The 55,979-nt window shown below is 55.2% G+C and carries 60 protein-coding genes, 1 tRNA gene and 1 pseudogene (1 of these 62 running past the window's edge); 32 read left to right on the top strand and 30 right to left on the bottom strand.

The window, feature by feature from the left end; translation table 11 throughout:
• Together Q0N43_RS01705 and Q0N43_RS01710 are read left to right on the top strand one after the other, a co-directional pair.
• A partial coding sequence (locus Q0N43_RS01705) for an NRDE family protein (RefSeq protein ID WP_295441568.1) occupies window positions 1–567 on the top strand: 567 nt, incomplete at its 5' end.
• A gap of 65 nt (window positions 568–632) precedes the next feature.
• Window positions 633–992, top strand: a complete 360-nt coding sequence (locus Q0N43_RS01710; protein WP_295441571.1) for a hypothetical protein — start codon at window positions 633–635, stop codon at window positions 990–992.
• 73 nt (window positions 993–1,065) lie between these two features.
• Here Q0N43_RS01710 and Q0N43_RS01715 read toward each other — a convergent pair whose 3' ends face one another.
• On the bottom strand, window positions 1,066–1,395 hold the full coding sequence (locus tag Q0N43_RS01715; protein WP_295441574.1) for a DUF952 domain-containing protein: 330 nt from the start codon (window positions 1,393–1,395) through the stop codon (window positions 1,066–1,068).
• A gap of 207 nt (window positions 1,396–1,602) precedes the next feature.
• Here Q0N43_RS01715 and Q0N43_RS01720 point away from each other — a divergent pair, with 207 nt between their 5' ends.
• Entirely contained in the window at window positions 1,603–2,073 is a 471-nt protein-coding gene (locus Q0N43_RS01720) for a thermonuclease family protein (RefSeq protein WP_295441576.1), read from the top strand.
• A 7-nt stretch (window positions 2,074–2,080) separates the two neighbouring features.
• Here Q0N43_RS01720 and Q0N43_RS01725 read toward each other — a convergent pair whose 3' ends face one another.
• From Q0N43_RS01725 to Q0N43_RS01735, 3 genes are all read right to left on the bottom strand, one after another.
• A complete protein-coding gene (locus Q0N43_RS01725) occupies window positions 2,081–2,506 on the bottom strand; it encodes an ion channel (RefSeq protein WP_295441578.1) in 426 nt (141 codons plus the stop codon).
• 165 nt (window positions 2,507–2,671) lie between these two features.
• The gene (locus Q0N43_RS01730) at window positions 2,672–3,724 is read right to left on the bottom strand and encodes a ribonucleotide-diphosphate reductase subunit beta (protein WP_295441580.1); all 1,053 of its coding nucleotides are present in this window, start codon (window positions 3,722–3,724) and stop codon (window positions 2,672–2,674) included.
• 153 nt (window positions 3,725–3,877) lie between these two features.
• Window positions 3,878–5,812: a ribonucleoside-diphosphate reductase subunit alpha gene (locus Q0N43_RS01735; RefSeq protein ID WP_295441583.1), complete on the bottom strand. Its 1,935-nt coding sequence runs from the start codon at window positions 5,810–5,812 to the stop codon at window positions 3,878–3,880.
• Between the two features lie 586 nt (window positions 5,813–6,398).
• On the opposite strand from Q0N43_RS01735, the gene Q0N43_RS01740 reads away from it, so the two are divergent.
• On the top strand, window positions 6,399–7,922 hold the full coding sequence (locus Q0N43_RS01740) for a fumarate hydratase (RefSeq protein WP_295441586.1): 1,524 nt from the start codon (window positions 6,399–6,401) through the stop codon (window positions 7,920–7,922).
• A gap of 10 nt (window positions 7,923–7,932) precedes the next feature.
• Here Q0N43_RS01740 and Q0N43_RS01745 read toward each other — a convergent pair whose 3' ends face one another.
• Complete coding sequence (locus Q0N43_RS01745) at window positions 7,933–8,556, bottom strand: FKBP-type peptidyl-prolyl cis-trans isomerase (protein ID WP_295441589.1); 624 nt, start codon at window positions 8,554–8,556, stop codon at window positions 7,933–7,935.
• Window positions 8,557–8,669: 113 nt separating this feature from the next.
• Window positions 8,670–8,876, bottom strand: coding sequence for a 30S ribosomal protein S21 (gene rpsU / locus Q0N43_RS01750; protein ID WP_125231027.1), 207 nt, complete (start codon window positions 8,874–8,876; stop codon window positions 8,670–8,672).
• Between the two features lie 280 nt (window positions 8,877–9,156).
• Here rpsU and Q0N43_RS01755 point away from each other — a divergent pair, with 280 nt between their 5' ends.
• A complete protein-coding gene (locus tag Q0N43_RS01755; protein ID WP_295441595.1) occupies window positions 9,157–9,921 on the top strand; it encodes a class II aldolase/adducin family protein in 765 nt (254 codons plus the stop codon).
• Between the two features lie 196 nt (window positions 9,922–10,117).
• Window positions 10,118–10,657, top strand: coding sequence for a (2Fe-2S)-binding protein (locus Q0N43_RS01760; protein ID WP_295441598.1), 540 nt, complete (start codon window positions 10,118–10,120; stop codon window positions 10,655–10,657).
• A 4-nt stretch (window positions 10,658–10,661) separates the two neighbouring features.
• Here Q0N43_RS01760 and Q0N43_RS01765 read toward each other — a convergent pair whose 3' ends face one another.
• Window positions 10,662–11,246: an HNH endonuclease gene (locus Q0N43_RS01765; RefSeq protein WP_295441601.1), complete on the bottom strand. Its 585-nt coding sequence runs from the start codon at window positions 11,244–11,246 to the stop codon at window positions 10,662–10,664.
• A gap of 202 nt (window positions 11,247–11,448) precedes the next feature.
• On the opposite strand from Q0N43_RS01765, the gene gluQRS reads away from it, so the two are divergent.
• Genes gluQRS through Q0N43_RS01780 form a run of 3 tightly spaced genes read left to right on the top strand, consistent with a single transcriptional unit; the run spans window position 11,449 to window position 13,156 of the window.
• Complete coding sequence (gene gluQRS, locus Q0N43_RS01770) at window positions 11,449–12,291, top strand: tRNA glutamyl-Q(34) synthetase GluQRS (protein WP_295441958.1); 843 nt, start codon at window positions 11,449–11,451, stop codon at window positions 12,289–12,291.
• Between the two features lie 44 nt (window positions 12,292–12,335).
• On the top strand, window positions 12,336–12,563 hold the full coding sequence (locus Q0N43_RS01775; RefSeq protein ID WP_295441604.1) for an HIG1 domain-containing protein: 228 nt from the start codon (window positions 12,336–12,338) through the stop codon (window positions 12,561–12,563).
• 11 nt (window positions 12,564–12,574) lie between these two features.
• The gene (locus tag Q0N43_RS01780; RefSeq protein ID WP_295441607.1) at window positions 12,575–13,156 is read left to right on the top strand and encodes a cob(I)yrinic acid a,c-diamide adenosyltransferase; all 582 of its coding nucleotides are present in this window, start codon (window positions 12,575–12,577) and stop codon (window positions 13,154–13,156) included.
• Window positions 13,157–13,221: 65 nt separating this feature from the next.
• Here the strand turns inward: Q0N43_RS01780 and Q0N43_RS01785 are convergent, their stop codons facing one another.
• Complete coding sequence (locus tag Q0N43_RS01785) at window positions 13,222–14,043, bottom strand: hypothetical protein (RefSeq protein ID WP_295441610.1); 822 nt, start codon at window positions 14,041–14,043, stop codon at window positions 13,222–13,224.
• Between the two features lie 285 nt (window positions 14,044–14,328).
• On the opposite strand from Q0N43_RS01785, the gene Q0N43_RS01790 reads away from it, so the two are divergent.
• From Q0N43_RS01790 to Q0N43_RS01805, 4 genes are all read left to right on the top strand, one after another.
• Entirely contained in the window at window positions 14,329–14,979 is a 651-nt protein-coding gene (locus Q0N43_RS01790) for an energy transducer TonB (RefSeq protein ID WP_295441613.1), read from the top strand.
• Window positions 14,980–15,058: 79 nt separating this feature from the next.
• Window positions 15,059–15,817, top strand: a complete 759-nt coding sequence (locus Q0N43_RS01795; protein WP_295441615.1) for a MotA/TolQ/ExbB proton channel family protein — start codon at window positions 15,059–15,061, stop codon at window positions 15,815–15,817.
• A 93-nt stretch (window positions 15,818–15,910) separates the two neighbouring features.
• Entirely contained in the window at window positions 15,911–16,453 is a 543-nt protein-coding gene (locus Q0N43_RS01800) for a biopolymer transporter ExbD (protein WP_295441617.1), read from the top strand.
• 21 nt (window positions 16,454–16,474) lie between these two features.
• Complete coding sequence (locus Q0N43_RS01805) at window positions 16,475–16,930, top strand: biopolymer transporter ExbD (protein WP_295441619.1); 456 nt, start codon at window positions 16,475–16,477, stop codon at window positions 16,928–16,930.
• 270 nt (window positions 16,931–17,200) lie between these two features.
• On the opposite strand, the gene Q0N43_RS01810 is transcribed toward Q0N43_RS01805, so the two are convergent.
• From Q0N43_RS01810 to Q0N43_RS01820, 3 genes are all read right to left on the bottom strand, one after another.
• A complete protein-coding gene (locus Q0N43_RS01810; RefSeq protein ID WP_295441622.1) occupies window positions 17,201–18,511 on the bottom strand; it encodes a M20/M25/M40 family metallo-hydrolase in 1,311 nt (436 codons plus the stop codon).
• A gap of 75 nt (window positions 18,512–18,586) precedes the next feature.
• Window positions 18,587–19,495, bottom strand: coding sequence for a Brp/Blh family beta-carotene 15,15'-dioxygenase (locus tag Q0N43_RS01815; RefSeq protein WP_295441625.1), 909 nt, complete (start codon window positions 19,493–19,495; stop codon window positions 18,587–18,589).
• Window positions 19,496–19,540: 45 nt separating this feature from the next.
• Complete coding sequence (locus Q0N43_RS01820; RefSeq protein WP_295441627.1) at window positions 19,541–20,296, bottom strand: bacteriorhodopsin-like; 756 nt, start codon at window positions 20,294–20,296, stop codon at window positions 19,541–19,543.
• Window positions 20,297–20,640: 344 nt separating this feature from the next.
• Between Q0N43_RS01820 and Q0N43_RS01825 the strand changes: the two genes are divergently transcribed.
• The 3 genes from Q0N43_RS01825 to Q0N43_RS01835 all read left to right on the top strand — a co-directional run bounded on the left by Q0N43_RS01825 (window position 20,641) and on the right by Q0N43_RS01835 (window position 21,669).
• Window positions 20,641–20,904, top strand: a complete 264-nt coding sequence (locus tag Q0N43_RS01825) for a glycine zipper 2TM domain-containing protein (RefSeq protein ID WP_295441629.1) — start codon at window positions 20,641–20,643, stop codon at window positions 20,902–20,904.
• 67 nt (window positions 20,905–20,971) lie between these two features.
• On the top strand, window positions 20,972–21,139 hold the full coding sequence (locus tag Q0N43_RS01830) for a hypothetical protein (protein ID WP_295441632.1): 168 nt from the start codon (window positions 20,972–20,974) through the stop codon (window positions 21,137–21,139).
• A gap of 89 nt (window positions 21,140–21,228) precedes the next feature.
• Window positions 21,229–21,669, top strand: a complete 441-nt coding sequence (locus Q0N43_RS01835; protein ID WP_295441635.1) for a hypothetical protein — start codon at window positions 21,229–21,231, stop codon at window positions 21,667–21,669.
• 97 nt (window positions 21,670–21,766) lie between these two features.
• On the opposite strand, the gene glnA is transcribed toward Q0N43_RS01835, so the two are convergent.
• The 6 genes from glnA to Q0N43_RS01865 form a co-directional block, all read right to left on the bottom strand.
• Window positions 21,767–23,179 (bottom strand): type I glutamate--ammonia ligase, encoded by a 1,413-nt coding sequence (gene glnA / locus Q0N43_RS01840; RefSeq protein ID WP_295441638.1) that lies wholly within the window; start codon window positions 23,177–23,179, stop codon window positions 21,767–21,769.
• A 46-nt stretch (window positions 23,180–23,225) separates the two neighbouring features.
• Window positions 23,226–23,564, bottom strand: coding sequence for a P-II family nitrogen regulator (locus Q0N43_RS01845; RefSeq protein ID WP_125231011.1), 339 nt, complete (start codon window positions 23,562–23,564; stop codon window positions 23,226–23,228).
• Window positions 23,565–23,736: 172 nt separating this feature from the next.
• Window positions 23,737–25,929 (bottom strand): PQQ-dependent dehydrogenase, methanol/ethanol family, encoded by a 2,193-nt coding sequence (locus tag Q0N43_RS01850; protein ID WP_295441643.1) that lies wholly within the window; start codon window positions 25,927–25,929, stop codon window positions 23,737–23,739.
• 71 nt (window positions 25,930–26,000) lie between these two features.
• Window positions 26,001–26,666, bottom strand: a complete 666-nt coding sequence (locus tag Q0N43_RS01855) for a DJ-1/PfpI family protein (RefSeq protein ID WP_295441646.1) — start codon at window positions 26,664–26,666, stop codon at window positions 26,001–26,003.
• 21 nt (window positions 26,667–26,687) lie between these two features.
• Complete coding sequence (locus tag Q0N43_RS01860) at window positions 26,688–27,875, bottom strand: acetyl-CoA C-acyltransferase (protein ID WP_295441649.1); 1,188 nt, start codon at window positions 27,873–27,875, stop codon at window positions 26,688–26,690.
• Between the two features lie 95 nt (window positions 27,876–27,970).
• Window positions 27,971–29,707, bottom strand: a complete 1,737-nt coding sequence (locus tag Q0N43_RS01865; protein ID WP_295441652.1) for a class I adenylate-forming enzyme family protein — start codon at window positions 29,705–29,707, stop codon at window positions 27,971–27,973.
• Between the two features lie 131 nt (window positions 29,708–29,838).
• Here Q0N43_RS01865 and Q0N43_RS01870 point away from each other — a divergent pair, with 131 nt between their 5' ends.
• Together Q0N43_RS01870 and Q0N43_RS01875 are read left to right on the top strand one after the other, a co-directional pair.
• Window positions 29,839–31,248: a coniferyl aldehyde dehydrogenase gene (locus tag Q0N43_RS01870; RefSeq protein ID WP_295441961.1), complete on the top strand. Its 1,410-nt coding sequence runs from the start codon at window positions 29,839–29,841 to the stop codon at window positions 31,246–31,248.
• A gap of 90 nt (window positions 31,249–31,338) precedes the next feature.
• A tRNA-Leu gene (locus tag Q0N43_RS01875) sits at window positions 31,339–31,422 on the top strand.
• 71 nt (window positions 31,423–31,493) lie between these two features.
• On the opposite strand, the gene Q0N43_RS01880 is transcribed toward Q0N43_RS01875, so the two are convergent.
• The 3 genes from Q0N43_RS01880 to Q0N43_RS01890 form a co-directional block, all read right to left on the bottom strand.
• Window positions 31,494–32,216 (bottom strand): SDR family NAD(P)-dependent oxidoreductase, encoded by a 723-nt coding sequence (locus tag Q0N43_RS01880; RefSeq protein WP_295441655.1) that lies wholly within the window; start codon window positions 32,214–32,216, stop codon window positions 31,494–31,496.
• Window positions 32,217–32,247: 31 nt separating this feature from the next.
• Window positions 32,248–33,222, bottom strand: coding sequence for a quinone oxidoreductase (locus Q0N43_RS01885; protein WP_295441657.1), 975 nt, complete (start codon window positions 33,220–33,222; stop codon window positions 32,248–32,250).
• Window positions 33,223–33,330: 108 nt separating this feature from the next.
• Complete coding sequence (locus tag Q0N43_RS01890; protein ID WP_295441660.1) at window positions 33,331–34,626, bottom strand: MFS transporter; 1,296 nt, start codon at window positions 34,624–34,626, stop codon at window positions 33,331–33,333.
• 130 nt (window positions 34,627–34,756) lie between these two features.
• Here Q0N43_RS01890 and pgsA point away from each other — a divergent pair, with 130 nt between their 5' ends.
• From pgsA to Q0N43_RS01905, 3 genes are read left to right on the top strand one after another with little or no spacing between them, the layout of a single operon-like run.
• Window positions 34,757–35,329, top strand: a complete 573-nt coding sequence (pgsA, locus tag Q0N43_RS01895; RefSeq protein ID WP_295441663.1) for a CDP-diacylglycerol--glycerol-3-phosphate 3-phosphatidyltransferase — start codon at window positions 34,757–34,759, stop codon at window positions 35,327–35,329.
• Between the two features lie 4 nt (window positions 35,330–35,333).
• Window positions 35,334–35,585, top strand: a complete 252-nt coding sequence (gene moaD / locus Q0N43_RS01900) for a molybdopterin converting factor subunit 1 (RefSeq protein WP_295441666.1) — start codon at window positions 35,334–35,336, stop codon at window positions 35,583–35,585.
• Window positions 35,582–36,022 carry a molybdenum cofactor biosynthesis protein MoaE gene (locus Q0N43_RS01905; RefSeq protein ID WP_295441669.1) on the top strand — a complete coding sequence of 147 codons (441 nt, stop codon included), beginning with the start codon at window positions 35,582–35,584 and terminating at the stop codon, window positions 36,020–36,022. Before moaD ends, Q0N43_RS01905 begins: the two co-directional genes overlap by 4 nt.
• Here Q0N43_RS01905 and Q0N43_RS01910 read toward each other — a convergent pair whose 3' ends face one another.
• Complete coding sequence (locus Q0N43_RS01910) at window positions 36,023–36,928, bottom strand: hydrogen peroxide-inducible genes activator (protein WP_295441672.1); 906 nt, start codon at window positions 36,926–36,928, stop codon at window positions 36,023–36,025.
• Between the two features lie 157 nt (window positions 36,929–37,085).
• On the opposite strand from Q0N43_RS01910, the gene epsC reads away from it, so the two are divergent.
• Both epsC and Q0N43_RS01920 read left to right on the top strand, forming a co-directional pair.
• Window positions 37,086–37,823 (top strand): serine O-acetyltransferase EpsC, encoded by a 738-nt coding sequence (gene epsC, locus Q0N43_RS01915; RefSeq protein ID WP_295441675.1) that lies wholly within the window; start codon window positions 37,086–37,088, stop codon window positions 37,821–37,823.
• Window positions 37,820–38,164: a DUF2794 domain-containing protein gene (locus Q0N43_RS01920; protein WP_295441678.1), complete on the top strand. Its 345-nt coding sequence runs from the start codon at window positions 37,820–37,822 to the stop codon at window positions 38,162–38,164. Before epsC ends, Q0N43_RS01920 begins: the two co-directional genes overlap by 4 nt.
• Before the next feature lie 48 nt (window positions 38,165–38,212).
• On the opposite strand, the gene Q0N43_RS01925 is transcribed toward Q0N43_RS01920, so the two are convergent.
• The 9 genes from Q0N43_RS01925 to Q0N43_RS01965 form a co-directional block, all read right to left on the bottom strand.
• Entirely contained in the window at window positions 38,213–39,115 is a 903-nt protein-coding gene (locus tag Q0N43_RS01925) for an SDR family oxidoreductase (protein WP_295441680.1), read from the bottom strand.
• A 269-nt stretch (window positions 39,116–39,384) separates the two neighbouring features.
• A complete protein-coding gene (phoB, locus tag Q0N43_RS01930) occupies window positions 39,385–40,080 on the bottom strand; it encodes a phosphate regulon transcriptional regulator PhoB (protein WP_295441683.1) in 696 nt (231 codons plus the stop codon).
• A 13-nt stretch (window positions 40,081–40,093) separates the two neighbouring features.
• On the bottom strand, window positions 40,094–40,765 hold the full coding sequence (phoU, locus tag Q0N43_RS01935) for a phosphate signaling complex protein PhoU (protein ID WP_295441686.1): 672 nt from the start codon (window positions 40,763–40,765) through the stop codon (window positions 40,094–40,096).
• Between the two features lie 12 nt (window positions 40,766–40,777).
• Entirely contained in the window at window positions 40,778–41,572 is a 795-nt protein-coding gene (gene pstB / locus Q0N43_RS01940; RefSeq protein WP_295441687.1) for a phosphate ABC transporter ATP-binding protein PstB, read from the bottom strand.
• Between the two features lie 3 nt (window positions 41,573–41,575).
• Window positions 41,576–42,829 (bottom strand): phosphate ABC transporter permease PstA, encoded by a 1,254-nt coding sequence (gene pstA, locus Q0N43_RS01945; RefSeq protein WP_295441964.1) that lies wholly within the window; start codon window positions 42,827–42,829, stop codon window positions 41,576–41,578.
• A 4-nt stretch (window positions 42,830–42,833) separates the two neighbouring features.
• On the bottom strand, window positions 42,834–44,222 hold the full coding sequence (gene pstC / locus Q0N43_RS01950; protein ID WP_295441967.1) for a phosphate ABC transporter permease subunit PstC: 1,389 nt from the start codon (window positions 44,220–44,222) through the stop codon (window positions 42,834–42,836).
• Window positions 44,223–44,348: 126 nt separating this feature from the next.
• Window positions 44,349–45,401, bottom strand: coding sequence for a substrate-binding domain-containing protein (locus Q0N43_RS01955; RefSeq protein ID WP_295441690.1), 1,053 nt, complete (start codon window positions 45,399–45,401; stop codon window positions 44,349–44,351).
• Window positions 45,402–45,500: 99 nt separating this feature from the next.
• The gene (locus Q0N43_RS01960) at window positions 45,501–46,787 is read right to left on the bottom strand and encodes an ATP-binding protein (protein WP_295441692.1); all 1,287 of its coding nucleotides are present in this window, start codon (window positions 46,785–46,787) and stop codon (window positions 45,501–45,503) included.
• Window positions 46,788–46,865: 78 nt separating this feature from the next.
• A complete protein-coding gene (locus tag Q0N43_RS01965) occupies window positions 46,866–47,546 on the bottom strand; it encodes an HAD hydrolase-like protein (RefSeq protein WP_295441695.1) in 681 nt (226 codons plus the stop codon).
• Window positions 47,547–47,647: 101 nt separating this feature from the next.
• Between Q0N43_RS01965 and glmU the strand changes: the two genes are divergently transcribed.
• The 9 genes and pseudogenes from glmU to Q0N43_RS02010 all read left to right on the top strand — a co-directional run.
• Window positions 47,648–48,994, top strand: a complete 1,347-nt coding sequence (gene glmU / locus Q0N43_RS01970; RefSeq protein ID WP_295441697.1) for a bifunctional UDP-N-acetylglucosamine diphosphorylase/glucosamine-1-phosphate N-acetyltransferase GlmU — start codon at window positions 47,648–47,650, stop codon at window positions 48,992–48,994.
• Window positions 48,995–49,034: 40 nt separating this feature from the next.
• Window positions 49,035–49,343, top strand: coding sequence for a ribbon-helix-helix domain-containing protein (locus tag Q0N43_RS01975; RefSeq protein WP_295441713.1), 309 nt, complete (start codon window positions 49,035–49,037; stop codon window positions 49,341–49,343).
• Window positions 49,340–49,720 carry a type II toxin-antitoxin system VapC family toxin gene (locus Q0N43_RS01980; RefSeq protein WP_295441716.1) on the top strand — a complete coding sequence of 127 codons (381 nt, stop codon included), beginning with the start codon at window positions 49,340–49,342 and terminating at the stop codon, window positions 49,718–49,720. Before Q0N43_RS01975 ends, Q0N43_RS01980 begins: the two co-directional genes overlap by 4 nt.
• Before the next feature lie 5 nt (window positions 49,721–49,725).
• The gene (glmS, locus tag Q0N43_RS01985; RefSeq protein WP_295441719.1) at window positions 49,726–51,549 is read left to right on the top strand and encodes a glutamine--fructose-6-phosphate transaminase (isomerizing); all 1,824 of its coding nucleotides are present in this window, start codon (window positions 49,726–49,728) and stop codon (window positions 51,547–51,549) included.
• 115 nt (window positions 51,550–51,664) lie between these two features.
• Window positions 51,665–51,934, top strand: coding sequence for a hypothetical protein (locus Q0N43_RS01990; RefSeq protein ID WP_295441722.1), 270 nt, complete (start codon window positions 51,665–51,667; stop codon window positions 51,932–51,934).
• A gap of 180 nt (window positions 51,935–52,114) precedes the next feature.
• A pseudogene (locus Q0N43_RS01995) lies at window positions 52,115–52,732 on the top strand (alternative oxidase); the annotation flags it as partial.
• Between the two features lie 353 nt (window positions 52,733–53,085).
• Window positions 53,086–54,273 (top strand): aspartate aminotransferase family protein, encoded by a 1,188-nt coding sequence (locus Q0N43_RS02000; protein ID WP_295441725.1) that lies wholly within the window; start codon window positions 53,086–53,088, stop codon window positions 54,271–54,273.
• Window positions 54,270–55,196: an ornithine carbamoyltransferase gene (argF, locus tag Q0N43_RS02005; protein WP_295441728.1), complete on the top strand. Its 927-nt coding sequence runs from the start codon at window positions 54,270–54,272 to the stop codon at window positions 55,194–55,196. The genes Q0N43_RS02000 and argF overlap by 4 nt, the downstream gene beginning before the upstream one ends.
• A protein-coding gene (locus tag Q0N43_RS02010) for an Hsp33 family molecular chaperone HslO (protein WP_295441731.1) crosses the window boundary here: on the top strand, window positions 55,196–55,979 show its 5' portion. The gene runs 137 nt beyond the window's last position; the window shows 784 of its 921 coding nt (coding positions 1–784); the start codon lies at window positions 55,196–55,198; its stop codon lies beyond the right edge, outside the window. The genes argF and Q0N43_RS02010 overlap by 1 nt, the downstream gene beginning before the upstream one ends.

The raw sequence follows: 55,979 nt of genomic DNA on the forward strand, positions 1-55,979 counted from the left end.
GACATCTCATCCCAAGGCACATGGATGGGCGTAAGCCGCAATGGGCGCTTCGGCATTGTGACCAACGTGCGAGACCCCGAAGGCCCGGATCCCCAGAAAGCGTCGCGCGGTGCCTTGGTGACGGACTGGCTGGCCAGCGGTGATGTGCCGGAGACAATGGCTGCGTTTAACCCGTTTAACCTGCTGATTGGCGACCAAAAAGGTCTGCAATATCTGTCGAACCGTCCATTGGACCTGAGAATATCATTAGGCGACGGAGTCCACGGCCTTTCTAATGCTGTCAAGGGCGAACGCTGGCCGCGCAAAGAGCGATTAAACCATGCGCTCCAGATATGGCTTAATGGCGCAGCGGACGATCCAGCGGCACTCTTTGACGATCTCGCAGATGCCCATGACCTGCCCGACAACCCGCACCCCATTTTCATCCGCAATCCAGTTTATGGCACGCGATGCAGCACAATATTGGCGGTGGATCAGGATGGGGCAGGACATATACTGGAACGGCGTTTCGACAGCACCGGCACATGCACGGGCGAAAGCGCTATAGCCTTTCACTGGCACGGCTGAACGTTCCGAGGGAACCGCAGTTCCACAATGGCGTTTGTACCTTCCTAACAGGAAAGGATGCGCCTTTGACCCCGACAGACAATAGCCGCCCCATCGGCGCCGCGCCTGAAACCTTCAACAGCGAACAAGATGATGAAGCCGCGCAGGCGCAAACCGTGTCCGACGATGCCATAGGTGGCATTGCCGATCGCGCCTCTGCCCATGAAAGCAGGCACGGCGGGCCAACCAACCCGGCACAGATCGACCCCGATGACGCACAGGACGTCGTTGACCATATGAACCAGATGGAACGCAGCGGACGGATCGACATGGACGCCTATCGCGGTGAGCGTAACGATGATGACGAACCAGAAACATTAGGAGAGGCAGCGCGGGAACCCGACGACGTCGACAGCCGCGGCAACCGACCCCGGAATAATTACTGACGCGAACCGGCTTTCCTGAGGCGTTGATGCGCCATCCACACAAGCGTCTGGGCCGTTTACGGTGCGGCCAATTCTATCGCGCTTTGATCTGCGGCACATGCCCAATGATTGCGGTCATCGGCAAGTCACCATAGATGTGCGGGAACAACGCGCCCCCGCGGGACACCTCCCATTTGATCAGCGACTGTAGCGGGGCGAGATCAACTTCAGCGATCACAAGCCCGCTTTGCCCCGCAAAATGCTTGTCCAACGTGCCCTGCACCTGATCTGCTGTCGATAAATGGATATAGCCGTCGGCAAGGTCCACGGGCGCGCCCTTAAACAGTCCTTCCGCCTCAAACTGCGCCCATTGCGCGGCGGTCAGTATCTTAAATGCGGTGCGCGGGTGCTGCCTATTGTCCATGCCGCAGTCATGTCCAATTCGTGGCGTGAGGGCAAGCTTTTAGGTCCATATCAGACCTAACGCACCATGACTTCAACACCGGTTGAGCCATATATGTAAATCATGGTATCGCGTGGCAACGCCGCCCAAGTTTCAAGTTAAGGTGCCCGCTTTTACGCGGCATCCAACGCGCTCGGTCGGTGGTCACGCGCAAAGGTCCAGTGCACTATGACTCGGTTTCGCTCGCTTATGTTGATGCTGTCTGTTGCCATTTTTGGGGGTGGCTGGACGTTATTCGGCATAGCCCCGATTGGCGGCGTCGCTGCCTTCGCCGCACGTCCCGCCGACACCGAAGCGGCTTCGTTCGTGATCTGCCATAATGATGGCGGCACCAACTGCGTCGTGGATGGCGATACGATTTGGTATCGCGGAACCAAGATCCGCATTGCCGATATTGATACGCCCGAAACGCATCAACCGAAATGCCCAGCAGAGGCAAAACTCGGCGCTGCGGCTACGCGGCGGATGCTTCAGCTGGTGAATGCCGGTCCCTTCACGCTGCAAAGCATCAACCGCGATGAAGATCGCTATGGCCGCAAATTGCGCATCCTCACGCGCGGTGGGAAAAGCCTTGGCGATATATTGGTCGAAGAAGGACTCGCCCGATATTATAAAGGCGGCAGGCGCAGCTGGTGCTGATAAGCGCCTATCGCCGCCCGAGCCGCGCAACAATCGTTACAAAAAAGGCGGTCGACCAGCCAAGCAACAGCAAGCCATTAATCCCCTCAATCGCCGCGACAAGGCGCCATTCGGGCGCGATGTAGCGGTCGTCAAAGCCAATACCGGCATAGCTTATCGTTGAAAAATACACAGCGGTCTCAAGATCCACAACCGCGCCAAGGCCTTCATATAGAAAAGCGTAGAGCCAAATCCCGACGCCATGGAGAACGAACAGCGCCAGCACCAGCGCCAGCGTAAAACCCATCGTCCGCAACGAGAATCCTGGCACATGATGCGCGAGCTCCACCTGCACCTCACCGCGTAACATCCGCCCAAAAATGGCCAGCCCGCCACCATGGATAACCACAGTAAGCAGCACCATGAAGGTGGAAACAGCAAGCTGAAGGATCATAAGGCAAGTCTTGCACGAAACGCGCAAGCGGGGAAGGGGGAACTGGCGCAGGCCGCCCTCCGCATCCGGACAGAATGCGCACAAAAAACTGCCGCGCCTCTTTTCAGAAGCGCGGCAGGGTAAATGTCTAATGCTATGACGTATACGTCAGATCATAGAGAAGGCTTACTCCGCAGCAACCCCAGCCTGTTCGAACATATCCATGCCGTCATTTTCGGCGGCGATAATTTCGCTGACGTCTCTCTTTTTGCGGTTGTCAAAGCTGCTCCACACTTGGCCCCAATCGCCGCGTGTTGACGCCTTGCTATATTCGGTGGCGCGGGTTTCGAAGAAGTTGGCGTGCTCGACGCCGTTCAACAATGGCGCGAGCCATGGCAGCGGGTGGTCTTCGACCATGTAGATGGGTTGAAAACCAAGCTGGCCCAAGCGCCAATCGGCGATGTAGCGGATATAGCGTTTGATTTCCTTGGCGGTCATGCCGGGGACTGGGCCCATTTCGAACGCGAGGTCGATGAAGTTATCTTCCAGACGGACGACCTTCTGACAGCAATCGATAATGTCTTCCCGCACCGACTTGGTGAGGCAGCCACGTTCGGCGCAGAACGCGTGGAACAGTTTGGTAATGCCTTCGCAATGCAGCGATTCGTCGCGGACTGACCAGGATACGATTTGGCCCATGCCCTTCATCTTGTTGAAGCGCGGGAAGTTCATTAGCATCGCGAAAGATGCGAACAATTGCAGGCCTTCGGTAAAGCCGCCGAACATGGCGAGCGTGCGCGCGATATCTTCGTCGGTGTCGACGCCGAATTGGTGGATATAATCGACCTTCGCCGCCATTTCTTCATATTCGAGGAACGCCGAATATTCGGACTCGGGCATGCCGATGGTGTCGAGCAAATGGCTGTAGGCCGCGACGTGGACAGTTTCCATGTTGGAGAACGCGGTCAGCATCATCTTGACTTCAGTTGGCTTGAAAACGCGGCCGTAATTTTCGTGGTAGCAATTCTGCACCTCGATATCGGCTTGTGTGAAGAAGCGGAAGATTTGTGTGAGCAGGTTGCGTTCGTGATCCGAAAGCTTCTGCGCCCAATCGCGGCAATCCTCTCCCAAGGGCACTTCTTCGGGCAACCAATGGATCTGCTGCTGACGTTTCCAGAAGTCATAGGCCCATGGATATTCAAAGGGCTTGTAGCTGTTGCGCGCTTCTAACAATGACATCTTCTATGCTCCAATTTTTAGCTCCCGTTGGGGAGATATGCGGGGATTTGCCCCTTATTTGTTTTCTCGTGGCTCCAGCGGAGGCTGGAGCCTATCTCGCCTATCGGTTTCGACTGCGAGACGTAATGGGCCCCAGCCTACGCTGGGGCGACGTCACTGACAGGCCAAACATTCTTCATAATCGGTTTGGGCCGCCAGCTCGATGACGGGGGCTTCGGCGGTATTGTCCGCCTCAACCCCGCCGGCAAAACCGGCACGCTGAATGGATTTCGAACGCAGATAATATAGCGACTTCACGCCCAATTCCCAAGCGCGGAAGTGGAGCATGAGAAGGTCCCATTTTTCCACATCGGCAGGGATGTAGAGGTTCAGCGAGGTTGCTTGGTCGATAAACGGCGTGCGGTCGGCGGCCAGTTCAATCAACCAACGCTGGTCGATTTCGAAGCTGGTTTTGAACGTGTCCTTTTCCTCTGGCGTGAGGAAATCGAGATGCTGGACCGAGCCGCCCTTTTCCAAAATGCTGTTCCAGACATTGGTCGAATCCTTCGACTTTTCCTGCAACAGTTTTTCGAGATAGGGGTTCTTGACGATGAAGCTGCCCGACAAGGTCTTGTGCGTGTAGATATTTGCCGGGATCGGTTCAATGCACGCGCTGGTGCCGCCGCAGATGATCGAAATCGATGCGGTTGGTGCAATCGCCATCTTGCAGGAGAAGCGCTCCATCACGCCCATTTCTTCAGCGTCGGGGCAGGCACCACGTTCGTTGGCGAGCATCATCGATGCCTCATCCACTTGCGCGCGGACATGTTTGAAAAACTTCATGTTCCATGATTTGGCAAGCGCGCTTTCAAAGCCAACGCCGCGGGATTGTAGGAAGCTGTGATAGCCCATGACGCCAAGACCGATGGAGCGTTCACGTCCCGCCGAATATTTCGCACGCGACATTTCGGCCGGCGCACGATCAATGAAATCCTGAAGTACATTGTCGAGCATGCGCATCACGTCTTCGATAAAGACCTTATCGCCGTTCCATTCGTCCCATTTTTCAAGGTTCAGCGACGACAGGCAGCATACGGCCGTCCGGTCATTGCCCAAATGGTCACGCCCGGTAGGCAAAGTGATTTCCGAACACAGGTTCGATGTCGAGACCTTCAGCCCCAGATCGCGGTGATGCTTTGGCATCGCGTTGTTCACGGTGTCGCTGAAGATGATATAGGGTTCGCCAGTTGCAAGGCGGGTTTCCACCAGTTTCTGGAACAAGGAACGGGCATCGATAGTGCTGCGGATTTCGCCTGTCTTGGGGCTGCGCAGGTGGAATTCTTCGCCAGCGCGGACGGCTTCCATAAATTCGTCGGACAGCAATACGCCATGGTGCAGGTTCAACGCCTTACGGTTGAAGTCGCCAGATGGTTTGCGGATTTCGAGGAACTCTTCGATTTCAGGGTGGCTAACGTCCAGATAGCACGCCGCAGAGCCACGACGCAGCGAACCTTGCGAAATCGCAAGTGTCAGGCTGTCCATCACGCGGACAAACGGAATGATGCCGCTGGTCTTGCCATTCAGGCCAACAGGCTCACCAATGCCACGGACATTGCCCCAATAGGTGCCAATGCCGCCGCCGCGCGACGCGAGCCAGACATTTTCGTTCCAAGTGTTGACGATGCCTTCAAGGCTGTCATCGACTGAGTTCAGATAGCAGCTAATCGGCAGACCACGGCCCGTGCCGCCATTGGACAATACGGGCGTTGCCGGCATGAACCACAGGCGCGAAATATAGTCGTAAAGACGCTGCGCATGCGCCTCGTCATCGGCATAAGCCGACGCAACGCGTGCGAAAAGGTCCTGATAGCTTTCATCGGGCAGCAAATAACGATCCTGCAACGTGTCCTTGCCGAACTCGGTCAACAAGGCATCACGTGAAGAATCTGTGACGACATTGAAACGACGTACGTCAACGGACTTGCTTGACGCAGGCGTCTTGGCTTCAACGATCTGCGCCTTTGCCGCTTCAGCTACTTTTTCAAGCATATCCGTCATCATTCCTGCGGTCATGTCGTCCGCCCCTTGGCCTGTATCCCTGAAATCCATTTTAACCTGTAGCTCCGTTCATTGCGGCACCCTGAAACTGATTGTCGGTTTTCCGACATCCAGCGACCAGCTGTATCTTGGCGGGAACCGATGTTCCCATATTGTTCGACTCAGGGCACGAAACTCCCTGTTAGCATTTTTTGACCTTGTCAGGGGCAGTATTTTGACTTGTCCCCAGCTTATCGACGGGAAAAAATGCCCCCGCCGACACATTCGTCTGCTTAAGCATAAAGCACAAACTGTGGTAATGCCCCCTATGGCCACCCGCTACCCATTGTGCCTTATTCATTCTTAGACGCAAGGGGTAAATGTAAAATCCCGATCTCAATTCGTCGCTCATGTGATTCCATTCATCGCACCTTGGCGCGTCGTAACAACAAGCGACGCGCGGACTTCCTAAGTGAAATTCAGAGCGCAAGATGAAAAACGGAGACATGTATATTTTTTACATGCCAAAATGAATATATCGGTTGGGGGCACATATTCGGCGTTCTGGCCGTGCCTGCAAACTAGGATTTGCAATGACGCTTGAATAGGCGCTCCAGCGCGTTAAGGGGCATGTCATACTGAAAGCGTAGGGGCCGATATGACTGTAATCATCCGCAATGCCGACTTGATCGAAAGCGTGGCCGACGCGTTGCAATATATCAGCTACTTTCACCCGATGGATTATATCCGGGCCTTGGGCGACGCGTATGAAGCGGAGCAATCGCCTGCTGCCAAGGATGCCATCGCGCAGATCCTAACCAATAGCCGCATGTGCGCAGAGGGGCATCGCCCGATTTGCCAAGATACGGGCATTGTTAACGTCTTCGTCAAATGGGGAATGGATTGCCGTTTGGAGGATAGCTCCACATCTTTGCAGGACGTGATCGACGAAGGCGTCCGCCGCGCCTATTTACACCCTGAAAACAAGCTGCGCGCGTCGGTGCTTGCAGACCCCGCCTTTACACGGCGCAATACCAAGGACAATACGCCGTGCGTCCTGCATGTTGACCTCGTCCCTGGTTCCAAAGTGTCCATCGACGTTGCCGCCAAGGGCGGCGGTAGCGAGAATAAGTCGAAGTTCAAGATGATGAACCCGTCGGACAATATAGTAGATTGGGTCGTGGAGATGCTGCCGCAAATGGGCGCTGGCTGGTGCCCGCCCGGCATGTTGGGCATTGGCATTGGCGGTACAGCGGAACATTGCGTGTTGCTGGCCAAACAAGCCTTGATGGAGCCCATCGACATGGGACCATTGAAAGCATGTGGGCCGCAGAACGACATTGAAGCTATGCGCATCGAGATTTTTGACAAGGTCAATGCGCTTGGCATTGGCGCGCAAGGGCTTGGCGGGCTTTCCACCATCCTGGATGTGAAGATCATGGATGCGCCCTGTCATGCCGCGGGCAAGCCCGTTGCCATGATTCCCAATTGCGCGGCCACGCGCCACGCCCACTTCACGATGGATGGGGCTGGCCCTGCCTATCTCGAGGCGCCAAAGTTGGACGAATGGCCCAAGGTGGATTGGAAACCCGACGCAGCGGCAATCCGTGTCGACCTCAATATGTTGACCCCGGAGATTGTGGCCGGCTGGAAACAGGGCGACCGCTTGCTTCTCAACGGTAAGATGCTGACTGGCCGCGACGCCGCCCATAAGCGCATTGCCGATATGCTGGCCAAGGGCGAAGAACTGCCCGTCAGCTTCAAGGGGCGGATGATCTATTATGTCGGGCCTGTTGATCCGGTTGGCGAAGAGATCGTCGGACCGGCAGGGCCAACCACGGCCACGCGCATGGACAAGTTCATGGATATGATGCTTGAGCAAGGCCTACTCGCTTGCGTTGGCAAGGCCGAACGCGGCCCGGCGGCAACGCAAGCTATCGCCAAGCATAGGAGCGCCTATCTGATGGCTGTTGGCGGCGCCGCCTATCTCGTCGCCCGCGCCATTAAGGGCAGTAAAGTCGTTGGCTTTGCAGATTTAGGCATGGAAGCCATCTACGAATTTGAAGTGCATGATTTCCCCGTCACTGTTGCGGTCGATAGCGACGGCAACAATGTCCACCAATTAGCGCCCGCTTATTGGCAAAAGCGGATCAAGGATGAGGGGCTGTTGCAGGGGGTCTAACCCCCCGCAATTACTGACCGCGCATTCGGGCGTCGATTTGTGCCTGAATTTCGGGTGGCAGGCCTTGGGGTGCGCCGCCGGCTTGGCCACCTGCGCCGCCTTGCTGCTGCTGCATCTCCTGCATCTGCTTTTGCATTGCTTCGATCTCGGCGCGCGACTTGAACTCGAGCAGCTCGACATCGAATGTCAGTTCGCTTCCGCCCGGAATGGCAACTTCGCCTGTTTGCGGGTTGCGCTGATCCTCTGGACCATAGCCAAGCTCAGCTGGAATCCACAGACGATATTTACCGCCGCGCTGCATGATTTTCAGGCCTTCGGAAAAGCCGGGGACAACGCCCGTGACAGGAAAGCCAGCTTGCGGGTTTTGGTCAAAAACCGTACCGTCCTTCAACATGCCCTTATAACTCACGAGGACCACGTCATTGTCCGAAGGCTTGGGGCCTTCGCCAGCTTCCATAATTTTGTAGCGCAGGCCAGATGGCGTCGTCACAAAGCCGCCAAATTCCTGCCGCACGTCGCTGGTACCCCAATATGCAAGACCGCCACCGGCGGCTAGAACCAACGCAATCGCAGCCCAATATTTGGTGAGCGAACCTTTTTTAAGAGGCTGAATGGGGACGGCGGTGACAGACATGCAGAAATTCCTATTGGCTGGGTTGCGCGCTAACTAGCAGAAAGCGGCGCGGATTCTAGACACAAAAAAAAGCGCCAGTGGAAGGCGCTTTCTTTGTTGCAGATCGCCGACGCCTATTTGGCGCCGTCACGTTCCTGTTGCTTACGCTCCATCTTGCGTGCGCGACGGACAGCAGCAGCCTTTTCACGCGCGCGCTTTTCCGATGGCTTTTCAAAATGACGACGAAGCTTCATTTCGCGATACACACCCTCACGCTGCAGCTTCTTCTTCAGCGCGCGTAGGGCCTGATCAACATTATTGTCGCGAACCATGATTTGCATAAAAAACTTAACTCCGCATCGAATCGGCAAAATGGCTTAATACCGCCATTTTGAAAGGCTAAAGACGAAAAAAGCCGCGCTGACAGGCGGCGTGTTGCTGTGGCCCTTACCCATGTCGCCGCCAAATATCAAGCGGAAATGGCGCTTTTTGAGGGCTTGGTTGCGGTCTTGGCGCGGTAACTAGCGACAAAATTATCACCTTTTGTCCAATCGCCTAATACTTGCCCTCACGCCTTGTTCGTTTCATAATGCAACGCAACGCAAGAGGAGGAGAGAGCATATGGCTACCCAATTAAAGTCGAATAGCAAATATAGCGAGGTGGAATGGAACGCGCGGCAGGAGCTTGCGGCCTGTTACCGGATATTTTCGATGTTTGGTTGGGATGAGCTTGTGTTCAACCACATTACGGTCAAAGTGCCTGGCGAGGACGACGCGTTTTTGATTAACCCTTATGGCATGCATTTCGGTGAAATTACGGCATCGAGCCTCATAAAAATTGATATTGATGGCAACAAGATCGATGTCGATAACCCGTGGCATGTGAACAAAGCGGGTTTTGTCCAGCACAGCCTGTTCCATCGCACCTTGCCTGACGCACATGCGATCATCCACACGCACACCACCGCAACCGTAGCCGTGTGCAGCCTTGAAGGCGGCTTGCAGCCTGTGAACTTCTATGCATGCAACTTCATGGGTCAATTGGCCTATCATGACTTTGAAGGCGTCACCGTGCGCGAGGAAGAGGGCGTGCGGCTGGTCGAACATCTCGGCGACAAGCGGATATTGATGCTGCGCAACCATGGCCCTGTCGTCATGGGTAAGACGCTCCCGGACGCCTTTATCAAATATTGGGCGCTCCAGCGCGCGTGCGAGCATCAGATGGCGACGCTGCAAATGGGTAAGCCTATCACGGTGTCGCCCGAAGTTATCGCCGTGCACCAGCGCGATTTGTATATGGCATCGCCCCCCGGAGGTTCTGGCCGTGTTGAATTTGATGCGATGGTGCGCAAGGCCGACCAAATCGACAAAAGCTGGCGGGATTGATTTGACGTCGACCAAATGACCCTAGCCCTGAGCAGCCGTTGCGAAGCAACTGCGTCCTTAGAAGAACGCTTAACAGTCTAGCGCGTTGCTCGGCGGAAAAGCGCGCTTCGACTTTCGCCAGCGCCTTCGCGCTGGCGGCTCAGGACTGCGGTTTTATATTGACGGTTTTTCAAGGCCACTTACAGGCAATGCCTGCATGACCAAATTCACCGTCAACGACCGTCCCGTCCAATATAAGATGAACCCGCAAACGCCGTTATTGTGGGCGTTGCGCGACGCGTCGAACTTAACGGGCACCAAATATGGCTGCGGCATTGGCGATTGCGGTGCATGCATGGTCGAAATTGATGGTGAGGCGATCCGTTCCTGCCTTGTGACCATAGCCGAGGCGGAGGGACGCTTTGTCACGACGATTGAGGGCCTGAGCCGTGACCGTAGCCATCCGTTGCAACAGGCATTTGTCGCCAGCAATGTCCCGCAATGCGGCTTTTGCATCTCCGGCGTCATCATGGCGGCGTCGGTGTTGCTGAAGAAAAACAGCAATCCCACCGATGCTGAAATTGACGCCGCGATCACCAATCTGTGCCGCTGCGGCATTTATCCACGGTTGCACGGCGCGATAAAGCGCGCGGGCCGTGTCATGCGCGGCGAAGAACGGATCGCTGCTGCCCCGCCACCGGGAATTACGCCGGAAGATGCGGCACGCGCCGTGCCTGCTTTAACGGTCACGAAATAAGGGCTTAGCCCTGCAGCTCAATATCCCAGTACAACCAGTCGTGCCATGTTTCATGCAGATGGTTCGGCGGAAACGCGCGGCCCCGGTCTTGCAATTGCCAGCTTGTCGGCCGGATCGCTGCCATGTTGAGTTGCATATGCGCCTGCTTTGGTGTGCGGCCGCCCTTTTTAAGGTTGCAGTGCAAACAGGCGGTGGTGACATTTTCCCAGCTGGTAATGCCGCCCAAGCGACGTGGGACGATATGGTCAAAGGTCAGATTGTCACCCGACCCGCAATATTGGCATTCAAATTTGTCGCGCAGGAACAAGTTGAAACGAGTGAATGCGGGATATTCGGACGGCTTCACATATTGGCGTAGCGCAATCACCGACGGAATTTTCATGTCCAGACTTGGACTATGCACATACCGGTCATAGTTGGAGACAATGTCGACCTTGTCGAGGAAAACCGCCTTAATTGCGGCCTGCCAAGGCCAAAGGCTCAGCGGATAATAGCTTAATGGAGTGTAATCCGCATTCAGCACAAGCGCAGGGCAATTTTCCGGGTGCCTTGCCCGGCCCGCCGCCTCGAAAGTTCCGGTATGCAACATCAGTCGAACCCTACTCCTCTTTTGTCATACATGCTTTAAGCCTATCAGCGTTACAGCATTCTGACAGTCGCCAACCTATTTATACATATTGTGACGTCAATAGGGTAAAGCTACCTAATATGGTATTATTGGGGATAATTTTTTGACAGCGTTAGAGTTAATCTCTTCCTATCTGGGCCAGATCGTCGAGCCGAAGGGCACGGTGGTCACCAGATTTGCCCCGAGTCCCAATGGGCAGTTGCATATGGGGCATGCCTTTTCGGCGCTATGTGCCCATGAATTTGCGCGCGCCTTTGGTGGTCAGTTTCGCCTTCGGATCGAGGATATTGACGGGACGCGCAGTCGGCCCGAGCATGTCGAAGCGATCATTGCCGATATGCAATGGCTGGGGCTTGCGCATGACGGTGATGTGCAGTTCCAATCGCAACACACCGCCCGTTATGTGGCCGCGCGTGATCGGCTGAACGCCGCTGGCCTGTTATATCGCTGCGGCTGCACCAGAGGCGACATCTCCGAGGCGTTAAAGCATAAGCCGGTGCCCCATGGCCCTGACGGCCCGCATTATCCGGGCACCTGCCGGGACCAGCCCTTTGTGGGAGATGCGCCATTTAGCTGGCGCCTCGACATAAAAAAGGCCGTGGACTTGGTCGGCCCGCTGATGTGGATGGATTTGGCGGCGGGGCAGCAATTTGCAGACCCAATGGCATTTGGCGATGTCATATTATGGCGCAAGGACGCGCCAGCATCTTATCATCTTGCCGCGACCGTGGACGATGCCGGTGATGGCATAACCTATGTGGTGCGCGGCAAGGACTTGTTCGCCTATACCGCCATGCATCGACTGCTGCAGAGGCTGCTGGACTTGCCGGAGCCAGTCTATTGGCATCACCCGCTCTTGCTGGACAGCACAGGCGAAAAACTGGCGAAGAGCAAATCCTCACCCGCTTTGTCCGCCCGCCGATTGGCAGGCGAAAGCGGCACCGAACTCATAGATAATTTGCGTCACCGAACGCTTCCGCTTGGAATCTCCCTATCGGATGCCTAGATAGGCGGTAACGGGGTATTGGCCCTGAACAAGGACTTCTCCCGATGACTATATTGTTGGTTCTCCTCATCATTGGTGCCGCTGGTGCCGTTGCTTTCGCGTTAATCCGCGGATTGCATGCTTTTGCCAATCTACGTCCGGCCGATGTGGACGAGGCCGGCCTGCCCAAATCACTGGCGGTTCAGAACAAGATGATGTTTGCACGTGTGAAGTGGCAGGCAATTACCGTCGCGTTGATTGCTGTTTTGGTACTTGTTGCCGGATCGCAATAAGCAGAGCGCTGATGGTTAAGCTCAACAAAATTTACACGCGGACTGGCGATGACGGCACCACGGGCCTAGTCGATGGCTCTCGTGTGTCGAAAACGGCCTCGCGGTTGCATGCCATTGGCGAAATCGATGAAACCAATTGCGCGCTGGGCGTTGCGATCCAATCATTTGCCACAGATGAGGGCGATACGCCCTTGGTCAAGGAACTGCGCCGGATCCAAAACGACCTGTTTGATTTAGGTGCGGATGTTGCGACGCCGGGGGAGAGTTTCGAACCTTCACCGATGGAGCTACGGATAATTGCGTCTCAGGTTGAATGGCTTGAGACAGCGATTGATAATGCCAATGCGCAACTTCCGCCGCTGACAAGTTTCATCCTGCCGGGCGGCAGCTTGCCAGCCGCGCAGATGCATATGGCGCGGGTAACAGCGCGTCGCGCCGAGCGCGCAGTTGTCGCCGCATCGCTTGAAGTGGCGATCAACCCGCACGCATTGCATTACCTCAACCGTCTGTCGGACTATCTCTTCACATTGTGCCGTTTGATTAACGCAACACGCGGTGGCGATATATTGTGGGTGCCGGGCGCATCGCGCTAAGGGCAGCTTTCGCGAGAATTACGACATGGGTGGGTAATGCAGCCCCGTATGCACTTACGGTATCTTCACCGCTTGCGCCCGCATGGCCCAAGCGAATCGATCACAAATTTATAGTCAGCCTGCGCGCGGGCGGTATTTGCATTGGATGCGCCTTCAACCCGGTCAGAAGGCAGAGCGCGCGGAAGACCGCATGCGAGGCGATACCATAATAAGGTAAAACGCTGCGGTGCGGTTGCTGACGCGTCAATGACTTCGGCTGTTGAGACGGCCCATTGCCTTTGCTGGCCCGGACGGCTCAATATCGTGAGCGATAGCGGCTGGTCATTATCTGTTTTCAAGAAAATCTGCGTTTCGCCTTCCCCCAAAATAGTCCCGGCGCTGTGAAAGGCGCTGCTCACGCTGGTAATGCGTCGCGGCGCATCAACTTGGACAGCCTCTTTCGTGATGGCGCGGACGAGCGCATCATTCGTTATGCTAAACAAAGCCAACGCATTTGGTCGTGCCAGTTGGATTTCGCCGGGTCGACCAGTCACCTGTCGGCCAAACAGATATATGCGTTGTTTTTGCAGTTTAGGAATTTTTCCTTTCGCGTTTTTTGGCACATCGAGCAGGAAGCGGACGCGCGGGGTGATGCCGCCTTCGCCGCGAATCAACGCCATGACTTCGGCTTCAACTAGGTTGCGTTCGAGCGAGGCTGGGACACCTACCGATTGTTCAGCAGACAATTTTCGGACATTTCGAACGGTCACATCGACAATAAGAGGCGATATCACGACCAAATCGGCAATATCTGCATAGCTTGCTGTATCGGCCTCGATTACAAAGGACGGCGGCAGGTCACGTGGAGCTTGCGCCGAAGTTGCCGCGCTGAGGCCTACTAAAATCAAGCATAAACCCGTTTTTGCATGCACGAATCGCATTCATCATCCTTTTTTTGACCGTCCGTGGACTTCGTTTATGCCTCTATCATATTGTAGGATATTGCCTACCCATCCATGAATTGCATCTTAATCGAAGAATCCGGATTGCTTGGGCACTAAGGGTTGGCTAATGCATCGGTGAATCGAGCAAAAAAAAATAGAATTCGATATCGTGAGCGTACATCGGTGGCATGTTCAAGCATGCTCCCAAAGCGTACTGTGTTGTTTTGAAGGTAGGAGAGTTGTTTCTGCATGGCATATGCTGATCAAGATGGGATGAGCACAAACCGTTTGGTTTCTGTCGTCATTGTACTCCTTCTGCACGCGTTCCTGGGTTATGCCTTGGTGACTGGCCTTGCATATGATGCGGTCACGATCATTAAGGAAAAGATGACTGTTGTGGACGTGAAGGAAGAAGAGCCACCCGAAGAAGAAGAGCCACCACCCGAGCCTGAAAAGCAGATCGAGCCACCCGTTGTCTCGCCTCCGCCATTGGTTCAAACGGTGACGCCGCCGCCAACGATTCGTACCGTTGCTACGCCGCCACCTTCTGCACCAATCGTGCCTACGGCTGCGCCACCAGCACCACCGCCACCGGCACCGGCTGGGCCAACATCTGAAGCGAAGCCACGGGGTAATCCGGGCAACTGGGCAAACACGAACGACTATCCGTCGCGTGCCTTGCAGCAGGAGCGTGAAGGCACCACTAGCTTCCGTGTCACGATCGGCGTCGATGGTCGCGTGGTCGACTGCACTGTAACGCAGTCCAGTGGTCACGACGATTTGGACGCGGCAACTTGCTCCAACGTAAAGCGTCGTGCGCGCTTTGAACCTGCCGTTCGTAATGGTGAAAAGGTTCAAGGCTCCTACGCAAACCGCGTACGTTGGCAGATACCGAAATAATTTTACGACCCGGCAAAGGGGGAGCCTTCGCGCCGGGTCTATTTTGCTAGATAGTTCTATTTTTTGAGAGGTAGTTAAAATGTCGATTTTGTTTCTGACTGCGGCGGGTGCCGCAAACCCAGATGTGGCCGCACAATTCGGTCTTATCCCTGCGCTTAACGAAGGCGGCCCAATTTCATGGTCGATCTTTATCGTCATGGTTATCATGTCGGTTTTCTCGTTTTACATCATGTTCACTAAGCTGTTTGAACAGCAGAAGGTTCTGAACCAGTATAAAGAAGTCCGCGCGCAATTCTGGCGCGCTGCAACGCTTGAAGAAGGTGCTGCAAAGCTCGACAAGAACAGCGCATATCGTCAAGTCGTCGACGACGGCATCGCTGCGCAAAAGCAGCATAGCCTTTTGACTGACCCAATCGAAGCTCATGATTGGTTGCATGGAGCGATGGCGCGGTCGGAAGATTCCATCAACAACAAGCTTGCGGGCGGCCTTCCGTTCCTCGCAACCGTTGGTGCAACTGCTCCGTTCGTTGGTCTGCTTGGTACGGTTATCGGGATCTATTCGGCGCTGATCAAAATCGGTATCGCTGGTCAGGCCGACATCGGTAAGATTGCTGGTCCTGTCGGTGAAGCATTGATCATGACCGCAATTGGTCTGTTCGTTGCTGTTCCTGCTGTTCTTGCGTATAACTGGCTTCAGGCCCGTAACAAGACGATCGCACGTAGCTTGGCTACCTTCTCGAACGATGTGCTTGGTCACATCTCTTCGGGTGGTCGCGTAAAGCCTGCGATCGCTGCAGCCGCACCAGGCAAGCCAGCGCCCGCAGCGGTTAAGAAGTAAGATTGGGTGAGGGCTGCGTTTGCGCGCAGCCCATCCGCCAGAATGTGCTGGCGCTCGATTTTTGACCCAATTTAGTTAGAAGAGGATTGGCCAATGGCAATCAGTTCAGGAGGCGGCGGCAGTGATGCGCCAATGTCTGACATCAACACGACGCCGCTCGTCGACGTCATGCTGGTGCTCCTCATCGTGTTCCTCATCGCAATTCCAGTCGCCATTCAAACGGTGAAAATGGACATTCCGATCATCAAGTTTGAGCCGACGAAAGCAAAGCGTGAAAATGTTTTGTTGTCAGTGACGACTACTGATGTCGCCGGACGTGACCCGGGTGATCCGGCGTATGAAGGTGCAAACCCCAATGGTGAGTGCCGCATTTACTGGAATGTTACCCCGGTTGATTCGACTGAATTGGTCGATCGTGCTGCAAAGCATCTGAAGGCCGAATTTGAAAAGCTCGGTGGCCCGGAAGCTGCTGCCGCCGGTCAAATTCTACCCGAAATGTTGCCTGAGGCGCATATCCGTGGTGACATCAACACGCCCTATCGTTGCATCGGTGGTGCAATTTACACCATGCAAATGGCTGGTTTCGCGCGCGTTGGCTTCATTTCGTCGCCATTCGAAAACGCGAATGTCCAGTAAGCAATTTAAGGAGCAATCATCATGGCAATGAGTGGCGGTAACGATGATGGCCAGCCGATGATGGAAATGAACACGACGCCGTTGATCGACGTCATGCTCGTTCTCCTCATCATGCTGATGATCACCATCCCCCCGGTTTCGCACGCCGTAAATATCGACCTTCCGGTCAACGATCCTAATGCGCCACCGCCGGACGTTCCGATCGATCCTGTTATTAACAAGATCATCATTCTTCCAGACAGCAGCATCCAATGGAATGGCACACCCGTGACAATGCAGCAGATGGAGCAATATCTGGTGCGGACTCGTTCGATGAAACCCGAGCCAGAGCTTCAGTTCCAGCCAGCCCCAACGGCGCCTTATGACACCGTTGACAAGGCACTGGTTTCTGTAAAGCGCAGCGGCATTACGAAGTTCGGATTTGTCGGCAACGAACAATATCGCGTCTTCGGTAAGGCGTCGCGTCAGGGACGGTAGTCTAAAGACTTAGAACTAATCGACATGGAAAGGGCGGTGCAGAAATGCGCCGCCTTTTTCTTTGGCTTACGTCCAGCCACCGGGGTCTGAAACGCAGGGCCATGGGTTTTATGGGCCATAAACCGGAGCCGTCGCTCCAGCGTAGCCTGGAGCCTATCGCGCCTTTCGTTTTCGGCCGACAGACGTGATGGGTCCCAGCCTGCGCTGGGACGACGGTAGTTGGGCGCGAGCGCTCCTGTCAAATGAGCCGTGCAATGGCCTCCAGCAACGCTACTTCCCGCGGGAAAGCCGCGTCATCAATATGGCCGCCCGCTTTGCTTGACGCTTGATGCTCGCCAGATCGACGGTCTCGCCGGGCGCGTGGTCGCCCTTGCTGCGGACGCCAAGGCCGACAAGTCCATCCACATCATTGGCGACGAAGCTGATATCGCCAGCACCGCGCTTCAACGGGTCAAGCACGGCCTGTTCCGCAAGCCCGAGGTCGCGGTTGACGGCATTAAGACCAGCCAGCAGCGCCTTGTTGCCATCCGTCGGCGCCATTGCGGGATAGCTTCCCGGATCAAAGCTGATCGTCGCTGTCGTTTTGGGGGCCGATACGGCAACAATATCCAGCATTTTTGTACGGACACGTGCGCTTTGTTCTTCGGACAACGTCCGGAAATCGCCGCGCGCAATGGCCAAGCCGGGGATGATGTTGGTCTTGCCCTTTGCGCTTACGCGGACGCCGTCTGTATCAAAGTTCACTTCCTGCCCGGCGGCAACTAAGCCGACGTTAAACGTCAGGCTCTGCTCTGGCAGTTCCGTACGGAATCGGTGCAGGATGCGCGCAAGTTCAAAAGCTGCGCCATCGCCATAAGTGGTGTCGAATATCAGGGAGCTGTGTCCCGTGACGCCGGACACTTCCAATTTCCAACTATTGGACGAACGCCGCGATATAACGCCCATATCCTTGCCATTTTCAATCGAAAGCCCTTCAAAATCGAGCGCCACGTCGGCGGTTTTCCCTGCTGCGATCAACGGCGCACGGGTGATGTCAATCGGGTCGCCGGCATCCTCCTCATCCCCCGTCATATGGATTTCTATGCTTGCGTCCTTGAGCGTACCAGCCGCTTGCATCGCCCGCAAAGCAGACACGATGACGACCATGCCGCCCTTGTCATCGCCTGCACCTGGGCCGATCGCTTGCTCGCCATTACGAACAAAGGTCTGGAATGGGCTATCTGCCTCAAACACCGTGTCGAGATGGGCAATGAGCAACAGTTTCTTCGTGCCCTTCTTGCCCGCCTTGGTCGCGACGAGATGCCCCGAACGACCTGCTTTTGCCATATCGATCCATTCCACCGTGAAGCCCAGCGGCTCCAGTTCGGCCCGCATCATGTCGCCGACGGTCTTTACGCCGGGAAAATTCATGGTGCCCGAATTCTGGTTCACCAGCTTTTCAAGCAGGGTGATGGATCGCTCATATTCCGCGTCGACGGTCGCGATCATTTTGGTCTCGGGTGCAGATAATTTGGCATGCGCCGCTGGTGAAAGGGCGACGAGGGCAATGCTGCCGCACAGCATGAAGGCACGGAATTTCATAATATACTCCCGATTAAGACCCGCATGATGTGCCGTGCTTTGCCCATTGAGGCAAGGGCGTTGAACAGGCGGATTTTATGCGGGATTTTTGTCCGACAGAATATGTTCAAGAATGAAATGCGGGAAGGTGAGCGTGGATATCAAAATGAAGGCGGTCCGGATGATGCCCATGTCAGCGGGAACATCGCCCTGATACAGGAACATCAATACACCGAGGCCCAACGACAAAGCGAATACCGCGCAAATGATAGCGGTCTTCTTCAATGGTGACAGGTCGCCTGTCTCGCGTAACGCGTCGGCCATATGCCGCGGCGAATGGAGCCCGCAAAAGAATATTGCAAATGCCACAAGTGGCGGCAGTAAAAAGGCGGCGACGATGCAGGAAACCACCTCCAACGCGCTTTGCTTGTCATCATGGCCAAATGCCCAATAAGCAAAAACGAGGCTGCCCAAGGCCGCCGGGACCGACGCCGCACCAAGCAATGCGGCAATCACTGCGCCATTATCGCTGCCGGTCAGCGCTGCGAATATCATGGCGACATCGTCAGGGCTGGCAAGCGCGGGCAATGCCACTAAAGCCCATCCGACCATCATGGCCAGAAATGGGTCAACTCCGCCGCGCCAATCACGGCTGAAATGGACGATTGAAATGATGAGAAACGAGATGAGTGCAAGTTCAGGAAGTAATATCCATAAGAGCACCATAAATGCCGCGCAGAACAGATAACCGCCAATGATCCTTGTTTTACCAGCGATGCCTTTTTGCCCGAAATGGGCAGCGGCGATTTCAACGTCGAGCGTTCCGTGCGGGATTCCTGCAAGTACGATGGCGACAGCAGCCAGCATATTGACATACGTACTGTTCATACCGCCCCAAAGGCGATCAATGATCACCAGCAACAGTGTAGTCACCGGTAACGCAAACAGGCGCAGCATTTTTGAAAATGCTGCGCCTGCAGAATGCGGGTATAGTATTGCAGTCATGCAGGAGTATACGCCGCCGAAGCGGCGTACGTCCAGTGCTTCACCTTAGACCTTATCACCATATTCGGCTTGCGATTTGCGTACTGCGATCATGTAGATCAAGACGCCAACGCCAGCCTTTGCGATCAAGTCAGCAATTGTGTAGCCGACTTGTACGCCCACGGTTACGTCCGAACCGCTCAGGTTGGTGTAAGGGATCATGTATACGATTGGGTAGAAACCCCATGATGCGAAGGTCAACAAACGTGCCTTCTTCACCAGTTCGCGCACATTTTCTGGCTGGCTGTTGATTGATGCACCGAGACCAGCAAACAGTTGCCACATGATGTAGACAAAAGGAATTGCCGACAATGTGCCCCACAATACGCGGGTTGGGATGTCGGTTGCGATTTCACCTGGGTAGCCCAAGATGATCATCAGCGCTGCTGCGCCACCGAGCTTGAACGACTTCGATACGGTTTCGTCTTGGCTCAAACGCATCACGAGGATCAGTTCGATCAACAACAATGGCACGGTCAACAACCAATCGACATAACGATAGGCGTCGTTAAACGCGTAACCGCTTGCAGCCACTACGCCGCCTTCAACGGTATATGCACCTTCCCAGCTTTCGAAAATGCGGAAATAATGATAAGCGGCAATGGCTGTAACCAAGCCGGAAATGGTAAGCGCGGTTTTGTAGGCTGGGGCTACTTGCGAGCGACCTAACCACAAAAACAGCGTTGCTGCTGCCATAGTAGCAAATGTAAATGAGAATGCATTATAGACCAATGAATATTGGCCAAAAGTTAGATTTTCCACGTTTCTCTCCCCCTTTTGGCGACACCACTCAAGATGTCGGGAGCCTAGATGTTAACCAATGCGTTCGATGTGTCAACCCATCCTTTATAACATGTTTTCCCTATATTGCTCCAAATGGTCGGCTCGTTCGTCGAACTGGAGGCCGGCGCGCCAGTGTCGCATGAGAACCCCCGTATCGCCGCGGCAAATGCGGTGAAGGAATTGTTATGGCGGCAACGCGAGGGGCGGGACCAAATGGGGCTTGGGCATCTTAACGGGCACATTACCGAACGGTGGCGAAAGGGAACATTCGGGCTTGGGACCGATTACGCTTTCACGAAACAATTACGTGAAAAGAGATTCTTATGAAAAGCCGGATATTTTTCGCAGGTGTTGTACTTGCTGTCCTCACCCCTTCTGTGGTCTCTGCACAGGATGATGGTTGTCGCCGTGACGGCAGTGGCCGTATCATTGGTACAGCCGTTGGCGCAGGTGCGGGCGGCGTGCTTGGCAACGTGATTGCTGGGCGTGGCGACAAGACCGAAGGCTCCATAATCGGCGCTGTCGTCGGTGCAGTCATTGGCAATCAGGTGTCCAAATCGAACCGGGGCGACTGCCGCACCGCTTAAGGCTATTATGACGAACAAGGCCGCTGGCATGCGACGGGCGTTAGCGCCAACGAAGCACGGGGCTATTATGATCGCAACGGCAGTTGGGTTGAAGGCCAGCCAAACGGATATTATGACAATGGCCGATGGGTCACGGCGAACGGCGACCGCGCAAATGCAGGCTATGTCGACCGTGACGGCTATTGGATTCCGGCATCATCCGCTGGCTATTATGGCCGCAACAATCGTTGGGTAGGTGGCACGGCGACGGGCTATTACGACACCAACGGCCGTTGGGTTGCAGGCCCCACACAGGGACGGTACGACGCCCGTGGCCGCTGGATTGTGGGGGACACGGCCTATGCGAATGAAAACAATGCCAATTGGAACGCGGTGGAACAACCAGGATATTATACCACCGACGGCCGCTGGGTCGCGGGCCGTGCATATGGCTATTATGACTCGCAGGGACGCTGGGTTTCAACACGTCCAGGCAGTTACCAGAACAATGATAACCGTTCGAACAACCAATATCGTCCGAGCATGGGGCAATATGACCTAAACCAAATGCCGATGGATATTTCGAGCCGGATTAGCTGGATGCGCGAATATATTCGGGATTCGGTGCAATCACAGCAAATGAGCCGGGCAAGTGCGCAATATGCGCGTCGTGAGCTGACCGCGATTGAGGCGCAGAACCGCCAATTCAACCAGGACGGCCGATTTACGGCACGTGAAGAGCAGACAATACGGAGACGTTTGGATCGGCTGACCACACGCTTTTAACAAAGCGAACGTCAAGCGCGCAACAATTAAAGCCAAAAAATAAGGCCCGGCAGTCCCCCAACCGCCGGGCCTTTAGCACTAATCCGATGCGTTAGCATCAGTAGCTATAATACATGTCGAACTCGACTGGGCTTGGCGTCATTTCCCAACGGGCGACGTCTTCCATCTTGAGCTCGATATAGCTTTCAATCTGGTCCTTGGAGAACACGTCACCCTTCAACAAGAAGTCGTGATCAGCGGCCAATGAATCGAGCGCTTCGCGGAGTGAGCCGGCAACGGTTGGAACTTGCGCGAGTTCTGCCGGTGGCAGGTCATACAGGTTCTTATCCATGGCTTCGCCCGGATGGATCTTGTTCTGGATACCGTCGAGCCCCGCCATGAACAGCGCCGCATAGCAAAGATACGGGTTCGCCATTGCGTCTGGGAAGCGCACTTCGACGCGCTTTGCCTTGGCACCGGCACCATAAGGAATACGGCATGATGCCGAGCGGTTGCGCGCCGAATAGGCGAGCAACACAGGCGCTTCATAGCCGGGAACAAGACGCTTGTAGCTGTTGGTGGTCGGGTTGGAAAATGCGTTGATCGCCTTGGCATGCTTGATGATGCCGCCAATGAAAAACAGGCACATTTCCGACAGACCAGCGTAGCCGTCGCCTGCGAAGAGCGGTGTTTTGCCTTCCCAGATCGACAAATGGGTGTGCATCCCTGAACCATTATCTTCCTTGATAGGCTTTGGCATGAACGTTGCGGTCTTGCCATAAGCGTGCGCCACCTGATGCACGACATATTTGTAGATCTGCATACGGTCGGCAGTCTGCGTTAGCGTACCGAATGTCAGGCCAAGCTCATGCTGGGCGGCGGCAACTTCATGGTGATGCTTGTCGCATGGCAGGCCCATTTCCAACATGGTCGAAACCATCTCGCCACGGATGTCCATTGCGCTGTCGACAGGTGCGACGGGGAAATACCCGCCCTTGGCGCGCGGGCGGTGGCCCATATTGCCGCTTTCATATTTCGTGCCGCTGTTGGTGGGCAGTTCAATATCGTCAATCTTGTAATAAGACGTGTTGTAGCTGTTTTCAAAACGTACATCGTCGAACATGAAGAATTCGGCTTCTGGGCCGACATAGACGGTGTCGCCAATGCCCGTGGTCTTCAGATAAGCTTCGGCGCGCTTGGCGGTCGAACGCGGGTCGCGACTGTACAGCTCGCCTGTCGATGGCTCAACAATATCGCAGAAGATAATCATCATCGGCGTTGCTGAGAATGGATCAACATACACTGCGTCCAGATCAGGCTTCAGGATCATGTCGGATTCGTTGATTGCTTTCCAGCCCTCAATCGACGAGCCGTCAAACATCAGGCCGTCTTCCAATTCATCTTCGCCAATGACGCCCGCGCACATCGTTAGATGCTGCCATTTGCCCTTGGGATCAGTGAAGCGCACATCGACCCACTCGATTTCCTCATCCTTGATGCGCTTGATGATGTCTTTGGCTGAAGTGCCCATAATGCGTTCCTTCTTTCGCTTGTCTTTCTTAAGTGATTTGGATTTTTTAGACGGCATCATTATCGCGTTCGCCGGTGCGGATGCGCAGCGCAGTCTCAACGGGAATAACGAAAATCTTGCCATCGCCAATACGACCAGTTTGGGCGGCTGCAGCAATCGCCTCAACAACGCGGTCGGCAAGGCCGTCTTCAACGACAACCTCAAGCTTTACCTTAGGTAGGAAGTCGACGACATATTCGGCGCCGCGATATAATTCGGTATGGCCCTTTTGACGGCCAAAGCCCTTCGCTTCGGTCACGGTGATGCCAGATACGCCAACTTCGTGCAGCGCTTCTTTCACTTCGTCCAGCTTGAACGGCTTGATGATCGCTTCGATCTTTTTCATGGCATTTCCTTGTATGGCGCGTGACGCACAGGCTCCGCGCGCACGGATGGTTGGAATGGCTTATCAAGTATCGTGCCAGATTGGATGGCACACAAAAAGCAGATTCTAAGCGATTATGGCAATGGCACCTGCCTAAATTTTAGGCAGGTGCTAGATTCATGGGCAGCAGATTTTACTTGGCTGCCCTTTTTGCGCCTCCGCTCAAGGCCGCGTCATTCGCCTTTGCATAATGCGCGCGACTGACCACATAGGCGCGCATTTGCTCTGCCTCTTTTGGGCTAAGCACGCTGCTAAAGCTGACCATACCGTTGCTTTTCAAGATGCCGTCGATGACAACCGATTTCCACGTTGCAGCATCGGCAATCGTGCCGGATTTGCGTAAGTCAGGCAGCACGCCGTTGCCAACCGCGCCTGGGCCGTGGCAGACGAGGCAATATCGTTGATAGTTTGATCCGCCCGCTGCGATATCCGCTGGCGTCCCGAACTGTTTGGTCGGCTGCCACACATAAGGCGGGGTTTCCGGCAAGGCGGGCAAAGCAATTTTGCCGCCCAATTTCAGCACGATCAAGCGCGGCAGGTTTGGCACCGCAGCACTGGTCGCCCCTGCATAGCCCGCAACCAACGGAAAAGCACCGCCCTTGCTGGTCAGGAATGCCACATATTGTTCGCCATCCACAGTATAAGTTGACGCGCCAGAGAGCACCCCTGATTGCACATTGATGTTTAGCAATTGCTTGCCCGTGTCGGCGGCATAAGCGCGAAATTCACCCATCGCCGTGCCTTGGAACACCAGATTGCCCGCCGTCGTCATCGTCCCGCCATTCCATGACGCGGGATGATCAACGGTCCATTTGGCCTTGCCGGTTTTAGGGTCAAACGCCACCAATTTGCCAGTCGTGGCGGCCTTCACCGCTTTGACGAAATTGGTATCATCGGGCAAATCCACCGTCGCCATTGCGCCGCCAGTATTAAAGCCAAGCTTTTTACGCTCCATCTCATTAGGCGCAATCGGCGGAAGATAAGCGCCGCCAATGTATAAAGCAGGAATATAAACAAGGCCGGTCGCTGGATTAAAGCTCATCGGGTGCCAATTATGCGCGCCAAGCGCCGACGGGTTCGCCATATAAAGCTTGCCGGTTTTTTCATAGCGCGCTTCCGGATTTTCAATCGGACGTCCAGTTTTCAAATCGTACCCGGTTGCCCACGTAATGCCGTTAATGAACGGGTTGGCGGACAGCAATTTGCCATTTAGCCGGTCTATCGTGAAGAAAAATCCGTTTTTGGGTGCGTGGTAGAGAACTTTACGTTCCTTGCCGGCACGCGTTTCGGTGGCCAAGATGATCGGCTGCGTCGCGGTATAGTCCCAGCTTTCGGCAGGTGTTTCCTGATAATGCCAGACATATTCGCCGGTGTTGGGTTTTAGTGCGACGATGGAGGACAGGAACAAATTGTCGCCTTCACCATTGGAACGAATACCGTGGTTCCACGGGTTGCCATTGCCAACGCCGAGATAAAGCTGATCCAGTTCGGCATCATAGACAATGGCGTCCCACACGGTCCCGCCGCCGCCGCTTTCGCGCCAGTCACCCTTTTTGGGTTTTGCGCTCCAGGTTTTGGTCGCTGCGGTTTTCAGGATTTCGTCGCTGGCGGCATTGTCCGGTTCGCCCTTAGGATTGGGCGTGGTGTAGAAACGCCATGCCTTTTTACCAGTCGCCGCATCATAAGCAGTGACATAACCGCGTGCGCCAAATTCAGCGCCACCAAAGCCAATCACAACCTTGTCCTTGACCACGCGCGGGACGCCCGTGATGGTACCGTTTGATTCCAGATCAAGCGTCTGCGCGCTCCAATTCTGCTTTCCGGTGCTCGCATCGAGTGAGATCAGGCGACCGTCAATGGTGCCGACGAAAACGCTGCCTTTCCAGAAAGCGACGCCGCGATTGACAACGTCGCAGCAGGCCTTGACGCCGCGCGCTTTGTCGACTTTGGGGTCGAAACTCCATAATGGCTTGCCCGTTTTGGCATCATAAGCAAAAACCTTGGACCAAGCGGTGGAGATAAACATTTTGCCATCGACCACCACCGGCGTTGCTTCTTGCCCGCGCGCATCTGGTAAGTCGGCAAACCATGCGATCCCTAAATTTTGCACATTGCCGTCGTTAATCAGCTTCAACGGGCTGTGCCGCTGTTCATCATAATTGAAGCCGGTCATCGCCCAGTTGGAGCCGTCACCGCCGGTTTTCAAATAATCGCCGTCAATCGCCGCAAAGGCGGGAATGTCCGAGTCCGCCGCCGACTTTCCACAGGAACTCAGCATCATTGCCGCGCTCAAAAATGCCGCTGCGGCCAAAAGCTTTTTTGTCATGTTTTCTCTCTCCCGAAGGGAGAAGCTATGCCGATGTCGCGCGTACGTCCAGTGTGAATTTAATCGGCGGGTTAAATTATATGTTGAATGGCCGTTTTCATTTCGGACGCCGCCTTGTCGTAAACGCGCGCACGCAGATTACCGACAGTTTCATCTGAGGAACTTGCAAGCGAACCGCCGCCAAAGGGTGGCGCGGGGTCATATTCGAGCGCCAATTGGATTGTCCTTGCGACATCCTCGCCCGATATCGCCGCAATCAGTTCAAGCGCAAAATCAATGCCGGAGGTCACGCCGCCAGCGGTGATCAGATTGCCATCACGCACGACTCGCGCTGGCGCGTGCGTTGCGCCGAAAAGGGGAAGCAACTGCGTATAGGCCCAATGACACGTTGCCTTTTTGCCTTGAAGCAGCCCTGCTGCACCTAGGACGAACGCGCCAGTACACACGCTGGTGATATAATCTGCACCCTTGGCCTGTTGGCGCACGAAATCGACGATGGCTGTGTCCGCAATCGCGTCGCGGACGCCGCGGCCGCCGGGCACGCATAATATGTTCGCTTGCGGGCAATTGGCGAAGCCGGAGCGCGGCAGGATTGAAAAACCGCAGTCGGTCGTAACGGCTTGGCCGTCTTTGCTGACAACATGCACCACTGCGCCGGGCAGCCGCGACAAAAACTGCACTGGCCCGGTGAAATCAAGCTGGGTGACATTGTCGAACAGGACAAAAACGATATGCATATTGCAGCGCGTTATAACCGTTTAGATAAGCTCAATCGCAAGTGCCGTCGCTTCGCCGCCGCCAATGCACAATGCCGCAATGCCGCGTGTCTTGCCATGGCGTTGCAGAGCCGCGACCAAGGTTATGATGATCCGCGCGCCCGACGCGCCAATGGGGTGGCCAAGCGCAGTAGCGCCGCCATGCACGTTCATCTTGTCATGCGCTATGCCAAGATCGTGCATGGCGAACATGGCGACGCAGGCAAAGGCCTCGTTCACTTCGAACAGGTCCACATCATTGATGGTCCACCCGGCCTTTTCCAAGCATTTGCTGATCGCGCCGACAGGTGCAGTGGTGAACGCCGATGGTTCCTGTGCATGTGCGGCATGGGCAACGATGCGGGCAATGGTTGTTTGTCCGTTGGCATCGGCGACCGACTGACGCGTCAGGACAAGCGCCGCTGCACCATCGGAGATGGATGAGCTGGTTGCCGCGGTAATCGTGCCATCCTTGGCAAAGGCAGCTTTCAAACTCGGGATTTTGTCGGGCATGCCCTTACCGGGTTGTTCGTCGGTGTCGACAATGACATCGCCCTTGCGGGTGGCAACGGTCACGGCGACAATTTCCTGCTTGAATGCGCCATCGGCAATCGCTTTTTGTGCGCGGCGGAGCGATTCAATCGCATAGGCATCCTGCGCCTCACGCGTCAGTTGATAATCATTAGCGGTGTCTTGCGCGAATGTGCCCATGGCGCGGCCAGCCTCATAGGCGTCTTCAAGGCCATCGAGGAACATATGATCATAAGCTGTGTCATGCCCGATGCGCGCGCCGCTGCGATGCTTTTTCAGCAAATAGGGGGCGTTGGTCATGCTTTCCATGCCGCCCGCGATGACATAATCAACTGACCCTGCGGCGAGCGCCTCGCTGCCCATGATAACGGTCTGCATACCCGAACCACATACCTTGTTCACGGTCGTTGCTTGTACCGATTTGGGCAAGCCAGCCTTGATCGCCGCCTGCCGAGCAGGGGCTTGGCCCAAGCCTGCGGGTAGGACGCAGCCCATATAGATACGTTCAATCATCGCGCCATCGACGCCAGCGCGTTCCACCGCTGCCTTCACCGCCGTCGCGCCAAGGTCAGTTGCCGAAACATCGGCCAATGCCCCTTGCATCCCGCCCATGGGCGTACGGGCGTAGGACAATATGACGACAGGATCGGCGTGGTGCATGGAAGATTCCTTTGGTTTCGGTTTGGCGCTGTATAGGCCGCCGGGCCATCAAAAACAAATGTGAATCACCGCTATTGCCGCCTTAGGTCCTGACCCTAGAACAGCGTCTTCAAATCGCGTTTCAGGATCTTGCCATTGGCGTTGCGCGGCAAAGTATCTTGTGTGAAGATGATCTTTACTGGCACCTTGAACTTCGCCAGACGTTCGCTGACATAAATTCGCAGCTCCTCCTCAGTGGCGGTCATGCCGGGTGCTAAATGCACCACGGCTGCGGGTTCTTCGCCTAAGGTCTGGTGCGGTATGCCGACCAAGGCAGCGTCCGTGACTGCCGGATGCTCATAAAGAATATTTTCGACTTCCGACGAATAGATATTCTCGCCGCCGCGAATGATCATGTCCTTTGCGCGATCAACGATGAAGCAGAAACCTTCGTCATCCACGCGCGCAAGGTCGCCTGTTCGGACCCAGCCATCGACAAAGGTTTCGGCAGTTGCATCGGGGCGGTTCCAATATCCTTTGACGATTTGCGGGCCGCGTGCCCATAATTCGCCAACCGCACCAACAGCCACTTCGGTCATACCGTCCTCAGACATGATTTTCAGGTCGGACACCGCAACCGCTGGGCCGCAGCTATCGGGGCGGTTGAGATAATCTTCGGCTATATGTGAAGTGACGGTCGCCATGGTTTCGGTCATGCCCCAGCCATTGCCGGGGAACGCACCGAAGATTTCGTAAATCTTGCTTACCAATTCCGGCGCAGATGGCGCGCCGCCATAGCTGATCGCATCGATGGAACTGAGGTCATATTTTTCGCGGTCGGGATGCTCAATCAACTGCCAAGCGATAAATGGCACGCCGCCTGTGGCATTGATCTTCTCACGCTCAATAATCTCGAAAGCTTTTAATGTGTCCCATTTGTGCAGGAGTAGGATTTTGTGACCAGCCTGAATCGTGGGAATCATCGATGCCGAACAGGCGGTGACGTGGAACATCGGGATCACCAGCAAGGACGCCCGAATGCTTGGTTCAGGTAAAGCTTCGCCACGACGCAATATGGTCGCTGCGCCAGAATAAGCGCTGGAAAGGCCATTGGTGAGCAAGTTACGGTGGGACCCCAGCGCTCCTTTGGGTTTGCCTGTCGTGCCACTGGTATAGAAAATGGTGGCCGCATCATCCGGCGCGATTGCGACATCGGGCAGCGCTAGGTCGGGCAACTGGGCATAGCCCTTCGGTTCACCAATGATATTTTCGAGCGGAATAGCCGGTTCTGCCATCGCGGCCCCACCGTTACGCGTAACCATCACATGCTTTAGCGCGGGCATTTCGGATATGTGCGGCGCAATGCGGTCCCAACGTTCAGTATCGCAGATCAAAACGGCAGCGCCCGAATCAGCCATGCCAAAGGACAGCTCTTCGCCCGTCCACCATGCGTTCAACGGCACAACAATCGCGCCAGTGACGGCGGCGGCGAAAAAGGCGACTGGCCATTCGGGCAGGTTGCGCATAGCAAGGCCGACGCGGTCACCTTTTTTAACGCCGCAGTCCTGCAGCGCCTGCGCCAATGACGCGACGGCGCGGTGCCAGGCGTCATATGTGACGCGCTCATCTTCATACACCACAAATTCGCGGTCACCGAATGATGCCGTGGCATGTCCGGCAAGCGCCGCCAGATTGGGCAAAGTATTTTTCCAGACGCGCGTTGGCACGCCTTCAATCACGGCAGTTTCCATTTCAAATGGCATGCCCGGCGCGCACAAGGCTACCTTTACCTGATCCCGGGTCATCGCTGGCCAACCCGCAGGCGGCGTCCATTTTTTTCCTGCCTCGATCATCTTCTCTCCCTTCAAATCGTCACGCTTTGCGCGTGTTAGCAATGCCGATACGCCAAAATGGTTTCAATGTGCAACGCTTCGCGCTAACAATTCATCAGCCGATTAAAGGGAGAGAGAAATTGACCGCAAATATGCAGACTGTGCTTGAAAAACAGCGTGCCGCGTTTACCGCCGCCATGCCGGAACCGATGTCGGTGCGTCGCGACCGCATGGACCGTGCAATTGCGTTGCTGATCGACCATGCCGAAGATTTTGCAAAGGCCGTTTCGGCCGATTTCGGCCATCGCAGCCGCGAACAGACGCTGCTGACGGATATCATGCCTTCGGTCAGCGCGATGAAGTACGCCAAGAAGCATTTTGAAAGCTGGGCCAAGGGCGAGAAGCGCAAGCCCACCTTTCCCTTGGGCCTGATCGGTGCCAAGGCCGAGGTCGTGTTTCAGCCCAAGGGTGTGGTCGGCGTCGTTGCGCCGTGGAACTTCCCCGTTGGTATGGTGATGGTGCCAATGGCGGGCGTCCTCGCCGCCGGTAACCGCGCCATGATCAAGCCATCCGAATTTACAGAGCGGGTATCGGCCTTGTTTGAAGAACTTGTGCCCAAATATTTCGCTGAAGAGGAAATGGCGGTTTTCACCGGCGACGCTGCAGTCGGCATGGCCTTTTCCAAGCTGGCCTTTGACCATATGATCTTCACAGGCGCGACGAGCGTTGGCAAACATATCATGCGCGCTGCCGCTGACAATCTGGTGCCGGTCACGTTGGAACTTGGCGGCAAGTCGCCGACCATCATTGGCCGCAGCGCGGACAAGAAAAAGGCGGGCGAGCGGATCGCGTTGGGCAAGATGATGAACGCCGGCCAAATCTGCCTGGCGCCCGATTATCTGTTGGTGCCAAGCGATCAGGAGCATGATGTGATTGAGGCCGTGAAGGCTGGCGTCACCGCGCAATATCCAAAATTGCTGCACAATGACGATTACACGTCGGTCGTGAACGGGCGCAATTATGAACGGTTGCAGGTCTATCTCGACGATGCGCGGGAAAAGGGTGCGGAGATCATTGAGATTAACCCAGCCAATGAGGAATTTGCCACGTCCAACGGCAACAAAATGCCGCTGACCATCGTCCGCAACGTCACTGACGATATGAAGGTGATGCAGGAGGAAATCTTTGGCCCAATCCTACCCGTGATGACCTATTCATCGATGGAAGAAGCCATTGATTATGTGAACGCGCATGATCGTCCACTTGGCCTTTATTATTTCGGATCGGACAAGGCCGAGGAAGAACGCGTGCTGACGCGGACTGTTTCCGGCGGCGTTACCATCAACGATGTGGTCTTCCACAATGCGATGGAAGACCTGCCCTTTGGCGGCGTTGGGCCATCGGGCATGGGCAATTATCACGGTGCCGACGGGTTCAAGACGTTCAGCCATATGCGCGCAGTCTATCGCCAGACGGGCGTTGATGTTGCTGGCATGGGCGGGTTCAAGGCCCCTTATGGCAAGGCTACGCTCAAGACACTCGCAAAAGAGCTTAAGAAATAGCGGAACTGAAGACATAAGGATGCACTTGCATCATGGCGGAGGCTCGGTTAGAGGGGCCTCCGCTTGACCGGGTCCGCCTGGCAAAGATGTGCCCCAGTGGTGGAATGGTAGACGCGCTGGATTCAAAATCCTGTTCCGAAAGGAGTGCCCGTTCGAGTCGGGCCTGGGGCACCACTTATTTTCCTGAAATTGCAGATTTCGGTTTTACCAAATGGGAACGCAACTTCTTTGGCTCAGATTGACCCTTAGAATTTGATCATGATCCGCCGCACAAGCGCAGGCGAGATTGAATATATCATCCGCAGAAGCTTAACCATGCCGACATTGGCCTCCGTGGCATTGGTCGCAATGGCATCAACGATTTCAGCCGCACATTGCTTGGCCGACATTTTATTGCCGTTTATCCGGCCACGCGTCATCGCGGTGTCTACGACAGGCGGCAGCGCCTCAATCACATGGACGTTTGTGTCGCGTAAATTGTGCCGCAGCGATTGGGTGAAACTGCGCAAGCCCGCCTTGGTGGCGCAATAAACCGGGCCGCCCGCACGTGGTGCAATGGCAAGGCCCGAGGTGACATTGACAATCACCGCCTCTTGCCGTTGCAACAAAGTCGGCAGGAGATGGCCGATCAGATGCAATGGTGCGTTGAGGTTTAGGAAAATGGCTTGATCGGTCAGCGCAAGGTCGAGCGGCTCATTGGGGCCGAAATTCCCGCTCATCCCGGCGTTGTTGATCAGCATATCGAGGGGCCTGTCTGCCAAAGCAGCAGCAAGCGCCGCGCAGCCAGCGGCGGTGGAAAGATCAGCTTGAATGGCCTCAAAACCCTCCGTGCGCGCCGATGCCAGCGCGTCTTCGCGGCGGCCGCATACAATCACGCACGCGCCCTTTGCCAGCAGTTGGCGCGCGATTTCCAAGCCGATGCCGTCACTACCACCCGTCACTAACGCGGTCTTATCGGTGATTTTCATAATGCTCCCCCTTATGATTACACTGTGTCGTTTACGGGATCAGCACCGTTGAACCAATGGTTTGGCGTGCCTCCAGATCGCGATGCGCTTGCGCGGCATCTTCAAGGACATAACGTTGTCCAATGGTCATTTCAATGATGCCCTGCGCGAACATGTCGAACACATCTTCTGCACCTGCCGTCCGCTCGGCTGCGTTGTGGTAATAATCAAATAAAGTCGGCCGCGAGACATAAAGCGAGCCCTTTTGCGCGAGCAATGCAAGGTTAACGCCCAAAACGGGGCCGCTCGCATTGCCATAGCTGACGATCAGGCCGCGCCGTGCGGTTGCGTTGATTGAAGTCTCCCAAGTTTCCTGCCCGACACCGTCAAAAGACACTTCAACGCCCTTGCCGCCAGTCAATTCGCGCACCTGTCGGGCAACATCTTCCTTGCCATATAAAATGACATGGTCGGCGCCTGCTGCCCGCGCCAATGCGGCTTTCTCTTCCGTGCTGACGGTACCAATGACGCGCGCGCCGACATGCTTCAGCCATTGGACGAGCAACAAACCGACGCCGCCAGCGGCAGCATGGACCAAAACGTCCCATCCAGGTTGCACCTTGGCACAGCGTTCAATGAGAAATTCGGTAGTGCAGCCTTTCAGTAAACCCGCTGCCGCCACTTCATCGCTGATGCCGTCGGGGACAAGAAACAGACTATGCGTGGGGATATTTCGCGCCGTGCAATACGCGCCAATATTCGGACCAAAAGTAGCGACTCGGTCACCCACACGCCAGTCGGCGACGCCTTGCCCCACGGCTTCAATGACGCCAGCGGCCTCCATGCCCAAACCGCTGGGCATGGCCATCGGATAAAGTCCACTACGATGATAAGTGTCGATAAAGTTGAGGCCAACTGCTGCGTTGCGCATCCGGACTTCGCCCGGGCCAGGTTCGGCAAGTTGAACGTCGGCCCATTCAATAACATCGGGTCCGCCAGTGTGTTGAATATGTGCTGCTCTCTCCATCGGCAAAGATCTCCTGATTGACGCTGCAATGCGTAACAGACGCGGCAAGTGCCCGCCAATTTATGCGAAAGAAAATGGCTAGAAACCCTTTAACGGCGATCACCTGCTTTATTGCGTGACCTGAAGCGCGGCGACGTCGCAGACTTTATGGAGCCGCCAAGCGATCCAAGCGGATATTAAACAGGCCGCTGCGATCATGAACAAAGTGTCGGCAATGCTGACGCCGGAGCTCACGAGCAGGCTGTAGATAATGGCGCCAATGACCATTGCGCCGGCATTGACGATATTGTTGGCAGCAATGGTTCGTGCGGTTTGCGACTTTGCAACAGTAGTGGTCAGAAACGCGTAAAGCGGAACCACGAACATCCCGGCGGCAATAGCGATGCCCAAAATGTCGACTATCATCCGTTCTCCCTTACCAAGTGTCAGGAAACTGTACCAATTCATCAACTCTGTGCCCACCGGCCCCCAATGGCTAACGCTCCACCACAGGTCGAGAACGAACAGCCCCATGACAATCACCGATGCCGGTGCATATTTCGCAGAGACCGTTCCGTTAAGCAGGCGGTTGATGGCAATCGAGCCAATCGCGACACCGATGGAGAAAAATGTGGTAAACAAGGTCGCTACGGTATTGTCGCCGCCAATTGCATTTTTGACCATTGGCGGAAAAATGGAACCCAACACCGCGCCAATACCCCAAAAAAAACTGATCGCCATGATGGCCATGAACAAATGGGGGAAATGCATAGTGTCGCGGACAAGCCGCCAGCTGCTACGGAAGATATTCCAGTCCATTTTGGCTGTCGGTGCGTCGTTTTCGGGTGGCGCGACTGGCACAGACTGAGCGGTTATGCGCCCGATTATGGCAATGATGATGATGCAGACGCCGGCAATTTCGCCAGGGATAATGCCGCCTGCGATCGTGCCCCCCAATATGGCCAAATAGGTTCCAGCCTCCACAAGGCCAGTACCACCCAGCACCTCATCTTTTTCCAGATGTTGCGGCAGGATTGCATACTTGATTGGGCCAAAAAATGTCGAATGCACGCCCATCGCAAACAAGGTGGCGAGCATCAGCGGAATATTCTGCAAATAGATACCCGCTGCACCAAATAGCATTATGAATATCTCGGCCGTTTTCACCATGCGGATGACCTTGGTTTTTTCAATCGTGTCCGCCAATTGCCCCGCCAGCGCCGAAAACAGGAAAAACGGCAAGATGAACAGTGCGCCTGCAATCGCGTTGAAATTTGCTTCGCGCGCGGGGTCCGAATAAATGTCGTAGGTGACCAAGATCACCATCGTCATTTTGTAGAAATTATCGTTGAAGGCGTTGAGAAACTGCGTGACGAATAGCGGCAGAAAGCGGCGCTTGTTCATCAGAGACATTGTTGTGGCCATAAGGTTACCAGTTTCTCATGCGGAGGATGCCCCGTGCCTTAGCTGCCGGTTGGAAGCATAGCAAAGCGCATTTCGGATCGCTGGTAAATAGTCAGGTGATTTTACACGCGCATCACGCTATCGGTGCTTTATGCTTAGCTTGCCCAATATCCTGACCTTGTCGCGAATTTTCGCCGTGCCCATACTGGTCTTCTTATTGTGGCCCGGGACCAAGCCTATGAGCGTGCAGCCGCTACCGCTCGATTATTCATTTGCATTCGTGCTGTACTGTCTGATGGGGATCACCGATTATTTCGACGGCTATCTTGCCCGCGCGCAAGGGACGGTGTCGAAACTGGGCGTCTTTCTTGACCCCATTGCCGACAAAATCATGATTGCCGCCGTCATTTTGATGCTGGTCTTCACGCGCGATGTGGAGGGGTGGCACGTGATTGCCGCCTTGATCATCTTGTTGCGCGAAATGATTGTGTCGGGTTTGCGCGAGTTTCTTGCAGGTCTTCAGATTTCGGTGCCAGTGTCCAAACTCGCCAAATGGAAAACGACATTTCAATTGGTCTCGCTTGGCGGGGTCATTTTGGCTGGGGCGCTGCCGGACTGGATTTTGCTGAAGCAAGCGGCGTTGCTGTTGTTGTGGATCGCGGCGGTGCTGACGATGATTACCGGTTGGGATTATCTGCGCGTCGGCATTAAGCATATGGATTGACGCCATGAAATTGTTGTATTTTGCCAGCGTGCGCGAGGCGATCGGGCTGTCATCCGAAGAATATGATGTGCCGCAGGATGCCCGCACTGTTGGCGATCTTGTGGCTTGGATTTCCGCGGGTTCCCAAGAGCATGCCCGCGCATTACACGACCTTTCACGCCTGCGGTTCGCGTTGGACCAAGAAATGGTTACAGGCGATGCTCTGCTTGGTGCGGCGCAGGAACTGGCGATCTTCCCTCCGGTCACGGGCGGATGAAAGCGGTGCGGATCAGCGATGCGCCAATTGAGCCCGCGTCGGAGCTGGCCGCTTTGGCGGGTCTTGGCGGCGGTGCATTGGCCAGCTTCACGGGTATTGTGCGCAACGATGGCGGGGTAACCGCGATTGAATTGGAACATTATCCCGGCATGACGGAGGCAAGTCTTTCAAGCCTCATAGAAGCCGCCACAGCGCGATGGTCGTTGCTGGGCGCCGTCATCACCCATCGCGTTGGAATTGTCCCTGTGGGGGGGGCTGTGGTCGTTGTCGGAGCCGCTTCGCTACACCGGGCGGAGGCATTGGAGGCGACGGCGTTCCTCATTGACCGGCTGAAGACCGAGGCACCATTTTGGAAGCGCGAGCATTATGCCGATGGCACCGCAAAATGGGTCGACGCCAAAGCCAGCGATGACGCGCGGTCCGACCGTTGGGCGTAATTATGCGGCGTGCAAGGCGCGCAGCGCATCTGCCAGCAGTTCAAATTCCTCACGGCGCGGGCTGTTGGTGCGCCACACCAACGCAATCTCGCGTGACGCATGTTCGGCGTTCAATGGGCGGGCCTGCACATCGGTGCCGTTCAACAATCCAGCTTTAACCGCCATTTCGGGGATGATGGTAAGGCCAAGGCCATTATCGACCATTTGCACCAACGTATGCAGCGATGTGCCCAGCATAGTTGCAAAGGCGCGCATTTCGGGGCGGTTGCATGCGGCAAGCGCATGGTCCTTAAGGCAGTGGCCATCGACCAGCAAAAGCATCCGGCTTTCGTCGATTAGCTCGGGCTTAATGCTTTCGGGGGGATCGCGCGGGTCATCCTTGGGAAACGCCACAAACAAGCGGTCCTCAAACAACGTCGCTTTTTCAATATCGCCAGCGGCAAAGGGCAGCGCAAGCAATACGCAATCGACATGTCCATGATGCAACGCGTCGATCGCAGCGGCGCTGGTTTCTTCGCGCAAATATAATTTCAAATCGGGATATTGCTTACGCAATGCGGGCAATAATTTCGGCAGCAAAAACGGCGCGATGGTTGGAATGACGCTCATCCGCAGGTCATCGGCCAATGGCGTACCCGCTGAACGTGCCATTTCCGCCAGTTCCTCTGCTTCACGCAATATCCGGTGCGCCTTTGCGACGATCTTGTTGCCAAGCGGGGTGAACCGGACAACGCGGCGCGTGCGTTCGACCAACATAAGGCCAAGTAGCGATTCCAGCTCGCGAATGCCCGCCGATAGCGTCGATTGCGTGACGAAGCAGGACTCGGCGGCCTTGCCAAAATGGCCAAGCTCTTGCAACGCCGCCAGATATTGCAGCTGTTTTAGCGTTGGAAGATATGTGCTCATAAATCGGTTCCGTTAATCAATGGGCAGCATATAATCGCTTTTACCAATTTTTATACACATAATTATTGGCAAACTGCATCCTTTGCTGGAAAAGCCCAGCCAAACGTCTTAGCTTGGACGCAATCAACGGGTCCGGCAAAGGCCAGCAGAGTCATTTATGTTTATTTCTAATCTCATCGAATATCTCGACTCGATCAAAGAACGAGACCCGGCACCGCGTTCGCGGTGGGAGATATTATTATATCCCGGCGTTTGGGCGGTCGGCTATCACCGCGTCGCGCATTGGTTATTTTTGGGGCATATGTTTTTTCTGGCGCGGCTGGTTAATCACTTTGCGCGCTTCATGACGGGTATCGACATTCACCCTGGTGCGAAAATTGGCAGCAAATTCTTTTTGGATCACGGTTTCAGCGTCATTGGCGAAACAGCGGAAATCGGTGACAATGTCACCATGTATCAAAATGTCACGCTTGGCGGCACCAATCCGACGACAGGAATTGGTGGAAAGCGGCATCCGACCATATTGGATAATGTCATCATCGGTTCGGGCGCGCAGATTCTTGGGCCAATTACGGTTGGCGAACGTGCGCGCATTGGCGCGGCTGCGGTCGTGACAGAGGATGTGCCAGCCGGCGCGACCATGATTGGTCAAAAAGCGCGATCAACCTTGGTAAAGGCGGAAACTTACGCGCGTGATTTCATGCCCTATGGTACGCCATGCCGCGAAATGTTCGATCCAGCGACACAAAGCCTTGAGATCATGCAATGCGAGATTGAAAGCTTGCGCAAGAAAGTGGCCGAGTTGATGGCACAGCGCGATGCCGCTTCAAACGTTGCGCCTGCCAAGCCACGTCCAGCCCAGCCACGTCCAGCAAAGGGACGCAAGGTCAGTTGAGCGCCGTCGTCACACCCTTTCCCGGGGTTAGCCGCCACAATCAGGTTGGCTTTGAAAAAAATGAGCTGACGCAAATCCTGAACCTATATGGCCGGATGGTCGCGGCGGGTAATTGGCGGGATTATGCCATTGACTTGGGCCGCGACGCCGCTGTGTTTAGCATGTTCCGCCGCGCGACCGAGCGCCCCGAATATCGCATCGAAAAACGCCCCGCGTTGCGCAATCGCCAAGGCATGTGGGCGTTGGTGGGCGAAGGCGGCGCAATCCTGAAACGCGGCCATGAACTGGGGCCAGTGCTGGCACCTGTCGAACGCAAGTTAATGAAACTGGTCGACGCATAAAACAAGCCCGGCCAAAGACCGAGCTTTTTAAGATAATATCGGGATAATTTAGCCCAAGGCCTGCAACGCCTTCATGACGGCGACGGATTGTTCGCCGCCCGATTGCGGCACCGTTTCGCCGGTGCGGTCGATGATCTTGTCCCATGCTGCGGCAAAACCTTCGACATTGCGGTCTTCCTGACGCAACGCGACGCCGGGCGTCATGGTGACATAAGCGGCGTGATAGCCACCGCCGCCTGCACCGATGATCATGTTGGTCGGCGCATCTTCGCTGACCAGATAGAGCGCGGCTGGAACGACATTTTCAGGCGTAAATTGGTCGAACAGCCCTTCTGGGAAAATATCCTCGGTCATGCGTGTGCCAGCGACCGGGGCAAGCGAATTGACGCGGACATTATACTTCGCGCCTTCCAAATGCAGCGTCTTGGTAAAGCCGGCAAGGCCAAGCTTTGCTGCGCCATAATTGGCTTGGCCAAAATTGCCGTATAGGCCAGTTGACGAGGTGGTCATCAAGATACGGCCATAGGCTTGGTCCCGCATCGTGTCCCAAACGGCCTTGGTGCAATTGGCCGAACCCATGACATGTACCTGAAGCACCAGATCGAAATCGGGCATGTCCATCTTGGCAAAGCTTTTGTCGCGCAAGATACCGGCATTGTTGATCAGGATATGGACGCCGCCAAAGGCCTCTTTTGCCTTTGCGACCATTTCGACCATCTGTTCATATTCGGTGACGCTGCCGCCATTGGCCATCGCTTCGCCGCCAGCGGATTTGATCTGCTCAACGACTTGCGCCGCTGCATCAGATGTTCCCGTACCGTCGCGCGCGCCGCCCAGATCATTGACCACCACTTTGGCACCGCGCTTGGCGAGTTCAAGGGCATAAGCCTTGCCCAAACCGCCGCCTGCACCCGTTACAATTGCAACCTTGTCTTTAAAACTGATGGTCATAGTCGATCTCCAATATGCACAACGGACAAAGCCGCCAAATTTGCCCGCGTCTTGGCATGGCCCGTCACTTGACGCAAGCGTAAAGCAAGGTTGGAAAGGCTGGCACGAAGAGAGAATTTATTCCTAGGGTCAGGATCACCAAATTGCTTTCCAAGCGTCATCAACGGATGGTCTATTTTTTAGGCAGCCGCAATGAATCCCCGCTGTATTGCCACCGCACTTGCAACGCTGATGGGGTTTGGCGTTTCCGTGCGCCGACAGCTTTCCTGTTAGACGGCGTCTTGGTCCAACGAATAGCCCGCCGAACGGACCGTCCGGATGATGTCGCTGTCAAAGTCTTCGTTCAGGGCTTTGCGCAGGCGGCGGATATGGACATCAACGGTGCGGATTTCGATGTCGCTGTCATGGCCCCAGACGCTGTCGAGCAAGCGCTCACGCGAAAAGACATGGCCTGGATATTCGAGGAAATGCTTTAGCAACCGGTATTCGGTCGGACCCAAAGGCACCTGCTTACCACCGCGTTTCACCTTATGCGCGACGGTGTCCATTTCGACATCACCGAAGCGCAAGGCTTCGCCAGCCAAGGCGGGGCGCACGCGGCGGAGGACGGCCTTGGCACGGGCAACGAGCTCGCGTGGTGAAAACGGCTTGGTGACATAATCATCAGCACCGATTTCAAGTCCACGTATCCGGTCATCCTCTTCACCGCGTGCGGTTAGCATGATGATTGGCACATTGGCGGTGTTGTCAGACTTGCGCAATTGGCGGCATACTTCGATGCCAGATAAATTCTCCAGCATCCAATCGAGCAATACCAAATCAGGTGTGCGCTCCTTGGCCATCAATAGCGCCTCTTCACCGTCGCCAGTGTTTTGGACGTCGAATTCTTCGCGTTCAAAATGCCAGCGTACCAACTCGGCAAGCGCACTGTCGTCTTCAACCAATAGCAATTGCGCCTTGGGCATATAAATCTCCGCTTCAAGCGTCGGGCAGGTTTTCACCCGTTTCGGTAAAATAAATCATTTGCGCTACATTAGTGGTGTGATCGCCAATCCGTTCAAGGTTTTTTGCGGTGAACAGCAAATGCGCAACTTCCGTCGCATTTTGGGGATTTTTGACGACATAAGCGACGAAGTCTACGAATAAATCCTTGTTAAGCTGATCCACCACATCGTCGCGAACGGTGACCGCGCAGGCCAGATCGACGTCCCGCTTGGCATAAGCGTCCATCGCCATGCGGATCATTTCGACGACGATTTCGCCCATGCGGCCCAATTGCTCAAGCGCGGAGGACGGTATCTTGCCATTCATCTGCGGCACGCGCTTGGCGATATTTTTGGCATAATCGCCAATGCGTTCAATGACGGCCGACATTTTGAGCGCGGCGATTAGCTCACGCAAATCATCCGCCATTGGTGCGCGCAATGCGATCGTCCGGACCACCAATCGTTCGACTTCGGTTTCGAGTGTGTCGATGATTTTGTCATCAGCGCGGATGGTTGCGGCTGTATCGGTATCATGCTCGCGCAACGCCTTCATCGCCGCAATGACTGCAGCTTCGGCCCGCGAACCCATTTCGGCAATGAGCCCACGGATTTCGTCCATATCATCGTCAAATGCCGTGATTGTGTGCTTTGTGCCCGTGGTCATGTCGCAACCTTTCTAACCGTAACGGCCGGTAATATAATCTTTGGTGCGGTCTTCGCGTGGATTGGTAAATATGTCCGACGTTTCGCCAAATTCAATCAAATCGCCCAAATGGAAAAAGGCGGTGCGTTGCGACACGCGCGCGGCCTGCTGCATATTATGGGTCACGATGATGATGGCGTATTTTCCGCGCAGGTCGTGAATTAACTCCTCAATCCGCGCAGTGGCAATTGGGTCAAGCGCGGAGCAAGGCTCATCCATCAATATAACTTCAGGGTCCACTGCAATGGCGCGGGCAATGCACAGGCGCTGCTGCTGACCGCCGGAAAGCGCCGTTCCGCTTTCGCTCAGGCGATCCTTGACCTCAGTCCACAATCCAGCGCGAGTGAGTGACGTCTCGACGATGTGATCCAACTCGGCCTTGCCGCTGGCCAGACCGTGGATACGCGGACCATAAGCGACATTGTCGTAAATCGATTTCGGGAATGGATTTGGCTTTTGAAACACCATTCCGACGCGCGCGCGCAATTGCACGACATCCATGCCAGATGCATAAATGTCTTCGTCGTCGAGCAATATCTGGCCTTCGACGCGGGCTCCGGCGACGGTGTCGTTCATCCGGTTCAAAGACCGCAGAAATGTTGACTTTCCGCAACCGGATGGACCGATAAACGCAGTCACATTTTGCTGATCAACGTCAATCGAGACGTCGTGAATGGCTTGCTTCTCGCCATAGTATACATTCACATTGCGAGTGGATATTTTGGCTATTCCAGGGGTTACGCCCACATTACCGTCCTTTGTTTTCATAAGTCACCAACGCGTTTCGAAACGGTTGCGAAGATAGATGGCAAGGGCGTTCATGCCCAACAAGAATATCAGCAACACAATGATTGCGGCACTGGTTTTTTCGACAAAGCCCTGATTGACCTCGTCCGACCAAAGATAGATTTGCACAGGCAAAGCGGTTGTCGCGTCGGTGAAGCCTTCGGGCGCAGCTGGGATGAAGGCACGCATGCCAATCATCAACAATGGTGCAGTTTCACCCAAGGCGCGCGCCATGCCGATAATCGTGCCGGTTAATATGCCCGGAAGGGCAAGTGGGAGCACATGGTGGAACACGACTTGCACAGGCGAGGCACCAATGCCCAACGCCGCCTCACGTATCGACGGCGGCACGGATTTGATAGCATTGCGGCCCGCAATGACGATGACCGGCATCGTCATCAGCGCAAGTGTCAAACCGCCGACCAATGCAGACGACCGCGGCATACCGAACATGGTCAGGAAAACCGCCAGACCCAGCAGACCAAAGATGATGGAGGGCACGGCCGCCAAATTGTTGATCGACACTTCAATCAAGTCGGTCAGCTTATTCTTGGCGGCATATTCCTCAAGGTATAAAGCGGCCAATACGCCGACTGGGAAGGCAAGCATCAGGGTAATCGCCATGGTCATCAGCGAGCCCTTAAACGCTGCCCATATGCCTACCGCCGATGGGTCCGTGGCGTCGGCACCTGTCAGGAACGTCCAGTTAAAGCCAGTGCGCAATGCGTCTTTTTGCGCCAGCGTTGCAACTGTTTGTTCGGCTGCAGGCTCCCCATCGCGTTTGAACGCAACGTCCAATCGCGAATCTACTGGCAACCACAGCTGCTGCTTTGACTTGACGAGGCCGGGATTATCCATCAGCATCTGCCGCACATTGCCCGCAGCGCCCGATGTCAAAAGACCCTCGCTTATGTCGCCATATTGCTGACTAACAGCGAGTTCGACAATGCCGGGAACATCCATAGAATTGAGCGCGGCATCGGCATTAGGGCCACTGATTGCGGCAGCCGTCGTTCCCGACGTTAACGCAGGAAAGTCAAAATCGACCGCAATTTCTGTGCGCTGAAAACCACGCAAGCCTTGGCCCATCATCGTGAACAGCAAAAAGGCGAGGAACACAGTCGACAAGGCAACAGCCAGAAAGCCCATCACCTTAAACCGACGCTCGGCCGCATAGCGCCGCGCAATCCGCTTTTGCATGATCTGCCCGTTCCAGTCGGTGGGCGTCGGTTCCGTCATGGCTTCACTCATATGCTTCCCGATATTTTTTCACGACCCGTAAGGCGACATAATTGAGGAAGAATGTCGTCACGAACAACGCAAGGCCAAGCGCAAATGCCGCAAGCGTATGCGGGCTTCCGAAATCTTGGTCACCGGTCAAAAGCGCGACAATCTGAACGGTCACCGTGGTGATCGTTGCAAATGGGTTGGCGGTTAGGTTGGCGGTATAGCCCGCCGCCATGACGACGATCATGGTTTCGCCAATCGCGCGGCTGACCGCCAACAATACACCGCCGACAACGCCGGGCAGGGCGGCTGGCAACAACACCTTTTTGATGGTTTCGCTCTTCGTTGCCCCCATGGCGAGGCTTCCGTCGCGCATCGCATTGGGAACCGCAGCAATGCTATCATCGGACATGGACGATACCAAGGGTATGATCATCACACCCATCACAATGCCAGCGGCCAAGGCATTATCGGAGGCCGCATTGCTAAAGCCAAGCATCACGGCAAAGTCACGCACCGCAGGCGCCACCGTTAATGCGGCAAAATATCCATAGACCACAGTTGGCACACCGGCGAGAATTTCGAGGATAGGCTTCATCCATTTACGCACGGTCGCGGACGCATATTGCGTTAAGAAAATCGCACTCATCAAGCCGAGCGGAATGGCGACAATCATGGCAATGATCGCGCCAATGAAGATCGTGCCCCAGAATAACGGAATCGCGCCATACCCATTGTCTGCGCCAGGCGTCACAACCGATTTTGGGTTCCATTCCGTGCCAAACAGAAATTCAAATGGCGATACCATTGAGAAGAAACGCCATGATTCAAAAATCAACGAGGCAAAAATTCCCAGCGTTGTAAGAATGGCAATCAATGATGCGACCAGTAACCCGAACATGACAACGCGCTCGACTTTGCTGCGGGCGCGAAAGTCGGGTTTTAAACGGGTGAAGGCATATGCGCCGCCAGCGAAAAGCAGCAATAATGTCGCGGCAACGCCAATCAATTTATAATATGCCAATGCGCTTTTGTATAAAGGAACGAGCTTTTCGCTCTCATTCTGAAACGCAGCGATTTGGAAACCTTGAGCAATCGCCCGCGCTTCCGACAGGATCGCGGCGCGCGCGAAGCCTTCTTGGGGCAAGTCGGCAGCGGCGGGAGCCGACAGCACCATGTCCGTGACCAATGCCGGGGAAATCGATTGCCAGATGAACATGAAAACAAGCGCAGGGGCAATGGCGCAGATCGCGACGAACCAGCCGTGATAATAAGGCAGGCTGTTTACGGTGCCCCGCGGCCCACCTTTTGCACTGCGCACAAACGCAGCGGCCCGCGCACGCCCAGCTATCCAACCAATCAGGCCGAGACCAAGGACAAGGAAGAGCAATGCCGTTCCAGTCATAAACTTAACCATGCTCCCTTGAAACAGATGATCCGAAACCCGTCATACATAGCGCCCAGAAATAGCAAGGGCTTGGTTCAAACACAGATTCGATCCAAACCCATAGACGCCATCATTGTTGCAATTTTATTTCAAATCTGCACCCGTCATTACGGTCAGGTCGTTTGCAGAGCCGCTGGCGGTCTTATAGTCGGCATCGCTTGACGCAATCATACCCAATTTTGTGAGATAACCGCCGACGACACCGCCCTTCAGGAATTCGAGGACGAAATCTTGAATGCCCGGAATTTTATCGACATGCGCTTTTTTTACATAAATAAACATCTTGCGCGCGCCGGGGTAGCTGCCATCTGAGATCGTGGCGATAGTTGGGTTTACCCCATTCATGGTGATGCCATGCACCTTCGATGCATTTTCTTCCATATAGCTATAGCCGAAAATGCCGACCATGTTCGGGTTGGAGCTGAGCTTCTGCACGATCAGATTGTCGTTTTCGCCTTGCTCCTTGAACGCACCATCATTGCGCACTTCAGTGCATATCGCCTTGTATTTGTTTTCGTCGCTATCTTTCAACGCCTTGGTCGCTGCATCCGTATTGCAGCCAACTTCCATGATTAGTTCATGGAAAGAATCGCGCGTGCCCGATGTCGTTGGCGGGCCATAAGCCGAAATAGGTAAGTTGGGCAGGGCAGGGTTAACATCGGACCAAAGCTTGGCGGTCTGTGGTTTGCCAAACGGATTGGCTGCAAGCGCCTTGTAAACATCGGCGGTGGACAATGCGAACTTCGTGCCCGCGTTGGACTGCGCCAGCGCAAGCCCGTCAATACCGACCTGAACTTCGATCACGTCCTTCACGCCATTTTTCTGGCAGTTAACGAACTCGCTCTTTTTCATGCGACGCGAGGCATTGACGATATCGGGCGTATCCGCGCCGACACCCTTGCAGAACTGCTCAATTCCGCCGCCAGTGCCAGTCGATTCCAGTACGGGCGATTTGCGCGATGGGTCTGCCTTTGCAAATGCCTCTGATGCGGCCTTGGCAAATGGGAACACCGTCGAAGAACCCACAATCCGGATTTCCTGACGCGAGCCACCCGCAGCGCCGCCGGTGCTGGCTTGGTCATTACACGCTGACAGCGCGAGTGCACTTACGGCAATGAGCGATAATTTCTTCAACATATTGGCTGTCCCCATAATGGATTTGGCGCGGTTAGAACTAGAAGTAACAGGGCCATTAGACGGCCCAGATGGATGATAAATGACTCTTGTATTACATTTTTATGACGGCCCCGTTGGCGCAACCGGTAACAATATCGACACCGTCGTACCCTTGCCGACTTTACTGCGGATTTCCAGATGGCCCCGATGCCGATCAACGATATGTTTGACAAGGCTTAAGCCTAAGCCAGTTCCACCAACCAAGCGACTTCGCCCTGAATCCACACGATAAAACCGTTCAGTTAGGCGTGGCAAATGTTCAGGGGAAATGCCGTCTCCGACATCTGTCACCGTAAAATTAATCATGGCGCCAGATCGCGAACGCAATAATGAGACCGTGACGGGCGTGCCAGCACGACCATATTTCAGCGAATTGTTCAAAATGTTGCTCGCCAACTGCCGCAATTGCCCGGCGTCTCCCATGACAGGTGGCAGACCTGCCGTCACATCGACCACAATATCTGCGCCACGGTCCTTTTGGCTGTTGCGCAGTTGCTCAACGGTTTCCACGACGATGTCGCAAAAATCGACGGGCGTTTGTGGTGGATCATATTTTTCGGCCTCAATCCGGCTCAGCGACATCAGGTCACGGACCAGCGCCTGCATCCGGTCGGTTTCCGTGGCCATGATACCCAGAAACCGGCTGCGCGTGGCAATGTCATCGCCCGCTGCGGGATCATCCAGCGTTTCGATAAAGCCCTTGATAGCGGCCAATGGCGTTAGCAATTCGTGACTTGCATTGGCGACGAAATCGACGCGCATTTGTTCGGCGGCCTGTGTTCCGCTGCGGTCGGCCAAGTGCACGATTTTCTGCGATGGACCCATGGTCTGAATCCGCATGTCCCATAATTGGTTTTTCTGGCCAATGCCCGCCAGCCGAATCGGGTGTCCGCTGTGCTGCACCTCTGGATCGGACAGCCGTTCAATCGCGCCAGCGTGACGGAACGCCATCCGGACATTTTGGCCAACAATATTTGCGCCAAGCAAACGTAGCGCAACTTGATTGGCAGCCGTGACGCGGGCATTTTCGACCATCAATATGGCATCCGCCGAAGTATCAATAAACGCCTGCAATTGTGGATGCGAGATGATAGCCGGGATATCGAGGCTATTGCCATCAGATGTGGCTGGTTCGGCAGGTGCCTCTTCGCGATCATGGGGATCGGCAACGACGAACAATGCAACCAACATGGATACAAATATAACGAGAAAGCGTTCGGCGGATCCTTCCATTTGGGATGCGAACATTGCGCCGACAAATGCCAGCGCAAATGCAAAAATCATGCGGGGAGACATCCAACTGTTCACTTTATACCCTGCTGCAATGCCTGTGAGATCGCCCCACATATAGACGCAGCAAATTGGCGCAAGCAACGGCGAAGAGAAAATCGGCTCGGCTCGGCGTGCTCTGCGCGTCTGCGTGACCTAATTTGAACCCATGCTTTTGAGGCAATCCAGCAATTCGTCAAAATGATCAATGATTGCGTCTGCGCCCATGTCCTCGACTGGCCCATGCAAAAACCCGAAACTCGCGGCCACGCTCGGCACGCTGGCATTTTTTGCCGCCATCATATCGTAAATCGAATCGCCGATGTAAGCCGCCCGTCCGCCACCACAGCGTTTGATCATTTCAAAAATCGGTGCGCCTGAAGGTTTGGCATTTTCCTTGCCCAAAGTATCTGCGCCCAAGATGCATCCCATACGGTGTGCCAGGTTAAGGTCGGTGAGCAATTTGACCGCAAGGCTCTCAAACTTGTTGGTCACCACGGCATAACGCACTCCCATTTCATCAAGTGCATCCAGCACCGCCAACGCGCCATCGAACGGGCGGCTATGCACCGACACATGCGCTTCATAATATCCGAGCATCTGGCGGTAGAGCGGTTTGAAATCGCCATCCGGAATGCCGCCTGTTGCCTCAAGCCCTTGTTGTAGCATCAGCTTTGCGCCGCCGCCAATATGCTGCTTCACGGTTTCTGGCGATAGCAGCGGCCTGCTGACGCTTTCCAGGACATGATTGACCGCAGCGGTCAGATCGCCGCTGGTGTCGACTAAAGTACCGTCAAGATCAAAGCCGATGATGTCGAAAGGAAAATCCAAACCCAAGCCCCAAACTCCCCAATTATTTGTCCAATTATTTTTGTGTGTCGCGCGTCATTGAAGTGTTGTTCTGGAAACTGCAACAATTTGCTGGCATGAGAGTATCTATGACTGAATTAGCTGCCATCATTCTCGCCGCGGGCAAAGGCACGCGCATGAAATCCGACCTGCACAAGGTGCTGCATCCCATTGCCGCGCGGCCAATGCTGATGCATTTAATGGCATCGGTCGATGCCTTGCGCCCTGCCAAAAAAATTGTGGTGGTCGGCAGCGGCAAGGCGCAGCTAGAGGCCGCTTTGGCAGGCTCCGCAGAGCTGGCGGTGCAAGAACCCCAATTTGGCACTGGCCATGCCGTGCAGCAGGCCCAAGGCGCTCTGGAGGGGTTTGAGGGCGATGTCCTCATCCTCTACGGCGATGTGCCGTTCGTGCCGACGGCCACGATGCAAGCTATGGTTGACCGGCTTAACGCGCCTGATGCGCCGGCGGTGGTCGTGTTGGCGTTCGCGCCAGAAGATCCAACGGGCTATGGCCGCGTCATCGTCAAAGATGGCCGCATCATCAAAATGGTGGAGCAAAAGGACGCGACCGAGGCCGAAAAAGCGGTGAGGCTGTCCAATTCCGGCTTGATGGCGGTGAAAGCACGCGACCTGTTCCCGCTTCTGAATCGCGTCACTGACGATAATGCGCAAAAGGAATGTTATCTTACCGATATCGTCAACATAGCTAGCGAAGACGGGCGGATTTGCGTGGCTATCACAACCGAACCCTACAAGGTCGCGGGCATCAACAGCCGCGCGCAATTGGCCGAGATGGAGCAAGCGTGGCAGCAGCGCCGCAGGGTGCAAGCCATGGATGAAGGCGCAACTTTAATTGCGCCGGAAACCGTCTGGTTTGCGTGGGATACGCAGCTTGGCCGCGATGTCCTGATTGAACCCAACGTCTTTTTTGGTCCCGGCGTCAGCATAGGCGACAATGTAAAAATCCGCGCAACCAGCCATATTGAAGGCGCTATCATCGGTGAGGGTTGCGAAATCGGTCCCTTTGCCCGGCTGCGGCCCGGGACGGTTTTGGAGGAAAATGCCAAGATCGGCAATTTCGTCGAAACCAAAAAAGCCCATCTGGGCAAGGGCGCAAAGGCCAACCATTTGACTTATCTGGGCGACGCAATAATTGGCGCAGGCGCGAACATCGGCGCTGGCACGATCACCTGCAATTATGACGGCTATTTCAAATATCAAACGGTAATCGGCGAAGGCGCGTTCATCGGCAGCAATAGTGCGCTGATCGCGCCCGTCAAAATCGGCCGTGATGCGATTGTGGCCGCAGGCAGCGCCGTATCCCGCGACGTCGCCGACGGCGAACTCCGCATGGTCCGCGCCGAACAATTATTGAAGCCCGGCTGGGCAGATCGGTTTCACGATGCGATGCGGAAGAAGAAAGCTGAGAAGAAGTGACTAACCTTGACATGATATCATGATATGATATCAGTATATCATGACTCGTATCCTCGCCGATTTGCCTGATGAAGACATCAAATGGCTTGACCAGCTTGCCGCTGAACAGGGCAAGTCGCGTGCGGCGGTGTTGCGTGAGGCGGTGGAGGCATATCGCGCGGACGGGCCAGCATCCGGCAATACCGATTGGCTGGAGGCGGGCTTTGGTTTGTGGGCAAAACATGGCTTCACGGAAGATGGGATGGAGTATCAAAACCGGCTACGCGACGAATGGGTGCGCGAATGGGATCCGGAATATGACCCCGCAAAACATGGTCCGCTGACGGATGAGAAAGACGTCGCCGCGTGAGCGACATCTATTTCGATACCAATATCATTATCGATGCTTTGGCGAGAAGACCCGAGGCACTTGCCGAGCTTCGCCGCGCTAAGCGTCACTGGATTAGCCGCATGACGTGGATTGAAGTTCTGGCTGGCATGCCCGTGCCAGCACGCGCCGAAACAGAAGCCTATTTGCAAAATTATTCCATACGTGAGTTGTCGCCGGAGATCGCACGACGGGCTGCCGACCTTCGTTTTAACAAGCGCTCGCTCAAGCTACCAGACGCGATAATTTTCGCCTCGGCTCAAGAGCATGGCGCCATTTTAGTGACGCGCAATGTCAAAGACTTTCCGGCAAATATGCCGGGCATTCGCGTCCCCTACATCACGCCAGATAAGGTTTAGATTTTATGTGCGGCATTATCGGAATTGTTGGCAAATCTGCGGTTTCTGGCCGTTTGGTCGATGGGCTAAAGCGCATGGAATATCGGGGCTATGACAGCGCTGGCGTCTGCACCGTGTTCGATGGTCAACTGATCCGCCGCCGGGCGGAGGGTAAGCTCGCCAATCTCGTCAACGTGCTTAGGACCGACGATGCCGCTGGAAATATCGGCATTGCCCACACCCGTTGGGCGACACATGGCGCGCCAACGACAAGCAACGCGCATCCGCACGCAACGGACGAAGTAGCGCTGGTGCACAATGGCATCATCGAAAATTTCAAACAGTTGCGCGACGAACTGACGGCGCGCGGCCGGACGTTTGAAAGCGAGACCGATACAGAGGTTGTCGCGCATCTGGTGTCTGAACAAGCAGAGGCAGGCCTTGCGCCCGCCGATGCCGTCAAGGCCGTGCTCCCCCGCCTGCGCGGCGCGTTTGCCCTCGCGATTGCATTCCGGCAATTTCCTGATTTTCTCATCGGCGCACGGCTCGGCAGCCCGCTGGTCGTCGGCTATGGCGATGGCGAGACCTATTTGGGTTCGGACGCGCTGGCGCTTGCGCCGCTGACGCAGCAAATTGCATATCTGGAAGAAGGTGACTGGGTCATCGTAACGCGCGACGGCGCGCAAATTTTCGATAAGGATAACAATTCGGTTACGCGCGAGATCACCGCTTCAGGCGTGTCAGCGGCGCAGATCGAAAAGGGCAATTACCGCCATTATATGCAGAAAGAGATTTTTGAGCAGCCCACCGTGGTCGCGCAAACACTCTCCAGCTACATTCGTCCATTGGAGCAAACCGTTGCCCTGCCGCAGATGGATTTCGACTTGGCGGGCGTAAAGCGCATCACCATCGTTGCTTGTGGTACGTCTTTTTATGCAGGGATGGTCGCGAAATATTGGTTTGAAACCTTCGCCCGCGTGCCTGTCGACATCGATGTCGCGTCGGAATTCCGTTACCGTGACCCCGTGTTGGAGGAAGGTGGCCTTGCGCTGTTCATATCCCAATCGGGGGAGACCGCAGATACGTTGGCGGCCTTGCGCCATTGCAAGGAAAATGGCCAGACAATCGCGGTTGTCGTAAACGTGCCGACATCCAGCATGGCGCGTGAGGCGGACCTGTTGCTGCCCACACATGCCGGTCCCGAAATCGGTGTTGCCTCGACCAAGGCATTTACCTGCCAGCTTGCGGTGCTGGCTGCGCTTGCCGCGCATTTGGCGCTGGTGAAGGGCAAGTTGAGCGCAGAGGAAGAACGCGACATCGTCCGGCATTTGATCGAAGCACCCGCCGCATTGAACGCAGCGCTCGCGCATGATGACGACATCGCCGCAATGGCGCATTTGATCGCGCCTGCACGCGACGTGCTCTACCTTGGTCGTGGCTCGGATTACCCGCTGGCGATGGAAGGCGCGTTGAAGCTGAAGGAAATCAGCTACATTCATGCGGAGGGCTATGCCGCAGGCGAAATGAAGCATGGGCCAATTGCGCTGATTGACGAAGCCGTGCCCGTCATCGTTCTTGCGCCATCAGGCCCGTTGTTTGAAAAAACCGTGAGCAATATGCAAGAGGTCCGCGCGCGCGGCGGCAAGGTCGTGCTGATTTCCGACGCCGAAGGCATCGCCGAAGCAGGCGAAGGTTGCCTCGCCACCATTGAAATGCCAAGCGTCCATTCGCTAATTGCGCCGCTGGTCTACGCCGTGCCTGTCCAATTGCTTGCATACCATGTCGCCTGCGCCAAGGGCACGGACGTGGACCAGCCACGCAATTTGGCCAAGTCGGTCACAGTCGAGTGATTTTGCGCGAAGATCGTTGAAAGCGTGACGGCAATTCGCCATCAGTTGAATTGCCTGGAGGTCAGAACAATTGCGGTTTTTTGCGCGCTTTAGACATTTTTTCATTCAGCAAAAGTTGCGGCCACCGCCGCCGCGCGAAACGGTGGTCGCGGCGCCGTGGCCACCCGCGCCTGTTGCAGCGTCTGCGCGCAATGCATTTCAATCCGCGGTGTCGCCAGAGCCTGGGAGCCTGCTGCGGACAGAAAAAAACCGTGATGCAGGCGGTGATGGTGCAGTGAACACATCATCGACTATCTCAAACGGCGAGTTTCGGGTCACTGACGCTGCTGGATGTGACAGTAGTATTGGCGGTGGCGATGATGGCGGCGGTGGTGGCGGAGACTGAGTCCTTTTGACCTGACTAATCCACCCACCCCGAAAACGGGCCAAACCGAAGGGCTACAACAAACCCTATGCCCCTGATAACGCCTGAGTTGCAAAAAAGTAAACTGAGTACGGTCTGATTTTACATTGCCTGACCCAGTCTGATGCGCGTTAACACGGTGTCAACCACTGGAACAAGCGCATGTCAAACAGTAGCGATATTCAATCTACCCATTACACAGCACTCGGATTTTCGGACTGGTTCGCCTTGCGCATCACCAAGACCCTACGCTGGGGCGCAGATACGTTTTTTGCAAAACGATACGGCAATCGCGCGATAGTTTTAGAGACCGTCGCTGGTGTGCCCGGGATGGTCGGCGCAACGCTCTCCCATTTACGCGCGCTTCGGCTGATGCAAGATGACCGTGGCTGGATCCGCACATTGATGGACGAGGCGGAAAATGAACGGATGCATCTGATGACCTTCATTGAAATTGCGCAGCCATCTTGGTTTGAACGGCTTGTCATTCTGACCGTACAATGGGTCTTCTACATCTTCTTTTTCTTCCTCTATCTGATTTCCAGCAAGACGGCGCACCGGCTTGTTGGCTATTTCGAAGAAGAGGCGGTGCTGAGCTATACTTTATATCTCGCGGAAATTGACGAGGGGCGGCACCCGAACCCGCCTGCGCCCCCAGTTGCGATGCGGTATTGGAATTTGCCTGAGGGCACGACACTTCGCGACGTTATCCTCATCATCCGGGCGGACGAAGCGCATCATCGTGACACTAACCATTATATGGCCAATGCGCTATCGGGTCGTGATGCTAACCATAAGGCGATAATGGCATGCCCAGCGCATGTGTCGCTTGACGCTGGATTGTTGTTACAGTCCGGGGTTGTTCATCACTCAAGCGGCGTTATGGGTGGGCGTATGAGCACGCCTGCCAAATTGATCATCATTTTTATCCTGTTGTGGGTGGCGGTGCATTTGTTGCTCTATGGTTATTTGAAGCGCCGTATTGCTGCTGCCAAGCGTGACAGGGATGCCGAGGCATAGCTTGATTTGCCATTTTCGTGTGCCTATAGCGGAAAGGTGAAAACAAGCGGTCCTAACGGGCCGCTTTTTGGCTTTTGGAATATGCCAAATATTTGGTCGGAAGGAAGAAAACCATGACGATTACGCCCTTGATGCCAGTCTATCCGCGCTGCGGTTTTCGGCCGGTGCGCGGTGAAGGCGCTTGGTTGATTTCCGAAGATGGCAGTCGCGCCCTCGATTTTGCCGCTGGTATCGCGGTGAATTTGCTTGGCCATGGCCATCCGCATTTGACCAAGGCCATTCAGGACCAAGCTGCAACGCTTATCCACGTATCCAACCTTTATGGCAGCCCGCAAGGCGAAGCCTTTGCCCAAAGGCTGGTGGATACGACCTTTGCTGACACCGTGTTTTTCACCAATTCCGGTGCCGAAGCCGTCGAGTGCGCGATCAAAACCGCACGCGCTTATCATCAGAGCCAAGGTAGCGACCGGTTTGAGATTATCACCTTCAAGAACGCCTTTCACGGCCGGACGATGGCGACGATTTCAGCAAGCAATCAGGAAAAGATGCACAAAGGCTTCCTGCCATTGCTTGAAGGCTTTCATTATGTCGATTTTGACGATTTGGAAGGCGCAAAGGCCGCCATTGGACCAAAGACCGCCGCGTTTCTAGTTGAACCCATTCAGGGCGAGGGCGGTGTTCGGCCTGCGTCAGATGCATTTATCCAAGGCCTGCGTGCCCTAGCGGACGAACATGGTATCCTGCTGATCTTGGATGAAGTGCAATGCGGCGTGGCGCGCTCAGGTACGCTATATGCGTATGAACAATATGGCATCATTCCTGATATCATGGCGACGGCAAAGGGCCTTGGCGGCGGATTTCCGGTCGGCGCATGCCTTGCCACCGAAGCGGCGGCGCGCGGCATGGTCGTTGGCACGCACGGATCGACCTATGGCGGTAATCCATTTGCAATGGCGGCTTGTCAGGCGGTTTGGGATGTAGTGGCGAACGCGGAATTTTTGGCGCAAGTGCGTTCGACTGGCGACAAATTACGTTCAACGCTTGAACAATTTATCGGCAATTATCCGGATTTGTTTACCGGTGTGCGCGGTAAGGGCCTGATGCTCGGCGTGATGATGACGCATGAAACCCGGGCCTTTGTGGCGCATTTGCGCGACAATCACGGGCTGTTGTTGGTGGCGGCGGGTGACAACACCTTCCGCGTATTACCGCCGTTGAACATCGGCGATGCAGAAATCCAGACATTCATGGAAAAATTGTCGGCGGGTGCCGCCAGCTACCAAATGCCGCAAGCTGCATGATGCGCCACTTCCTGAACTTAAGTGACGCTGGCGGCGATGCAATTGCAGCGATGTTGAACGACGCCATGGCCAGAAAAAATGTCCGGACTGGCTGGCCAAAGGGCAAATCCGATTCCGACGCGCCGCTTGCTGGCCACACATTGGCGATGGTTTTTGAGAAAAACTCGACTCGCACGCGGACATCGTTTGAAATGGCGATGAAGCAACTGGGCGGCGACAGTATCTTTATGGCGTCTGGCCAGATGCAGCTTGGCCGCGGTGAAACCATTGCCGACACGGCGCGGGTATTGTCCCGCTATGTCGATGCCATCATGATCCGCACCGATGACCACGCTAAGGTAGAGGAACTGGCACATTATGCCAGTGTGCCAGTGATCAACGGCCTGACCGATCTGTCGCATCCCTGCCAGATTGTGGCTGACCTGCTAACGGTGATGGAACATGAAAAGGCATTGCCGGGGCTTGAGATTGCCTGGCTTGGTGATGGCAATAATGTGTTGAATTCTGTGGTGGAGGCCGCAGGTTTATTCAAGTTCAACGTGCGCATTGCCGTTCCCGAGGGTTATGAAAGCGACAGCAATTTTATTCAAGCGGCCAAGGCCGCTGGCGCGAACATCACGCTTACCCGCGATGCAAGCGAAGCGGTGGCAGGCGCAGACATACTGCTAACCGACACATGGGTGTCGATGGGGCAGGAGCATGTCCATAACAAGATGGCGGCCATGATGCCCTATCAGGTGAATGAACGCCTTATGGCTTTGGCAAAGCCAGATGCGAAGTTCCTACATTGCCTGCCAGCGCATCGTGGCGAGGAAGTGACCGACGCTGTGATCGACGGCCCGCAATCACTCATTTGGGATGAGGCGGAAAACCGGCTTCATGCGCAAAAGTCGATTTTGTTATGGTGCCTCGGAAAGTTATAATGGCTGAGCAATCGGAAACCTTATCCAATCAGCCATTGCGCTTTTCCATACCCACGCGGGACGCGCGCGGACGGTTGGTACGTCTCGATCATGTGCTTGGCGAAATTTTGGCGGCCCATGCGTATCCTCCGGTGATTGAACGGACATTGGCGGAGGCTTTAGTTTTGACTGCGCTGCTGGGCGCGTCGTTGAAGGAGCCGGGTAGCCAGCTGACGTTGCAAACGCAGACAGAAAAAGGCGCAATCCGCTTATTGGCCTGCGACTATAAGGATGGCGCATTGCGCGGCTATGCGCAGTTTGATGCCGCGACAGCCGCTGCCCTGCTGCAGGACTCGACGCTATCTGGCATCTTCGGGCAAGGCTATCTTGCGATCACTTTTGACCGGATGAAGCCCGCGAGCGAGGGTGGCGGCCGTTATCAGGGCATCGTGCCACTTGAGGGCGAGACGCTCGCTGATGCGGCGCAGAATTATTTTGTGCAATCCGAACAAATCCCGACCTTCATTCGCGTTGCCGTGGACCATGTCGATGGCCGTTGTGTCGCGGGCGGCCTGCTGGTCCAACATTTGCCCGAGGGTGAGGAAGGCCGCGAGCGTTTGCATGTGCGGCTCGACCATCCTGAGTGGGCGCATATCGAAGTCATGTCGTCGACCATCGCCGCCGCCGAGCTTGCCGACCCGGCGCTTTCGCTTGAGGAAATCGTCTGGCGCTTGTTCCATGAAGAAAAAGAAGTGCGGATTGAGCAAGGCGATCTTCTGTCAAAGGGCTGCCGCTGTGATCCCG

Origin of the sequence: Sphingorhabdus sp. EL138 (assembly GCF_945882965.1) — a bacterium.
Classification (GTDB): Bacteria; Pseudomonadota; Alphaproteobacteria; order Sphingomonadales; family Sphingomonadaceae; genus Sphingorhabdus_B.

Excerpts from the sequence above, each read along its gene's own strand:
- Q0N43_RS01880 (WP_295441655.1), bottom strand. The coding sequence starts at position 32,216 with ATGAAAATCACCGATAAGACCGCGTTAGTGACGGGTGGTAGTGACGGC.
- Q0N43_RS01855 (WP_295441646.1), bottom strand. The coding sequence starts at position 26,666 with ATGCATATCGTTTTTGTCCTGTTCGACAATGTCACCCAGCTTGATTTC.
- rpsU (WP_125231027.1), bottom strand. The coding sequence starts at position 8,876 with ATGCAAATCATGGTTCGCGACAATAATGTTGATCAGGCCCTACGCGCG.
- Q0N43_RS01765 (WP_295441601.1), bottom strand. The coding sequence starts at position 11,246 with ATGTTGCATACCGGAACTTTCGAGGCGGCGGGCCGGGCAAGGCACCCG.
- Q0N43_RS01730 (WP_295441580.1), bottom strand. The coding sequence starts at position 3,724 with ATGTCATTGTTAGAAGCGCGCAACAGCTACAAGCCCTTTGAATATCCA.
- Q0N43_RS01825 (WP_295441629.1), top strand. The coding sequence starts at position 20,641 with ATGAAAAGCCGGATATTTTTCGCAGGTGTTGTACTTGCTGTCCTCACC.
- Q0N43_RS01885 (WP_295441657.1), bottom strand. The coding sequence starts at position 33,222 with ATGGAGAGAGCAGCACATATTCAACACACTGGCGGACCCGATGTTATT.
- Q0N43_RS01955 (WP_295441690.1), bottom strand. The coding sequence starts at position 45,401 with ATGTTGAAGAAATTATCGCTCATTGCCGTAAGTGCACTCGCGCTGTCA.
- Q0N43_RS01960 (WP_295441692.1), bottom strand. The coding sequence starts at position 46,787 with ATGTGGGGCGATCTCACAGGCATTGCAGCAGGGTATAAAGTGAACAGT.
- pstA (WP_295441964.1), bottom strand. The coding sequence starts at position 42,829 with ATGACGGAACCGACGCCCACCGACTGGAACGGGCAGATCATGCAAAAG.
- Q0N43_RS01775 (WP_295441604.1), top strand. The coding sequence starts at position 12,336 with ATGACTATATTGTTGGTTCTCCTCATCATTGGTGCCGCTGGTGCCGTT.
- phoU (WP_295441686.1), bottom strand. The coding sequence starts at position 40,765 with ATGACCACGGGCACAAAGCACACAATCACGGCATTTGACGATGATATG.
- Q0N43_RS01845 (WP_125231011.1), bottom strand. The coding sequence starts at position 23,564 with ATGAAAAAGATCGAAGCGATCATCAAGCCGTTCAAGCTGGACGAAGTG.
- Q0N43_RS01715 (WP_295441574.1), bottom strand. The coding sequence starts at position 1,395 with ATGGACAATAGGCAGCACCCGCGCACCGCATTTAAGATACTGACCGCC.
- Q0N43_RS01860 (WP_295441649.1), bottom strand. The coding sequence starts at position 27,875 with ATGCACCACGCCGATCCTGTCGTCATATTGTCCTACGCCCGTACGCCC.
- Q0N43_RS01975 (WP_295441713.1), top strand. The coding sequence starts at position 49,035 with ATGACTCGTATCCTCGCCGATTTGCCTGATGAAGACATCAAATGGCTT.
- glmU (WP_295441697.1), top strand. The coding sequence starts at position 47,648 with ATGACTGAATTAGCTGCCATCATTCTCGCCGCGGGCAAAGGCACGCGC.
- Q0N43_RS01830 (WP_295441632.1), top strand. The coding sequence starts at position 20,972 with ATGATCGCAACGGCAGTTGGGTTGAAGGCCAGCCAAACGGATATTATG.
- Q0N43_RS01755 (WP_295441595.1), top strand. The coding sequence starts at position 9,157 with ATGGCTACCCAATTAAAGTCGAATAGCAAATATAGCGAGGTGGAATGG.
- Q0N43_RS01725 (WP_295441578.1), bottom strand. The coding sequence starts at position 2,506 with ATGATCCTTCAGCTTGCTGTTTCCACCTTCATGGTGCTGCTTACTGTG.
- Q0N43_RS01740 (WP_295441586.1), top strand. The coding sequence starts at position 6,399 with ATGACTGTAATCATCCGCAATGCCGACTTGATCGAAAGCGTGGCCGAC.
- Q0N43_RS01780 (WP_295441607.1), top strand. The coding sequence starts at position 12,575 with ATGGTTAAGCTCAACAAAATTTACACGCGGACTGGCGATGACGGCACC.
- pstB (WP_295441687.1), bottom strand. The coding sequence starts at position 41,572 with ATGAAAACAAAGGACGGTAATGTGGGCGTAACCCCTGGAATAGCCAAA.
- epsC (WP_295441675.1), top strand. The coding sequence starts at position 37,086 with ATGTTTATTTCTAATCTCATCGAATATCTCGACTCGATCAAAGAACGA.
- Q0N43_RS01805 (WP_295441619.1), top strand. The coding sequence starts at position 16,475 with ATGGCAATGAGTGGCGGTAACGATGATGGCCAGCCGATGATGGAAATG.
- Q0N43_RS01870 (WP_295441961.1), top strand. The coding sequence starts at position 29,839 with ATGCAGACTGTGCTTGAAAAACAGCGTGCCGCGTTTACCGCCGCCATG.
- Q0N43_RS01720 (WP_295441576.1), top strand. The coding sequence starts at position 1,603 with ATGACTCGGTTTCGCTCGCTTATGTTGATGCTGTCTGTTGCCATTTTT.
- pgsA (WP_295441663.1), top strand. The coding sequence starts at position 34,757 with ATGCTTAGCTTGCCCAATATCCTGACCTTGTCGCGAATTTTCGCCGTG.
- Q0N43_RS01790 (WP_295441613.1), top strand. The coding sequence starts at position 14,329 with ATGGCATATGCTGATCAAGATGGGATGAGCACAAACCGTTTGGTTTCT.
- pstC (WP_295441967.1), bottom strand. The coding sequence starts at position 44,222 with ATGACTGGAACGGCATTGCTCTTCCTTGTCCTTGGTCTCGGCCTGATT.
- Q0N43_RS01865 (WP_295441652.1), bottom strand. The coding sequence starts at position 29,707 with ATGATCGAGGCAGGAAAAAAATGGACGCCGCCTGCGGGTTGGCCAGCG.
- glnA (WP_295441638.1), bottom strand. The coding sequence starts at position 23,179 with ATGGGCACTTCAGCCAAAGACATCATCAAGCGCATCAAGGATGAGGAA.
- glmS (WP_295441719.1), top strand. The coding sequence starts at position 49,726 with ATGTGCGGCATTATCGGAATTGTTGGCAAATCTGCGGTTTCTGGCCGT.
- Q0N43_RS01910 (WP_295441672.1), bottom strand. The coding sequence starts at position 36,928 with ATGAGCACATATCTTCCAACGCTAAAACAGCTGCAATATCTGGCGGCG.
- Q0N43_RS01745 (WP_295441589.1), bottom strand. The coding sequence starts at position 8,556 with ATGTCTGTCACCGCCGTCCCCATTCAGCCTCTTAAAAAAGGTTCGCTC.
- moaD (WP_295441666.1), top strand. The coding sequence starts at position 35,334 with ATGAAATTGTTGTATTTTGCCAGCGTGCGCGAGGCGATCGGGCTGTCA.
- phoB (WP_295441683.1), bottom strand. The coding sequence starts at position 40,080 with ATGCCCAAGGCGCAATTGCTATTGGTTGAAGACGACAGTGCGCTTGCC.
- Q0N43_RS01850 (WP_295441643.1), bottom strand. The coding sequence starts at position 25,929 with ATGACAAAAAAGCTTTTGGCCGCAGCGGCATTTTTGAGCGCGGCAATG.
- Q0N43_RS01735 (WP_295441583.1), bottom strand. The coding sequence starts at position 5,812 with ATGGATTTCAGGGATACAGGCCAAGGGGCGGACGACATGACCGCAGGA.
- Q0N43_RS01760 (WP_295441598.1), top strand. The coding sequence starts at position 10,118 with ATGACCAAATTCACCGTCAACGACCGTCCCGTCCAATATAAGATGAAC.
- Q0N43_RS01795 (WP_295441615.1), top strand. The coding sequence starts at position 15,059 with ATGTCGATTTTGTTTCTGACTGCGGCGGGTGCCGCAAACCCAGATGTG.
- Q0N43_RS01905 (WP_295441669.1), top strand. The coding sequence starts at position 35,582 with ATGAAAGCGGTGCGGATCAGCGATGCGCCAATTGAGCCCGCGTCGGAG.
- Q0N43_RS01800 (WP_295441617.1), top strand. The coding sequence starts at position 15,911 with ATGGCAATCAGTTCAGGAGGCGGCGGCAGTGATGCGCCAATGTCTGAC.
- argF (WP_295441728.1), top strand. The coding sequence starts at position 54,270 with ATGATGCGCCACTTCCTGAACTTAAGTGACGCTGGCGGCGATGCAATT.
- Q0N43_RS01890 (WP_295441660.1), bottom strand. The coding sequence starts at position 34,626 with ATGGCCACAACAATGTCTCTGATGAACAAGCGCCGCTTTCTGCCGCTA.
- Q0N43_RS01815 (WP_295441625.1), bottom strand. The coding sequence starts at position 19,495 with ATGACTGCAATACTATACCCGCATTCTGCAGGCGCAGCATTTTCAAAA.
- Q0N43_RS01925 (WP_295441680.1), bottom strand. The coding sequence starts at position 39,115 with ATGACCATCAGTTTTAAAGACAAGGTTGCAATTGTAACGGGTGCAGGC.
- Q0N43_RS02000 (WP_295441725.1), top strand. The coding sequence starts at position 53,086 with ATGACGATTACGCCCTTGATGCCAGTCTATCCGCGCTGCGGTTTTCGG.
- Q0N43_RS01810 (WP_295441622.1), bottom strand. The coding sequence starts at position 18,511 with ATGAAATTCCGTGCCTTCATGCTGTGCGGCAGCATTGCCCTCGTCGCC.